Annotated in this window: 53 protein-coding genes (1 of these 53 only partly in view); 34 read left to right on the forward strand and 19 right to left on the reverse strand. The window is 69.0% G+C overall.

All coding sequences use genetic code 11. From position 1 onward, the window contains the following. Positions 1-613: 613 nt before the first annotated feature. Entirely contained in the window at positions 614-1,027 is a 414-nt protein-coding gene (locus tag ACIA5H_RS24125; protein WP_355079710.1) for a hypothetical protein, read from the forward strand. Here ACIA5H_RS24125 and ACIA5H_RS24130 read toward each other — a convergent pair. Beyond that, positions 984-5,426, reverse strand: a complete 4,443-nt coding sequence (locus ACIA5H_RS24130; RefSeq protein WP_397077400.1) for a UvrD-helicase domain-containing protein — start codon at positions 5,424-5,426, stop codon at positions 984-986. The genes ACIA5H_RS24125 and ACIA5H_RS24130 overlap by 44 nt on opposite strands. 43 nt (positions 5,427-5,469) lie before the next feature. Beyond that, positions 5,470-8,901, reverse strand: a complete 3,432-nt coding sequence (locus ACIA5H_RS24135; RefSeq protein WP_397077401.1) for an ATP-dependent helicase — start codon at positions 8,899-8,901, stop codon at positions 5,470-5,472. Positions 8,902-8,973: 72 nt separating this feature from the next. Between ACIA5H_RS24135 and ACIA5H_RS24140 the strand changes: the two genes are divergently transcribed. The 13 genes from ACIA5H_RS24140 to narI all read left to right on the forward strand — a co-directional run bounded on the left by ACIA5H_RS24140 (position 8,974) and on the right by narI (position 24,494). Beyond that, on the forward strand, positions 8,974-9,750 hold the full coding sequence (locus ACIA5H_RS24140) for an alpha/beta hydrolase (protein ID WP_379256112.1): 777 nt from the start codon (positions 8,974-8,976) through the stop codon (positions 9,748-9,750). A 4-nt stretch (positions 9,751-9,754) separates the two neighbouring features. Then, positions 9,755-10,066, forward strand: coding sequence for an MGMT family protein (locus ACIA5H_RS24145; RefSeq protein WP_355079720.1), 312 nt, complete (start codon positions 9,755-9,757; stop codon positions 10,064-10,066). Positions 10,067-10,120: 54 nt separating this feature from the next. After that, positions 10,121-10,876: a VOC family protein gene (locus tag ACIA5H_RS24150; RefSeq protein WP_379256110.1), complete on the forward strand. Its 756-nt coding sequence runs from the start codon at positions 10,121-10,123 to the stop codon at positions 10,874-10,876. Positions 10,877-10,958: 82 nt separating this feature from the next. After that, complete coding sequence (locus ACIA5H_RS24155; RefSeq protein ID WP_397077402.1) at positions 10,959-12,698, forward strand: NTP transferase domain-containing protein; 1,740 nt, start codon at positions 10,959-10,961, stop codon at positions 12,696-12,698. 472 nt (positions 12,699-13,170) lie between these two features. Then, complete coding sequence (locus tag ACIA5H_RS24160) at positions 13,171-13,341, forward strand: hypothetical protein (RefSeq protein ID WP_356960775.1); 171 nt, start codon at positions 13,171-13,173, stop codon at positions 13,339-13,341. A 169-nt stretch (positions 13,342-13,510) separates the two neighbouring features. Continuing rightward, positions 13,511-13,852, forward strand: a complete 342-nt coding sequence (locus tag ACIA5H_RS24165) for a DUF1330 domain-containing protein (RefSeq protein WP_397077403.1) — start codon at positions 13,511-13,513, stop codon at positions 13,850-13,852. A gap of 76 nt (positions 13,853-13,928) precedes the next feature. Beyond that, on the forward strand, positions 13,929-15,575 hold the full coding sequence (gene mtnA / locus ACIA5H_RS24170; RefSeq protein ID WP_397077404.1) for an S-methyl-5-thioribose-1-phosphate isomerase: 1,647 nt from the start codon (positions 13,929-13,931) through the stop codon (positions 15,573-15,575). Beyond that, positions 15,572-16,147 carry an acireductone dioxygenase gene (locus ACIA5H_RS24175; RefSeq protein WP_379256105.1) on the forward strand — a complete coding sequence of 192 codons (576 nt, stop codon included), beginning with the start codon at positions 15,572-15,574 and terminating at the stop codon, positions 16,145-16,147. Before mtnA ends, ACIA5H_RS24175 begins: the two co-directional genes overlap by 4 nt. Beyond that, positions 16,144-16,836 (forward strand): acireductone synthase, encoded by a 693-nt coding sequence (gene mtnC, locus ACIA5H_RS24180; protein WP_397077405.1) that lies wholly within the window; start codon positions 16,144-16,146, stop codon positions 16,834-16,836. Before ACIA5H_RS24175 ends, mtnC begins: the two co-directional genes overlap by 4 nt. A 689-nt stretch (positions 16,837-17,525) precedes the next feature. After that, positions 17,526-21,236, forward strand: a complete 3,711-nt coding sequence (locus tag ACIA5H_RS24185; RefSeq protein ID WP_355079736.1) for a nitrate reductase subunit alpha — start codon at positions 17,526-17,528, stop codon at positions 21,234-21,236. 65 nt (positions 21,237-21,301) lie between these two features. After that, on the forward strand, positions 21,302-23,062 hold the full coding sequence (gene narH / locus ACIA5H_RS24190; RefSeq protein ID WP_355079845.1) for a nitrate reductase subunit beta: 1,761 nt from the start codon (positions 21,302-21,304) through the stop codon (positions 23,060-23,062). Beyond that, positions 23,059-23,739: a nitrate reductase molybdenum cofactor assembly chaperone gene (gene narJ, locus ACIA5H_RS24195; protein WP_397077406.1), complete on the forward strand. Its 681-nt coding sequence runs from the start codon at positions 23,059-23,061 to the stop codon at positions 23,737-23,739. Before narH ends, narJ begins: the two co-directional genes overlap by 4 nt. Beyond that, positions 23,736-24,494, forward strand: a complete 759-nt coding sequence (gene narI / locus ACIA5H_RS24200; protein WP_397077407.1) for a respiratory nitrate reductase subunit gamma — start codon at positions 23,736-23,738, stop codon at positions 24,492-24,494. Before narJ ends, narI begins: the two co-directional genes overlap by 4 nt. 77 nt (positions 24,495-24,571) lie before the next feature. Here the strand turns inward: narI and ACIA5H_RS24205 are convergent, their stop codons facing one another. Next, entirely contained in the window at positions 24,572-25,027 is a 456-nt protein-coding gene (locus ACIA5H_RS24205) for a VOC family protein (protein ID WP_397077408.1), read from the reverse strand. Between the two features lie 310 nt (positions 25,028-25,337). On the opposite strand from ACIA5H_RS24205, the gene ACIA5H_RS24210 reads away from it, so the two are divergent. From ACIA5H_RS24210 to ACIA5H_RS24255, 10 genes are read left to right on the forward strand one after another with little or no spacing between them, the layout of a single operon-like run. Further along, positions 25,338-26,093, forward strand: coding sequence for a hypothetical protein (locus ACIA5H_RS24210; RefSeq protein WP_397077409.1), 756 nt, complete (start codon positions 25,338-25,340; stop codon positions 26,091-26,093). A gap of 6 nt (positions 26,094-26,099) precedes the next feature. Continuing rightward, complete coding sequence (locus tag ACIA5H_RS24215; protein WP_397077410.1) at positions 26,100-27,302, forward strand: SRPBCC family protein; 1,203 nt, start codon at positions 26,100-26,102, stop codon at positions 27,300-27,302. Then, positions 27,299-27,706 (forward strand): gas vesicle protein GvpJ, encoded by a 408-nt coding sequence (gene gvpJ / locus ACIA5H_RS24220; protein ID WP_355079748.1) that lies wholly within the window; start codon positions 27,299-27,301, stop codon positions 27,704-27,706. The genes ACIA5H_RS24215 and gvpJ (ACIA5H_RS24220) overlap by 4 nt, the downstream gene beginning before the upstream one ends. Further along, complete coding sequence (locus ACIA5H_RS24225; RefSeq protein ID WP_379256097.1) at positions 27,706-28,467, forward strand: GvpL/GvpF family gas vesicle protein; 762 nt, start codon at positions 27,706-27,708, stop codon at positions 28,465-28,467. The genes gvpJ (ACIA5H_RS24220) and ACIA5H_RS24225 overlap by 1 nt, the downstream gene beginning before the upstream one ends. Before the next feature lie 3 nt (positions 28,468-28,470). Continuing rightward, on the forward strand, positions 28,471-28,704 hold the full coding sequence (locus tag ACIA5H_RS24230; protein WP_355079752.1) for a gas vesicle protein GvpG: 234 nt from the start codon (positions 28,471-28,473) through the stop codon (positions 28,702-28,704). A 19-nt stretch (positions 28,705-28,723) separates the two neighbouring features. After that, a complete protein-coding gene (locus ACIA5H_RS24235; protein WP_379256095.1) occupies positions 28,724-29,047 on the forward strand; it encodes a gas vesicle protein in 324 nt (107 codons plus the stop codon). Beyond that, on the forward strand, positions 29,044-29,430 hold the full coding sequence (gvpJ, locus tag ACIA5H_RS24240) for a gas vesicle protein GvpJ (RefSeq protein ID WP_355079756.1): 387 nt from the start codon (positions 29,044-29,046) through the stop codon (positions 29,428-29,430). Before ACIA5H_RS24235 ends, gvpJ (ACIA5H_RS24240) begins: the two co-directional genes overlap by 4 nt. Then, the gene (locus ACIA5H_RS24245; protein WP_379256092.1) at positions 29,427-30,212 is read left to right on the forward strand and encodes a GvpL/GvpF family gas vesicle protein; all 786 of its coding nucleotides are present in this window, start codon (positions 29,427-29,429) and stop codon (positions 30,210-30,212) included. Before gvpJ (ACIA5H_RS24240) ends, ACIA5H_RS24245 begins: the two co-directional genes overlap by 4 nt. Next, positions 30,209-30,424: a gas vesicle protein gene (locus ACIA5H_RS24250; RefSeq protein ID WP_355079760.1), complete on the forward strand. Its 216-nt coding sequence runs from the start codon at positions 30,209-30,211 to the stop codon at positions 30,422-30,424. The genes ACIA5H_RS24245 and ACIA5H_RS24250 overlap by 4 nt, the downstream gene beginning before the upstream one ends. Then, positions 30,417-30,716 carry a gas vesicle protein K gene (locus ACIA5H_RS24255; RefSeq protein ID WP_355079762.1) on the forward strand — a complete coding sequence of 100 codons (300 nt, stop codon included), beginning with the start codon at positions 30,417-30,419 and terminating at the stop codon, positions 30,714-30,716. The genes ACIA5H_RS24250 and ACIA5H_RS24255 overlap by 8 nt, the downstream gene beginning before the upstream one ends. A 110-nt stretch (positions 30,717-30,826) precedes the next feature. Here the strand turns inward: ACIA5H_RS24255 and ACIA5H_RS24260 are convergent, their stop codons facing one another. Together ACIA5H_RS24260 and ACIA5H_RS24265 are read right to left on the reverse strand one after the other, a co-directional pair. Then, positions 30,827-31,033, reverse strand: a complete 207-nt coding sequence (locus ACIA5H_RS24260) for a DUF397 domain-containing protein (protein ID WP_379256088.1) — start codon at positions 31,031-31,033, stop codon at positions 30,827-30,829. Beyond that, a complete protein-coding gene (locus ACIA5H_RS24265) occupies positions 31,023-32,042 on the reverse strand; it encodes a helix-turn-helix domain-containing protein (protein ID WP_397077411.1) in 1,020 nt (339 codons plus the stop codon). The genes ACIA5H_RS24260 and ACIA5H_RS24265 overlap by 11 nt, the downstream gene beginning before the upstream one ends. Positions 32,043-32,631: 589 nt before the next feature. Between ACIA5H_RS24265 and ACIA5H_RS24270 the strand changes: the two genes are divergently transcribed. From ACIA5H_RS24270 to ACIA5H_RS24285, 4 genes are all read left to right on the forward strand, one after another. Continuing rightward, entirely contained in the window at positions 32,632-32,874 is a 243-nt protein-coding gene (locus ACIA5H_RS24270) for a hypothetical protein (protein WP_355079770.1), read from the forward strand. After that, on the forward strand, positions 32,871-33,080 hold the full coding sequence (locus tag ACIA5H_RS24275; RefSeq protein WP_355079772.1) for a hypothetical protein: 210 nt from the start codon (positions 32,871-32,873) through the stop codon (positions 33,078-33,080). Before ACIA5H_RS24270 ends, ACIA5H_RS24275 begins: the two co-directional genes overlap by 4 nt. Positions 33,081-33,351: 271 nt before the next feature. Then, the gene (locus ACIA5H_RS24280; RefSeq protein WP_355079774.1) at positions 33,352-34,074 is read left to right on the forward strand and encodes a TVP38/TMEM64 family protein; all 723 of its coding nucleotides are present in this window, start codon (positions 33,352-33,354) and stop codon (positions 34,072-34,074) included. A gap of 423 nt (positions 34,075-34,497) precedes the next feature. Next, entirely contained in the window at positions 34,498-34,896 is a 399-nt protein-coding gene (locus ACIA5H_RS24285) for a hypothetical protein (RefSeq protein ID WP_379256081.1), read from the forward strand. 139 nt (positions 34,897-35,035) lie between these two features. Here ACIA5H_RS24285 and ACIA5H_RS24290 read toward each other — a convergent pair whose 3' ends face one another. Continuing rightward, complete coding sequence (locus tag ACIA5H_RS24290; RefSeq protein WP_397077412.1) at positions 35,036-35,482, reverse strand: cupin domain-containing protein; 447 nt, start codon at positions 35,480-35,482, stop codon at positions 35,036-35,038. Between the two features lie 120 nt (positions 35,483-35,602). Here ACIA5H_RS24290 and ACIA5H_RS24295 point away from each other — a divergent pair, with 120 nt between their 5' ends. Together ACIA5H_RS24295 and ACIA5H_RS24300 are read left to right on the forward strand one after the other, a co-directional pair. Then, positions 35,603-35,773: a hypothetical protein gene (locus ACIA5H_RS24295; RefSeq protein ID WP_397077413.1), complete on the forward strand. Its 171-nt coding sequence runs from the start codon at positions 35,603-35,605 to the stop codon at positions 35,771-35,773. 225 nt (positions 35,774-35,998) lie between these two features. Then, positions 35,999-37,702, forward strand: a complete 1,704-nt coding sequence (locus tag ACIA5H_RS24300) for a metallophosphoesterase (protein ID WP_379256075.1) — start codon at positions 35,999-36,001, stop codon at positions 37,700-37,702. A 6-nt stretch (positions 37,703-37,708) separates the two neighbouring features. Here ACIA5H_RS24300 and ACIA5H_RS24305 read toward each other — a convergent pair whose 3' ends face one another. Further along, positions 37,709-38,041, reverse strand: coding sequence for a TfoX/Sxy family protein (locus ACIA5H_RS24305; protein WP_355079783.1), 333 nt, complete (start codon positions 38,039-38,041; stop codon positions 37,709-37,711). 456 nt (positions 38,042-38,497) lie between these two features. Here ACIA5H_RS24305 and ACIA5H_RS24310 point away from each other — a divergent pair, with 456 nt between their 5' ends. Continuing rightward, positions 38,498-40,723, forward strand: a complete 2,226-nt coding sequence (locus tag ACIA5H_RS24310) for a hypothetical protein (RefSeq protein WP_397077414.1) — start codon at positions 38,498-38,500, stop codon at positions 40,721-40,723. Positions 40,724-40,760: 37 nt separating this feature from the next. Further along, positions 40,761-41,378 carry a chloramphenicol phosphotransferase CPT family protein gene (locus tag ACIA5H_RS24315; RefSeq protein ID WP_397077415.1) on the forward strand — a complete coding sequence of 206 codons (618 nt, stop codon included), beginning with the start codon at positions 40,761-40,763 and terminating at the stop codon, positions 41,376-41,378. An 88-nt stretch (positions 41,379-41,466) separates the two neighbouring features. On the opposite strand, the gene ACIA5H_RS24320 is transcribed toward ACIA5H_RS24315, so the two are convergent. Further along, complete coding sequence (locus tag ACIA5H_RS24320; RefSeq protein ID WP_397077416.1) at positions 41,467-42,384, reverse strand: NAD-dependent epimerase; 918 nt, start codon at positions 42,382-42,384, stop codon at positions 41,467-41,469. 141 nt (positions 42,385-42,525) lie between these two features. Between ACIA5H_RS24320 and ACIA5H_RS24325 the strand changes: the two genes are divergently transcribed. Then, entirely contained in the window at positions 42,526-43,527 is a 1,002-nt protein-coding gene (locus ACIA5H_RS24325; RefSeq protein WP_379256071.1) for a GlxA family transcriptional regulator, read from the forward strand. Between the two features lie 50 nt (positions 43,528-43,577). Here the strand turns inward: ACIA5H_RS24325 and ACIA5H_RS24330 are convergent, their stop codons facing one another. Continuing rightward, positions 43,578-46,457 carry a hypothetical protein gene (locus ACIA5H_RS24330; RefSeq protein WP_397077417.1) on the reverse strand — a complete coding sequence of 960 codons (2,880 nt, stop codon included), beginning with the start codon at positions 46,455-46,457 and terminating at the stop codon, positions 43,578-43,580. A gap of 297 nt (positions 46,458-46,754) precedes the next feature. Between ACIA5H_RS24330 and ACIA5H_RS24335 the strand changes: the two genes are divergently transcribed. Beyond that, a complete protein-coding gene (locus ACIA5H_RS24335; protein ID WP_397077418.1) occupies positions 46,755-47,531 on the forward strand; it encodes an SDR family oxidoreductase in 777 nt (258 codons plus the stop codon). A gap of 171 nt (positions 47,532-47,702) precedes the next feature. Here ACIA5H_RS24335 and ACIA5H_RS24340 read toward each other — a convergent pair whose 3' ends face one another. From ACIA5H_RS24340 to nirB, 10 genes are all read right to left on the reverse strand, one after another. Then, positions 47,703-47,939 carry a DUF2892 domain-containing protein gene (locus ACIA5H_RS24340; protein ID WP_397077419.1) on the reverse strand — a complete coding sequence of 79 codons (237 nt, stop codon included), beginning with the start codon at positions 47,937-47,939 and terminating at the stop codon, positions 47,703-47,705. A 42-nt stretch (positions 47,940-47,981) separates the two neighbouring features. Then, positions 47,982-48,251 carry a metal-sensitive transcriptional regulator gene (locus ACIA5H_RS24345; RefSeq protein WP_379256065.1) on the reverse strand — a complete coding sequence of 90 codons (270 nt, stop codon included), beginning with the start codon at positions 48,249-48,251 and terminating at the stop codon, positions 47,982-47,984. 16 nt (positions 48,252-48,267) lie between these two features. After that, positions 48,268-50,460, reverse strand: a complete 2,193-nt coding sequence (locus ACIA5H_RS24350; protein WP_397077444.1) for an MMPL family transporter — start codon at positions 50,458-50,460, stop codon at positions 48,268-48,270. Between the two features lie 199 nt (positions 50,461-50,659). Then, positions 50,660-51,805 carry an RNA polymerase sigma factor gene (locus tag ACIA5H_RS24355; RefSeq protein WP_379256063.1) on the reverse strand — a complete coding sequence of 382 codons (1,146 nt, stop codon included), beginning with the start codon at positions 51,803-51,805 and terminating at the stop codon, positions 50,660-50,662. After that, complete coding sequence (locus ACIA5H_RS24360) at positions 51,802-52,209, reverse strand: YciI family protein (RefSeq protein ID WP_379256061.1); 408 nt, start codon at positions 52,207-52,209, stop codon at positions 51,802-51,804. The genes ACIA5H_RS24355 and ACIA5H_RS24360 overlap by 4 nt, the downstream gene beginning before the upstream one ends. Positions 52,210-52,254: 45 nt before the next feature. Then, on the reverse strand, positions 52,255-52,752 hold the full coding sequence (locus ACIA5H_RS24365; RefSeq protein WP_379256060.1) for a pyridoxamine 5'-phosphate oxidase family protein: 498 nt from the start codon (positions 52,750-52,752) through the stop codon (positions 52,255-52,257). 670 nt (positions 52,753-53,422) lie between these two features. Continuing rightward, positions 53,423-54,172, reverse strand: a complete 750-nt coding sequence (locus tag ACIA5H_RS24370; protein ID WP_397077420.1) for a sirohydrochlorin chelatase — start codon at positions 54,170-54,172, stop codon at positions 53,423-53,425. Beyond that, positions 54,169-55,410 (reverse strand): uroporphyrinogen-III synthase, encoded by a 1,242-nt coding sequence (locus ACIA5H_RS24375; protein ID WP_355079805.1) that lies wholly within the window; start codon positions 55,408-55,410, stop codon positions 54,169-54,171. Before ACIA5H_RS24375 ends, ACIA5H_RS24370 begins: the two co-directional genes overlap by 4 nt. A 5-nt stretch (positions 55,411-55,415) precedes the next feature. Then, a complete protein-coding gene (gene nirD, locus ACIA5H_RS24380) occupies positions 55,416-55,817 on the reverse strand; it encodes a nitrite reductase small subunit NirD (protein WP_379256057.1) in 402 nt (133 codons plus the stop codon). A gap of 64 nt (positions 55,818-55,881) precedes the next feature. Continuing rightward, positions 55,882-57,280 carry the 3' portion of a nitrite reductase large subunit NirB gene (gene nirB, locus ACIA5H_RS24385; protein WP_397077421.1) on the reverse strand. 1,127 nt of this gene lie beyond the right edge of the window, so the window shows 1,399 of its 2,526 coding nt (coding positions 1,128-2,526); its start codon lies beyond the right edge, outside the window; the stop codon is at positions 55,882-55,884.

Below are 57,280 nucleotides of genomic sequence, written 5' to 3' on the forward strand. Positions count from 1 at the left end.
CTTGTGGCTCGCCTGTGCGCGGCCGCCGCTTGGTGCTTCGTCGCCTACGCGGCGGCCGCGCACACGCGAGCCGGGCCGCGAACGGCGCATGCTCGGTCTCGCTTCGCTCGAAAGACGTGGTGGGGGTGCGCTGGGCACGTCGGCATCGAAGCTCGCCATCAGGTGTACGCGGTTCGTAGTGGTCGGCTACAGAATCGGCCGCGCTGCCCCCCTTGCTCCTTCGTCGCGGACACCACGCCCCGTCTCCTTCGTCGCCGGCCCAACCGACGCCAGCTCGGCCGCGGACGCCCACACGATCGGTGTCGTTTCACCCGACCCGCATTCGAGCCCGGCTCGGTTCACGGGCCGCAGCGGCAGACTGTCGAGCGGACCACCGCAGGCAAGCGCGGCGTGGGCGGTGGCTCGGTGCGAGCCGGGCTGTGTCGGCTCCGCAGTCGCGCGGTGGGGTTCGCGGCGCTTTGCCCGGCGTCCGCGCCGATCACGCTTGCTCGATCTCGGTGAGGGCGAAGGACGCGCCAGAGGCAGGGGCGGCGGTTCGGGGGTGCGGACCGCCGGGTCCGCATCCAAGTGACCCGGGGTCGACGCGCGGCGGCGCGGATGTAAGGGTGCCTGCATGGCAGAAAATACGCTGACGTCCGTGTCCGACGGTGGGCGGCGGCCCGCGCTGGCCCTGGCCGCCCTGCTGTTCGGCTCCGGGGTGCTGCATTTCGTCCGGCCGAAGCCCTTCGATTCGATCGTGCCGCGCTTCCTGCCAGGACGCGCCCGCGACTACACCTACGCCTCCGGCGCGGCCGAGATCGGTGTCGCCGCCGCCCTCGCGGTCCCGCGCACCCGCGGCTTCGGCGGACGGCTGGCGGCGCTGCTGTTCATCGCGGTGTTCCCGGCCAACGTACAGTTCGCCGCGGACATGCTCGCCAGCGAGAAGGCGCCGCGGCTGGTGAAGATCGGCTCGGCGCTGCGGCTGCCGCTGCAGATCCCGCTCGTCACTCAGTCGCTGGCGGTGAGCCGGCGGGCGCGGCGTTCCTGATCAGCTCGGCCAGTTCGTCCGGACCGGCCAGGTTCGGGGGCGCGATGGTGCGGCCGGTGCGCACGTAGTGGAATGCGGCGCCGATCCGGGGCAGCATCTCGTGCTCGGGCCGTCCCTCGCGGGCGGCCATCAACCGCGCCCAGGCCAGGCGATAAACCGCCAGCTGCATGGCGACCGCCGGTTCCTCGGCGGCGCTCGGCTCGGCGCCGGTCTTCCAGTCGACCACGATCCAGCCGCCGCCGGGTTCGGCGAATACCGCGTCCATCCGGCCGCGGATCACGGTGCCCGCGATCGATGTCTCGAACGGGATCTCGACTTCGATCGGACTGCGATCGGCCCAGCGCGAGTTCAGGAACGCCTCCTGCATCGCGCTCAGCTCGGCGTCCAGCCCTGCGTCGGCCGCGCCGCCGTCGGCCGCGCCCGGCAGTTCGTCCAGACCGAGCAGGCGGGTGGAGCCGAACCACCGCTGCACCCAGGCGTGGAACGCGGTACCCCGGCGGGCCAGTGGATTCGGCGGGTAGGGCAACGGACGACGCAGGCGAGCGGCGAGCTTCGCCGGGTCGGCCCGCAGCTCGACCAGGGCGGTCGCCGCGATCTGGCCGGGTAGTTCCACCTCTTCGTCGGCGGCCGCGGCCGCGTGGTGTTCGGCGAGCAAGGCGTCGACGTCGGCGGCCCAGCCTTCCGGATCGGCGGGATCCGGCGCAAGGCGGACGTCGTGCGGGCGGTACAGGTCCTCCGGCGGGGGCGGAGCGAAGCCGGTCGCGGCGAACAGATACTCCTCCACCGGGTCCGGCGCCGAACCGAAATAGGGCTCGATATCCGCGTAGGGATCGGCGTATTCGATGGAACCGACCTCGAAGTTCCCCGCGAAATCGTCGGGCGGGTATTCGTCGTCGGGTGGATAGTAGGCCGGTTCATCCGCGAACCCCGGCTCATCAGCGGGACGAGGATTAGGCCGACTCATCCGCGAACCCGGCCCGTCACCGGGCCGGTAGTAGCCCGACTCATCCGCGAACCCCGGCTTGTCAGCGGGCCGGGGAGTAGGTCGATTCATCCGCGAATCCGACTCATCGCCGGGCGAATAGTAAGCCGAATCGCCGGTGAGACTCGGCTCATCGCCGGGCCCGTAGTCGCCCGGCTCATGCTCGAACTCCGGCTCATCACCGGGCAGGCGAGAAGCCGAATCGCCGGTGAGACTCGGCTCGTCACCCGGCCCGTAGTCGCCCGGCTCATGCTCGAACTCCAGCTCATCACCGGGCAGGCGAGAAGCCGAATCGCCGGTGAGACTCGGCTCGTCACCCGGCCCGTAGTCGCCCGGTCGGTCCGCGAAACCCGGCTCGTCGACGTCCGGCGCGGACGGCATCTCGGCACGGGCAGACCTGGTTCTGCGGATCGAACCAGCAGCGCCGTGCGGCTCCGAGCCGTGGTGCCCGGTGGCGGCGGGACGGGCGCGCAAATTCGCCAGGGCAGCGCGGACCAGTGCCGCGCCTTGTTCGATGGGCTCGCGGCGGGCGCCGAGGGGGTCGCGCGGCCACTCGGCGGTCGCGGGGTTGTCGGTGAACGGGTTGACGGCGTCGGCGGCGGGCGGGTCGTCCCAGCGGTCGATCGCCAAGACGTCGCAGGCCGGGCTGCCGGGGTCCTGGTGCGCGCGCTTCAACTCCAGCAGGAAATCCGAGGGGCCTTTCGGAGTGCTGCCGGTCTCCGCCCAGTAGTGGGCCGAAACCAGCAGCACCCGTTCGGTTCTGGTGAGCGCGACGTAGAACAGGCGCCGTTCCTCATCGATCCGGCGGCGCTCCAGCGCCTCCTTGTGCGCCTTGATCGCGCGGTCGAGGTCCGCGCGGTCGTACAAGTCGGTGAGCTCGAGCACCGGCACGCCCTCGGCCGCGTCGTCCTGCCTGCGGTCACCCCGCAGCGACGTGGGCAACTCGGCGAGCGCGCCCAGCCACGTGCCGGAACCGACTTTGGACGGGAACACGCCCTCCACCACGTGCGGGACCGCGACGATCTCCCATTCCAGGCCTTTCGCCGCGTGCACGGTCAGCACCTGCACCCGGTCCTTGGCGACCTCGACCTCGCCCGGCTCCAGCCCGTTCTCGACCTCCTCCGCGGCGGCGAGGAACGCGAGCAGTCCGCCGAGCGAGGCGCCGGTGTCCGCGGCGTACCCGGCCACCACCTCGGCGAACGCGTCCAGATGCTCGCGTCCGGCCCCGGTGCCCGCCATGGCTCGCCGGGTCTGGGTCTCCACACCGACGCCGATGGTGCGCTCGACATCGGCGACCAGTTCCGCCAACGGCTGACCGCTGCGTTCGCGCAACGCGGCCAGTTCCCGTCCCAGCGCCTCGATGCGGGCGAACCCGGCGGGTGAATACCGCTCGGGCGGACCGGGATCGGCGATCGCGTCGGCCAGCCCGGCCTGTTCGGCGGGTTCCGGCGCCACTTCGCGCAGCGCCTCGTCCAGCGCGGCGCCGTCGGCGATCTCGGTGTGCCCCTCCGATCCGGGACGCCGGATGGACAGGTCCCTGGCGCGGCGAGCGAGCGCGGCGATGTCGGCGACTCCGACGCGCCAGCGCGCGCCGGTCAGCACACGCATGGCGGCGCTGCCCGCGCCCGGTTCGGCGATCAGCCGCAGGGTGGCGACGACGTCGGCGACCTCCGGCGTGGCGAGCAAGCCGCCGAGTCCGACGATCTCCACGGGAAGACCTTGTGCGCGAAGGGCTTCCGCGAGCGGCGCGGCGTCGGCATTGCGGCGCACCAGTACGGCGGACGTAGGCGGCTGCTGTTGGGCCGCGTGCCGGGCAGCCCACTCCGCGGCGATTCGCCCGGCCACCCACTCCCGTTCGTCGGCGACGGTGTCGGTCAGCGCCAGCGCCACCACACCCGGTCCGGCGTCGGGCTTGGCGCGCAAGGCATCGACCGTCACCCCGCCGCTCTCGGTCGCCTTGCGCCGCAACGGTTCCGCGACCAGATTCGCCAGTGCCAGCGCTTCCGGCGGATTACGCCAGCTGGTCAGCAAGGACAACGTCGGGGCGGGCAAGCCCGGCGCGCTGGGGAAGTCGGTGGCGAACCGGGGCAGGTTCGCCGCCGAAGCGCCACGCCAGCCGTAGATGGATTGCATCGGGTCGCCGACGGCGGTCACGGCTAGGCGCTGCGTTTCGTGTCGGCGCGAACGTTGGTCCGCACGCCTCGCCACGGCGCGCGGGTCGTGTGCGCCGGCGAACCGCGGTTGTCCTTCGACGTCGTTCGCGTCGACGCCCGGCGACCGCGTGCCCTGCGCGGGGGCAGCGGGAAGCGCGTCGGTGGTCGATGACGACGCGGACCCGGTTTCCGGCAGTGTGTCCGAACCTGCCACGACGCTCTCCCGCGCCCCGGGCAGCGCCGCCCTCTGCGCGACTGTGTGAACGCCCGCGGGTGACGAAGCATCGTCGCCGCGACGATCGTCCGGAGGAATGTCGGGCGGGGTCGCTGGCTGCGGTGTCCGCTCCTCCGGCGCGCCGCCGAACAAGGCGGCGAGCAGGACCCGCTGGGCGTGGCCGGTGTCCTGGTACTCGTCGAGCAGGACCAAGCGGAAACGGGCGCGTTCGGCGGCGGCGACCTCGGGGTGCTCGGCCGCCAACCGTGCGGCGAGGGACATCTGCGCGCCGAAGTCCAGTGCGCCCCGTCGGCGCAATGCCTCGGTGAGCTCGTGCACCAGCGGTAGCAGCGCTACCCGTTCCCGCTGCACTTGCACGATGTTCAGCAGGGTCTGGCTCGGCCCGCCCCGCTGCCGCGGGCCCGGGGGCAGCGTGTACACCAGCTTCGCCAGTTCGGTGTGCGCCTCTGCCAGTTCTTCCGGCTCGACCAGGTGCTCCGCCAGCTGCCCGGACAGCGCGAGCACCGCCTCGGTGACCGACACCGGGGTGCGATCGGTCTCCAGATCGCCGTCCCAGGTGTGCACCACCTGGTGGGCGAGCTGCCAGAGCTGGGTCGCGGTCAGCAGGGTCGCCGACGGTTCCACCGGCAGCAGCAGGCCGTGTTCGGTGAGCAACCTGCCCGCGTACGAGTGGTAGGTGCTGATCTCCGGTTCCGCGCCGGTCAGCTGGGCGCGCAGGCGGCCGCTCGGGTCCAGTTCGCGCAGCAGCGGCGCACCGGCGAGCCGGGCCAGCCTGGTCCGGATCCGGGCGGTCAGCTGTTGGGCGGCTTTGCGTGTGAAGGTCAGCCCGAGCACTTCGTCCGGCAGCACGAGCCCGTTGGCGACCATCCACACCACCCGGGCGGCCATCGTCTCGGTCTTGCCCGCGCCCGCGCCGGCGACCACGAGGGTGGGGCCCGGTGGCGCCGCGATCACGGCGGCCTGTTCGTCGGTCGGCGGCGGCAGGCCGAGCGCCTGCGCCAGTTGGTGCGGCGTCACCCCGCCCGTCACGGCGGCGCCCCGGCGACCGGCCGCGGCGGGACCGATAGCGCGCTCACTCGTCGGTCACCTGCCTCCCGCTGTCCTGCACGGGGCAGCTGCCCGCGACCGCGCAGTGGCGGCATCCGTCGTTGCGCATGGCGAGGTAGCTGGGGCCCTGAGTGGACGACGCGGCCTGGTGGATCGTGTCGCGCCAGTGCTCGAGCGCCTCGGCGTCCAGCGGAGGCTGCATGCGCTGAGTGGCGCCCTCAGCCTTGCTCGGCTTGGCGACGTACACCAATCGCGCCCCGCCGGGTTCGCCCGCCGAGCCGGTCGCGGGTTCCGGCTCGGCCGAACCGGATTCCTCCGGTGCGTCGAGAGCGCCCGCGGCGGCCGCTACCTGGTAAGTCGCCAGCTGCGCGTGATCGACGGCGGCCTGCTTGGTGACCGGCGACTTGCCGGTCTTCACGTCGACGATGACGAAACGGCCTTGCGCGTCTCGCTCCAGCCGGTCGACGCGGCCCCGGATCTGTACGGCGCGTTCGTCTTCCGTGCGCGCGGGCAGCACGCAGTCCACCGGCACCTCGACCCCGGCCTGGGTGAGTTCGCCGCGAGTGTTGCGTACCCAGGCCGAGAAGGTCTCCAGCATCGCCTCGGTGCGGCGCAATTCCTGCCGGGAATGCCAGCCGGTCCCCGGATCCACCGCCCGCCAGGCGCGATCCAACGCGGCGCGCACCTGTTCCTCTGGCACTTTGCCCGCCAGCGCCTGCACGAGCGTGTGCACCAGATTGCCCTTGACGGCGTGCGGGTTGTCGCCGTCGGTGCCGCCGTTGCGTTCCAGCGCCCAGCGCAGCGGGCAGGTGCGCAGCAGTTCGACGGTGGAGGGCGACAGCGCGACCGCGCCGTCGTCCTCGGTCCACAGCGGTCGCCGCGAGCTGAGTTCGGTGGTGCCGTACCAGTCGTCGGGGTGGGTTCCCCGGACGCCCGCGTCGGCCAGCCGGGCGAGCTGGTGCGCGGCGCGGCGCCTGCGTTCCGGGTCGGCCTCCGGATCGCAGACCACGCCGCGCAATTCGGCGACCAGCGAGTGCATCACGAGGGCGCGGCCTGGGTCGGCCACCGGGAGCGCGCCGGGCTCGCCGTCGTCGTCGTGTCCGAGCAGTTCGGCGAGAAAGCGCGACGGCACCAGATCGCGTTCGCCCGCGACCGATTCCACGGCGGTGACCAGCAGCGACCGCCGGGCCCGGCTGCACGCGACGAGCAGCAACCTGCGCTCCTCGGCGAGGATCGGCGCCGCACGACTCACCCGCTCCCCGGCATCGGACACCCCGGCGGTGAGATCGACCAGGTCCTCGGTGTGCAAGAGGGTGCCGCGGGTGCGCGGATCGGGCCAGATCCCTTCCTGGACGGCGGCGACGGCGACCACATCCCATTCCCGCCCCGCGGCGGCGTGCGCGCTCAGCAGCGCCACCGCTTCGCCCGGCAGTGTACGAGGCGCCGCGTCCTGCGGAATCTCCTGCTGCGTCAGGTATTCGACGAACCCTTCGATGCTCGCGCGCGGCAACCGGTCGACATAGGCGGCGGCCGCGTCGAACAACGCGACCGCGGCGTCCAGATCGCGATCGGCCTGCATGCCGACCGCGCCGCCGCGCTCGGACTGCGCCACCCAGCGCCGTTCCAGCCGAGAACCGGTCCACAGCGCCCACAGCACGTCCTCCAGGCCCGCGCCGCGCCCGCGTGCCTTGCGCGCCCGGCGCAGCGCGTCCAGCACCCGGCGCAGCGGCGCGGCCTCGACCTCGGTGAGCCGGTCCATGATGGCCGGATCGCCGGTCCCGATCAGCAGATCGCGCAACATCAGTGCGGAGGGGCGGTCGATGTCCGAGTCGCGGTCGGGCGGCGAATCGTCGCCCGCGTCCGATGTTTTCGCCCCGGCGCGCACCGATTCCAGCACCGCGCGCCGGATGCCGCGGCGCAGCCGGCGCAAGGCGATCTGGTCCGCGCCGCCCAGCGGCCCGGACAGCAGGTCGAGGGCGTCCTCCGGCTCGAACGCCGGTTCCGCGCCCCGTTGCGCCTGCTCCCCCGCCAGGACCGCGCGCAGCGAGAGCAGCATCCAGGCCGCGCCGCGCCTGCGCGCCAGCGGCGTGTCCAGCGCGGGCTGCCGCACCGGCACGCCCGCGGCGAGGAGGGCGCGGCGCAGCGGCGCCAGCGACAGCGGCACCGAACGGACGATCACCGCCATCCGCGACCACGGCACCCCACCGGTGAGATGCGCGCGGCGCAAGTGGTCGGCGATGAGCGCGGCCTCTTTCGCCGGCGTGGCCAGCACGCGCACGCGCACCTCGGTGCCGTCCTCCCGTGGGCCGGTGTCTTCCGGCACGGGGATGCGCTGCGGCGCACTACCCGGCAGGCGTGCCGCGATCCGGGCGACCGCCAGCTCCACCTGACCGCTGAACCGATGGTTGTCGCGCAACACGACTCGCCGCTCGGGTGGCACGTCGAGTTCGGCGACGAATCGCGCGTCGGCGCCGCGGAAGGCGAACACGGCTTGGTCGGGATCGCCCGCGACCACCGTGGTCCTGGCACTGTGCCCGATCGCCCGCACCAGGATCGCCGCCTGCGGGTCCAGGTGCTGCGCGTCGTCGACCAGCAGGTATCGGATCCTGGCGCGTTCGGCGGCAAGCAGATTCGGGTCGGCGGCCAGGGCGTCCAGCGCCGCGCCGACGAGTTCGGCGGCGTCCAGCGCGGGCGCGGTCGCCTCCGGCGCATCGACGCCCACCGACCAGCGCAGCAGCATCGTCTGCTCGTAGCGGAGGGCGAACCTGCCCGCCGCCACCCATTCGGGCTTGGCGTGCTCGCGGCCGAGGCGCACCAGGTCCTCCGGCCCGATGCCGCGTTCGGTGGCCCGGAGCATGAGATCGCGCAACTGTTCGGCGAACCCGCCGAGCGCGAGCGCGGGCCGCAGTCGCTCCGGCCACAATCCGTGCGCGCCCTCGGCCATGTCCGCCAGATCGCCGCGCAGCATCTCGCGCACCACGGCGTCCTGTTCGGCTCCGGTCAGCAGACGCGGCGGCGGGTTGCCGTGCGCCATCGCGTGCCTGCGCAGCACGGAGAAGGCGTACGAGTGCAGGGTGCGCACCAAGGGTTCTCGTGTGGCGCCGGGCACACCGCCCTCCGCGCCGGGGCCAGGGCCGCTCAGCCGCGTGGTGATGGCGTCTCGTACAGCGCCCGCGGCTTGTTTCGAATGGGTCAGTACCAGCACCGATTCCGGGTCGGCTCCGGCCGCGATGCGCCCGGCGGCGAGGTCGACCAGCAGGGCGGTCTTACCCGTGCCCGGGCCGCCGAGCACCTGCCAGGGCCGCCATCCCGGGCGCGCGGGACCGGCCTCGGCCGCGGCGTCCAGCAGCGCGCGGACGTCGGCGCCCCAGTCTCGCGGCCGGGGCGCCACCACGTTCCGGCGAACCAGTCGCACCGCGCCATCCGATCGCACCACGCGGGCTATTGCAACAGACACGACCGACACGCCGGTACACGCCTCCGCCCGACCGGCGCTGCGGCCGATCACGGCGCAGGTCAGAATGGACCGGTGTCTGCTCTGAATGTCCACCGGTTCGGTCCGACGACGGGACCGGTGGTGCTCGCCCTGCACGGTGTGACCGGTCACGGCAAACGCTGGGAAGACCTGGCGACCCGGCATCTGCCCGACGTACGGGTGCTCGCACCGGATCTGCGCGGGCACGGACGCTCGACCTCGCTGCCGCCGTGGAACTTCGAGACCATCGTCGAGGACCTGGTCGAGTTGGTCACCGCCGAGGCGGACGGCCCGGTCGTGGTTGTCGCGCACTCCTTCGGCGGCGCGTGCGCGCTGCACCTGGCCCATCGGCATCCCGAACTGGTGCGCAAACTGGTGCTGCTCGATCCGGCGATCGCGCTGGAGCCGGAATGGCTCAACGAGATCGCGCTGTCCACTCTGGTCTCGGCCGACTACGACAGCGTCGACCACGCGCGCCAGGACAAACTCGACACCGGCTGGGGCGATGTGGAGCCGCGATTGCTGGAAGCCGAACTCGACGAACACCTGATGCCCACCGCCGACGGGCGCTTCGGCTGGCGGATGAGCCTGCCCGCGATCAACTCCTACTGGGGCCAGCTGGCCCGCCACTGGGTGCTTCCGCCCGCCGACCTGCCGACCGTGCTGGTGCAGGCGATGAAGGTGCACCCGCCGTTCGTCACGCCGGAATTCCGCGCGGCGCTCACCGAGCACATGGGCGCGGGCCTGACCGTGCTCGAATGGAACTGCGATCACATGGTCGCCCAGGCGTATCCGGCCCAGACCGGCGAACTCGTGCGCTCGGTGCTCTGAGCCGATGCCGACCACCGACGCCCAGATCGAGCAGGTGCGCGCGCTGGTGGCGGCGGTTCCGCCCGGCCGGGTGGTCACCTACGGCGACATCGCGGCGGCCGCCGGTTTGTCGACGCCGCGCACAGTGGGCTGGATCATGCGCACCGACTCGGCCGATCTGCCCTGGCACCGGGTGCTCGGCGCGAGCGGCCGCCCCGCCGCCCACCTGGCTCATCGCCAGCTGCGTCTGCTGGCCGAAGAGGGCGTGCCGATCCGGGACGGACGCGTCGACCTGCGCGCCGCACGCTTCCCGCTGCCCGATCTCCCCGGCGACTGAGCGCCGCTTTCCGAAATTCCTCCGTGCCGGAATGGCGGCCAGTACCGTTGATCCATGCCCACCCGCCTGGCATGTGTCGTGTTCGACGCCGACCGGCCGCGTTCGGTCGCGAATTTCTGGGCCGAACTGCTGGGCTGGAGTGTCACCCTCGACCGCCCCGACGAGGTGAACGTGGCGGCTCCCGACGCCGACGGCGGCGACCTGGCGCTCACCTTCCTGCCCGCGATGCGGGCCAAGGTCGGCAAGAATCGCTTGCACCTCGATCTGGCCACCCGCTCGCTGGACCACCAGCGCACCCAGGTGGACCGGGCGCTGGCCTTGGGCGCGCGCTCGATCAACATCGGGCAGGGCGCGGTGCCGTGGGCGGTGCTCGCCGATCCGGAGGGCAACGAGTTCTGCGTGCTCGAACCGAGGGAGGAGTACGTGGACACCGGGGCCGTCGCGGCGGTCGTGGTCGACACGCGCGATCCGCAGCGCCTGGCCGAATTCTGGTCGGCCGCCACCGGCTGGCCGTCCATGCGGCGCGGCGAGCGGCTGGCCGGACTACGCGCACCGACCGGACTCGGCTCCTGGCTGGAGTTCGTGCGCACGCCCGACGCGGGGTCGGGCCGGACCAGACTGCGCCTGGATCTCACCTCGTTCCCGGCCGACGACCGGGACGCCGAGGTGGCCCGGCTGCACGCGGCGGGCGCCACCTCCATCGACCGCAGCGCCCCGGCCCCCGACCGGGAAACGGACCTCGTGCTCGCCGACCCGGAGCTCAACGAGTTCCGGCTGCTGCCGCCGGCCCGCTTCTGGTCGAACGCCTGATCGACGCCGTCCGCTCCCCGGCTTCCCCATGGTGACGAATTAGCATGGCCGCCATGGTGTACCTGACTCCGGGTCGTGGCGTGTGACGGCCGCCGACGCGATCGTGCTCGCGGGCGGCCGGGCCAGCCGGATGGGCGGCGTGGACAAACCGGCCATCGTCATCGGCGGCCGTTCCATGCTCGAAGTGGCGCTCGCCGCCGTCGCCTCGTGCGCGCGGACGGTGGTGGTCGGACCGCACCGCCCGGAGTTGGCGCCGGAGATCACGCAGGTTCGCGAGGTGCCGCCCGGATCGGGGCCGGTGGCGGCGATCGACACGGGGCTGCGGGCCCTCGGCTCCGCCGCCCCGCTGGTCGTGGTCCTTGCCGCCGACCTTCCGTTCCTGTCGCCGTCGGCGATCGCCGAACTCATCCGGCACGCCACCGAATCGGGAGCGGACGCGGTGTTCGCGGCCGACGAGTCGGGTCGCCCGCAATACCTGATCGGGGTGTGGCGGCGTTCCGCGCTTGCGGCCGCGCTGGACGAGCTCGACGCGCTGATCAATCAGCCGATGAAGGCGCTGGTGCCCGCAGCCGCCGGGATCATCCCGCTCTCCGGCGTCGGCGACTGCGACACCGAGGAGGAGGTGCGACAGGCCAGAGCGGCGGTGGACGCGCCACGACAGCAACCGCCACTCGAGCTCGGCGAGGCGCGAAACCTGCTGCGCACCGAACTTTCCCGGCTTACCGCGTACGAAGCCGACCTGTCATCGGTGATCGGGGCCGCGCTCGCGGGCCCATTGACGGCCGCCGGGCCGCTGCCTCGCTTCGACGTCTCGGCGATGGACGGTTACGCCGTGGCGGGCGACGGGCCGTGGCGCCTGCGTCGCGACGTCGGCTTCGCGGGCGGACGGCGTCCGGTGGGGCTGCTGCCGGGCGAGGCGGTGCGCATCGCCACGGGCGCGCACGTCCCCGACGGCACCACGGGCGTGCTGCGCGACGAGTTCGTGCACGTCGCCGACGAAACGCTGTACCGCCTGCCGGACACCCCGACGCGCGACGACATCCGCCGCCGCGGCGAGGACCGGGCGGCCGGTGATCCGGTCGCACCGGAGGGTGCACCGGTCACCGCGGCGCTGGTCTCCGCGGCCGCGAGCGTCGAGGTCACCGCCGCGCCGGTGCGCGGCCCGGTCCGCGCGCACGTCGTCATGACCGGTGACGAGATCCGCAGCGAAGGTCCGCTGCAGGCAGGGCAGACCCGCGATTCGATCGGCCCGATCCTGCCGGAACTGCTGGCCAGGTATGGCATTCGCACCACCGATCGGGTGCACCTGCGTGATACTCCGCACGGATTCGACGAGGTCATGACCGTCGCGCCGGATCGCGACCTGCTGGTGATCGTCGGCGCGACCGGCGGCGGGGCGGCCGACCAGCTCCGTGCCGCCCTGACCCGCGCCGGAGCCGAGATCGTGGTGCCGCGGCTGCGGCTGCGGCCGGGCGGTTCCACCGTCGTCGCCCGGCTCACCTCCGGCACCACGGTGCTCGGCCTGCCGGGCAACCCGTTCGCCGCCGTCGCGACGCTCATGGCGCTGGCACCCGCGATCGTCGAGGGCCGCACCGGCGCGCTCCCCGCCCGCCCGCTGCGCGGGCCGCTGCACAACGCCGCCGAGATCGCCGGACAGGTGACGCGCATCGTTCCGGCTCGCGCCGCCGAGGAAGGCGGATGGATCGGCGACCCGGTCGTCCGGACGGCACATCTGGGCGGCCTGATCGACCGCGACGGCCTGGTGGTCGTCCCGCCCGATGCCGGGGACGGCGCGATCGTCGAATTCCTGCCGCTGCGCTGAACCCTTCGGCCCGCGGGTGCGTCGTGGACCGAACGAAACTGGTTGCGGGCCTTGGCTTCAGCGAGATCGAGTGGGCGCGGAATACGGGGGTGCGCCGATGCTCGGCCGACGTCGATCCGAAGTCTCTGCGGTGCAGCGGGTTTCGTTGCCACGGGAACCCGCACGCGCACTCCTTCGCGGCAGCGGAGTCGAATGCGATATACGTCGGCGAAGCGATCCACGAGGCAAATAAAACGAACGCATGACCGCCGTTTTCATCCGGTCCACCCCGCCTCGACCTGGTCGGAAGAAAAAGTCGAACTGAACTGGATTCATTACTGAATACAGGGTTCAAAAGCGCTCTTACCAGCGCAAACACAACAACCGAGCCGCTCGGAGCCATATTTTTCATTTCCTCTTCCACAGGCCATTCCCGCTCGCTATCGTGTGTTCGTTAGGCGAATATCAATCCCCCGGAAAGGACCGAGTGGAGATGACTGAAAAGTCGAAGAAAACGCCTAAGAAAATGCCGAAGCAGATGCCGAGGCAGCAGCAGCAACAGCGCCAAGAGCAGGACATCCGCGAGGGCGCTGACATGGAAGGCCGTCGGGGCAATCGGTCCGAGATGCCCGACCGGCGCGGCGAGCAGGAGCGCCGCCGCTAGCTGATCTGCGCCACCCGCGCCGCCGGCCCCACCTCCTCCCGGGACCGGCGGCCGCGGTCGTTTCGGGGCCCTCGTGCTTACCCCGGAGGTAATTGCCACCCCGCGCGAGGCGGACCTACCGTCGGTTCGACGCCATCTCCGGCGTCATCGAACGAAGGAACCACACGCCATGTCCGCCTATGGCTTCGCCCATCTCCGCAGTCGCAGGCCGCATCCCGACATCCTCGAATACCTGGAGCGCATCCAGGCCACCTTGGACCCGTTCGGCGGCCGCTTCGTCATCCACGGGTCCCCTGCCGAGGTCGTGGAAGGCAACTGGCCAGGCAGCATGGTGCTGATCGAGTTCCCCGGGATGACCGAGGCGCGGGAGTGGTACCACTCGCCCGCATATCAGGAGATCCTGCCGCTGCGCGCCGATCACATCCACGGCGACCTGCTGCTCATCGAGGGCGTCGGCCCCGACTACGACCCGCGCGAACGCGCCGCCAAACTGCGCGCCGGGGCGGCCTGACGCGATTTCGGCTCGCCGTCCGGCGTCCGATACCGTTGACCAGGCACGACCCGGTTCGACGCGAAGGATGCGCCTGATGGACGACAGCTCACTGGTCTGGGACGACGGCACGCTCGTCACCGTCGACCAGCGCGGACTGCCGCACGAGGTGCGCGAGCTGCGGCTGAGCACCGTCGACCAGGTCATCGACGCGATCAAGACGCTGGCCATTCGCGGCGCGCCCGCCATCGGCATCGCGGGCGCGTTCGGCGTCGTCCTCGCCACCGCCGCGCACACCGTAGGCGGCGTGGTGGACGAGACCGCGGCGCAGGCCGAAGCGGACCGGATCGCGGCGGCCCGGCCGACGGCGGTCAATCTGGCCTGGGCGGTGCGGCGGGTCCGGGCGAAGGTGGGCCGGGGCGCCGATGCGGTCCTCGCCGAGACCCTCGACATGCTGGCCGAAGACGGCCGGGTCAACCGGGCCGCCGCCACCAACGCCGCCGACCTGGTGCAGCGCCTGTGTCCGGACCGGCCGCTGCGCGTGCTCACCCATTGCAACACCGGACGGCTCGCGACCAGCGCGTTCGGCACCGCCATCGGCACGCTGCGGGTGTTGTCCGAGCGCGGCGCCATCGAGCAGGTGCTGGTCGACGAGACCCGCCCGCTGCTGCAAGGCGCCCGCCTGACCACGTGGGAACTGGCCGAGGCGGGCATCCCGCACCGGCTGACCATCGATTCCGCCGCCGCCTGGGCGATGGCGACCGGACAGGTCGACTGCGTGCTGGTCGGCGCCGACCGGGTCACCGCCAACGGCGACGTCGCCAACAAGATCGGCACCTACGGTCTCGCGCTCGCCGCCCGTCATCACGGCATCCCGTTCGTCGTGGTGGCCCCGGAGTCCACCCGCGACCTCTCGATGGCCACCGGCCGGGAGATCGTCGTGGAGGAACGCGCGGCGGCCGAGGTGACCGGATTCGGCGGTGTGGCAACGGCTCCCGCGCACACCGAGGTCTTCAACCCGGCCTTCGACGTCACGCCCGCCGATTTGGTGACCGCGGTGGTCACCGAAGAGGGTGTGGTGCACCGGTCCGATCAGTCGCCCGGCGCGGAAATCGCGGACCTCGCCCGCGAGCTGTACCGGCGCGGCTGGATGCCGGGTACGGCGGGCAATATCTCCGTGCGCACCGGCGCGACCGCCGTGGTCACCGGGAGCGGGCTGTCCAAAGGGGAGCTCACCGAGCGCGACATGGTCACCGTGCGCGTCGCGGACTCCGCGCCCGTGACCGACCAGGGGCGCAAACCGTCCGCGGAGACGACGATCCACACCGCCGTCTACCGGGCCCGTCCGGCGCAAGCGGTCGTGCACATCCATCCGCCGTTCGCCACGGCACTGGCCACCCGCTCGGCGACGCCGGGAATGCTCGGCACGCTGCGGATCACCGACTACGAGTTGATCAAGGGACTCGGTAGCGGCGATCCGGCCGTCGCGGACATCCCGGTCTTCCCGAACTGGCCCGAGGTGCCGCGCATCGGGTCCGACATCGAGCGCTATCTCCTCGACCACCCCGACGCACTTCCGGTCCTGGTCATCGCCGGGCACGGGATCACCGCGTGGGGCGATGATCTCGCCCAGGCGCGCGATCGCGCCGAATGCCTGGAAGCATTGTGTGAGCTGGTGTGCCGCACCGGTAGTCCGGCGGCGTTCGGCCCGCGCGACGATTTTCTCGAGATTGGACTGACATGACCCTGCTGCAGGTGATGGCCGCCGACAACGCGGCCGACGTGCGCGTACGCACCAGCGACGACGAGATGATCGGCACCGAACTCGCCAGGCACGGCATCACGTTCGGCCGCTGGCCGGTGGTGGAGAACGCCGCGTCGGTGCCGTCGGAGGAGTTGCTCGCGCACTACGCGACGAACGTCGCCGAACTGAACGAGACCGGGCGCTACAAGCACATCGACATCGCCCGCATCCACCCCGACGACGCCGACCCGCAGTGGCCGGAGATCGCCAAGGGCGCCCGCGGGAAGTTCCTCGACGAGCACCGCCACGCCGAAGACGAGGTGCGCTTCTTCGCCGCCGGGCGCGGTTGCTTCTACCTGCACCTGGGCGAGGAAGTTCTCGCGGTGGTCTGCGAGGGCGGCGATCTGCTCTCGGTTCCGGCGGGCACGCTGCACTGGTTCGACATGGGCGAACGCCCCGACTTCATCGCCATCCGCTTCTTCGAGGAGGAGGACGGCTGGGTCGGCGACTTCACCGGCGACAAGATCAGCGCGGGCTTCCCCACCCTCGACGAGCTGCTCACCGCGCCGTGATCGACGCCGTAGTCGTCGACATCGAGGGCACCACCAGCCCCACCGCCGCGGTCCGCGAAGACCTGTACGGCTACACCCGCGAACGGCTTCCGGAGTGGCTGGCCGAGAACAGCTCCGCGGCCGCGGCGCCCGTGCTGGACGCGACCAGGGAGCTGGCCGGGCGGCCGGACGCGGACCCGGCCGAAGTCGCCGCGATCCTGCGCGGGTGGCTCGACACCGACGTCAAGGCCGAGCCTTTGAAGACCGCGCAGGGTGTGATCTGCGCGGAGGGTTTCCGCAGCGGCGCACTGCACGGCGAATTCTTCCCCGACGTGCCACCGGCCCTGGCCGCGTGGCACGCCGCGGGTCTCGCGCTGTACGTCTACTCCTCGGGATCGGTTCGCAATCAGCAGGATTGGTTCGCCTTCGCGCGCGGAGGCAGTCTGTCCGGCCTGATCAGCGGATACTTCGATCTGTCGACGGCGGGCGGAAAACGCGAGCCTTCCTCCTACGACAAGATCGCGGGCGCCATCGGCGCACCCGCCGGGCGCATCCTGTTCCTGTCCGATCACCCGGACGAACTCGACGCCGCCGTCGCCGCTGGGTGGCGAGTGGTCGGGCTGGCCCGACCCGGCGAGCCCAATCCGCCTCGGCCGCCGCACCACTGGGTCGACACGTTCGCCGACATCAACCCCGCCGACCAGGTCTGATCGCGCAGATAACCTCCTCGGAACCGCGACCACTTTCGGCCGGATCGACCGAGCCGCGCGTCGGCCCGTATGCCGATGTCGTTTCCGTCCACCGTGGGGCCGTATTGCGCGAGGACGGCGTACCGCGAGTCGGCAGCCGTTCCACCACCGCACGGCCCCTCCGTCGTCCACCGCCGGTTGTCACGAGCGACAGTGTCATCCGGCGGGTGGTAGCCAGACTGGCGATGCCACCCGGACCCGATCGAGGCGACGGCGGATCGGGCGGAGCCTGGAGCACAGTGCAATTGATCGACGTCGGGCGAATTCACAGCGAATTGTGATTACGCTTACAATACGTTGCCACCGAGCCGCGAGCGAAACTCGCCGGGACACTGGAAAAATGCCCCACTGAAGATCGATCCAATGTGTTAACAAATGTAAAGCACTGGAGAACCCGCCGTTTCCAAAGCATCACCGACATGCGTGCGGGCAGCCCCCTCGGATCCGATTTTGTCCAGTTCAGAGCCGTTTGCCCCTGGTCGGGCCACCGGATGCCGCCCGATAGCACGGCGCTACCGTGACCGTGACGTTGCGCCGATCTCACAACTCACCACGCTTCCGAATGGGCTGTGAGAAAGACGTTTGGTCAGCCGTGCGCGCCTCTTTACAGTCGGAACATCAACCCGATCGCACAGCTCGAAGGGGACGTCGTGGTTAATTCGCGTACCCAGGGTCATACACCCTCCGCCCCGGCCACCGACGCCGGGGACGCGCTCCTGCGGCTGGGGAAATATTTCCACCGGGGCGAGATATCGTCCGATCAGCGGACGCTGCACAAGGTCGGCGGTCGCAGCGCCGACGAGTTCTACCGGGATCGCTGGTCGCACGACAAAGTGGTGCGCTCCACGCACGGCGTGAACTGCACCGGGTCCTGTTCGTGGAAGATCTACGTCAAAGACGGTGTGATCACCTGGGAGTCACAGCAGACCGACTACCCCTCAGTGGGCTCGGACAAGCCGGAGTACGAGCCGCGCGGCTGCCCGCGCGGCGCGTCGTTCTCCTGGTACACCTATTCGCCCGCCCGGGTGCGCTACCCGTACGTGCGCGGCACGTTGCTGGAGCTGTACCGGGAAGCCAAGTCCCGGCTCAAGGACCCTGTGCTGGCCTGGGGCGAGATCGTCGAAGACCCCGAGAAGGCGCGCAGCTACAAGGCCGCGCGGGGCAAGGGCGGATTCGTCCGTGCCGAGTGGTGGGAGGCGGCCGAGATCGCCGCTGCCGCACATGTTTACACGATCAAGCAGTACGGCCCGGACCGGGTGGCCGGGTTCTCGCCGATCCCGGCCATGTCGATGGTCAGCCACGCCGTCGGCGCCCGCTTCATCTCGCTGCTCGGCGGCTCCATGCTGTCGTTCTACGACTGGTACGCCGACTTGCCGGTGGCCTCGCCGCAGGTGTTCGGCGACCAGACCGACGTGCCGGAGTCCGCGGACTGGTTCGACGCGGGCTATCTGATCATGTGGGGCTCGAACGTGCCGGTCACCCGCACGCCGGACGCGCACTACATGACCGAGGCCCGCTACCGGGGCCAGAAGGTGGTCGTGGTCTCCCCCGACTACGCCGACAACACCAAGTTCGCCGACGAGTGGGTGCCCGCGCGTCCCGGCACCGACGCCGCGCTGGCCATGGCGATGGGCCACGTGGTGCTGAAGGAGTTCTTCGTCGAGAAGTCGACGCCGCGATTCCTCGACTACATCAAGCGCTACACCGATCTGCCGTACCTGATCACGCTGGACGAGCGCGACGGGGCCTACCTGCCCGGCAAGTTCCTCACCGCGGCCGACCTGGGCCGCACCGGCGAGGGCGTCGAGTTCCAGACGGTGCTGCTGGACGCGCAGGCGCAGCCGGTGGTGCCGAACGGGTCGCTCGGTCATCGGTTCGGCGAAGCGGGAACCGGCCGCTGGAACCTCGATCTCGGGGACGTCGATCCCCTTCTGAGTCTGTACGGCCGCACCGACGATGCTGCGGCCGTACAGATTCCCCGCTTCGACAGCGACGTTCCCGGCGTGCTCGTGCGCGGGGTGCCGACCACGACCGTCGCGGGCAAACGTGTCACCACGGTCTTCGATCTGCTGCTCGCCCAGTACGGCGTCGGCCGCGACGGACTGCCCGGCACGTGGCCGAGCGGCTACGACGACGCGACCGAGCCGTACACCCCGGCCTGGCAGGAAGCCATCACCGGCGTGCCCGCCGTGCAGGCCCAGCGCATCGCGCGGGAGTTCGCCGACAACGCCGACCGTTCCGGCGGCCGCTCGATGATCCTGATGGGCGCGGGCACCAACCACTGGTTCCACTCCGATCAGATCTACCGCGCGTTCTTCACCCTTACCCTGCTGACCGGCTGCCAGGGCGTGAACGGCGGCGGCTGGGCGCATTACGTCGGGCAGGAGAAGTGCCGCCCGGTCACCGGCTGGTCCACCCTGGCCTTCGGCCTGGACTGGCAGCGGCCGCCGCGGCAGATGCAGGGCACCGTGTTCTGGTACCTGACCAACGACCAGTGGCGCTACGACCCGTTCACCGCCGAGTCGTTCGCCTCGCCGCTCGGCACGGGCAAGTTCGCCGGGCGCACGGCCGCCGACAACATCGCGCTGGCCAGCCGGCTGGGCTGGATGCCGAGCTACCCCACCTTCGACCGCAACCCGCTCGACCTGGTCGACGAGGCCGAGGCCGCGGGCAAGACCGCGCCCGAGCACGTGGTGGACGGGTTGAAGTCCGGCGACCTGAAATTCGCCTGCGAGGACCCGGACGCGCCGGAGAACTTCCCACGCTGCCTGACCGTGTGGCGGGCGAACCTGCTCGGTTCCTCCGGCAAGGGCAACGAGTACTTCCAGCGCCACCTGCTCGGCGCCGACTCCAACCTGCAGGGCGCCGAAGCCACCGGCGTGCGGCCGCAGGAGCTGAACTGGCGGGAGACCGCCGCCACCGGCAAACTGGATCTGCTGCTGTCGCTGGACTTCCGGATGACCAGCACCACGCTGTTCTCCGACATCGTGCTGCCCGCCGCCACCTGGTACGAGAAGCACGACCTGTCCTCCACCGACATGCACCCGTTCGTGCACGCGTTCTCCCCGGCCATCTCGCCGCCCTGGGAGGCCAAGACCGACTTCGACGCCTTCCACCGGATCGCGCGCGGCTTCTCCTGGATGGCCGAGAAGCACTTGGGCAAGCGCAAGGACATCGTCGCCGTGCCGTTGCAGCACGACTCGCCGGACGCGACGGCGCAGGCGGGCGGGCGCGTGCTGGACTGGAAAGCCGGTGAGTGCGAGCCGATTCCGGGCAAGACCATGCCGAAGCTGGTCGTGGTCGAACGCGATTACCCGAAGATCGCGGAGAAGATGGCCGCGCTCGGGCCGCTGGTCGACACGCTCGGCGTCACCACCAAGGGCGTCACCACCTATCCCGACCAGGAGGTGGAGTACCTGGCCGGGGTGAACGGCACGGTCGTGTCCGGTGTCGCGCAGGGCCGCCCGTCGCTGGCCAAGGACACGCACGCGGCCGAGGCGATCCTCGCGCTGTCGGGCACCACCAACGGCAGGCTCGCGGTGGAGGGTTTCCACGCGCTGGAACGCCGCACCGGAACGAAACTGGCCGACCTGGCCGCCGAGCACGAGGGCAAGCGGATCACCTTCGCCGACACCCAGGCGCGCCCGGTGCCGGTGATCACCTCGCCGGAGTGGTCGGGCAGCGAGACCGGCGGACGCCGGTACTCGCCGTTCACCATCAACACCGAGCGGCTCAAGCCCTGGCACACGCTCACCGGGCGGCAGCACTTCTACCTCGATCACGACTGGATGATCGAGCTCGGCGAGCAGCTGCCGATCTTCCGTCCGCCGCTGGACATGACCGCGCTGTTCCGCGAGCCATCGATCGGCGAGGTCGGCGAGCGGGGCGTCACGGTGCGTTACCTGACGCCGCACTCGAAATGGTCGATCCACTCCGCCTACCAGGACAACCTGCACATGCTCACGCTCTCGCGCGGCGGTCAGACGATCTGGATGTCCGATCGCGACGCGGCGAAGATCGGCGTGGCCGACAACGACTGGATCGAGGCGATCAACCGCAACGGCATCGTGGTGGCTCGCGCCATCGTCAGCCACCGGATGCCGGAGGGCACGGTGTTCATGTACCACGCTCAGGACCGCGCGGTGGACGTGCCGCGTATCGAGGGCATCGGCGAGGACACCAAGGGCCGGGGCAAGCGCGGCGGCATCCACAACGCGCTCACCCGCATCATGATCAAGCCCTCGCATCTCATCGGCGGCTACGCGCAGCAGTCCTTCGCGCTGAACTACCACGGCCCCACCGGAAATCAACGCGACGAGGTGACCACGATTCGCAGGCGCTCGCAGGAAGTGGAGTACTGACATGGGCGAGTGCGGCACGCGGGCACCATCCACCGACGCGAGAAAGCGGTACTGACATGCGCGTCATGGCACAGCTGGCCATGGTGATGAACCTGGACAAATGCATCGGCTGCCACACCTGCTCGGTCACCTGCAAGCAGGCGTGGACCAACCGCGGCGGCACCGAGTACGTCTGGTTCAACAACGTGGAAACCCGCCCCGGACAGGGTTATCCGAGGCAGTACCAGGATCAGGAGAAGTGGAAGGGCGGCTGGACGCTGAACAAGCGCGGCAAGCTCACCCTGAAGTCCGGCTCCCGGCTGAAGCGGCTGCTGAACATCTTCGCCAACCCGGATCTGCCCACGGTCGAGGACTACTACGAGCCGTGGAGCTACGACTACGACAACCTGCTGTCCTCCCCGCCGGTCGACACGACGCCGGTCGCGCGGCCCAAATCGCTGATCACCGGCCAGGACACGCAGGTCACCTGGGGCGCCAACTGGGACGACGACCTCGGCTCCGGCCCCGAGCAGGTCGGCAAGGACCCGCTGCTGGCGAAGCTGTCGGAGCAGGTGAAACTGGAGTTCGAAGAGACCTTCATGTTCTACCTGCCGCGCATCTGCGAGCACTGCCTGAACCCCTCCTGCGCGGCGTCCTGCCCTTCCGGCGCGATCTACAAGCGCGCAGAGGACGGCATCGTGCTGGTGGATCAGGACAAGTGCCGCGGCTGGCGGCAGTGCGTGTCGGGCTGCCCGTACAAGAAGATCTACTTCAACCACAAGACGGGCAAGGCGGAGAAGTGCACCTTCTGCTACCCGCGCGTGGAGGTCGGTATTCCGACGGTGTGCTCGGAGACCTGCGTCGGGCGGCTGCGCTACATCGGCGTCATGCTCTACGACGCCGACGCGGTGCTCGAGGCCGCGTCGGTCACCGACGACAAGGATCTCTACCCGTCGCAGCTCGGGGTGTTCCTCAATCCCCATGACCCGCGGGTGATCGCGGAGGCGGAGCGGGCCGGGATCTCGCCGGAATGGATTCAGGCCGCCCAGGATTCGCCGGTCTACAAGCTGATCGTGGACTATCAGATCGCGCTGCCGCTGCATCCGGAGTACCGCACCATGCCGATGGTCTGGTACGTGCCGCCGCTGTCGCCCGTGGTCGACGTGCTCAGCGAGACCGGCCACGACGGCGAGAACGTGTCCAACCTGTTCGGCGCGATCGACGCGCTGCGCATTCCGGTGGAGTACCTGGCCGAGCTGTTCACCGCGGGCGAGGTCGGGCCGGTGCGCGCTTCGTTGCAGCGCCTCGCGGCGATGCGCTCGTTCATGCGGTCGGTGAACCTCGGCGAGGAGCCCGATCCCTCGATCGCGCCGTCGGTGCGGCTGGAGCCCGAGGAGATCGAGGCGATGTACCGGCTGCTGGCCATCGCCAAGTACGAGCACCGTTATGTCATCCCGAGCGGCGCGGGAGCCCGTGCGCACGAACTGGATTCGCTCGCCACCGGGTGCAGCCTGGACACCGACGGCGGTCCGGGCATGACGGCGTTCGATCAGATGGTGGAGAAGTTCCACCTCACCGACGCCAACGACGCCGCGCCGGAGCAGAAGTCGTCCCGGATCAACCTGCTGAACTGGGATGGCAAGAGCACCGAGGGCCTGGTACCGAGCGATGGCGCCGCGAACGGCAACGGGCACGCCGACGGCACGAGCAACGGGCACTCGGGTAACGGCCACGCGAACGGGGCAGGCGACGGGCTCGCAGGCAACGGGCACGGCGCGGGCAACGGCGACGGCTCGGGCAGCGTCGCGGGTGATCCGGCCTCCGCGCCGAGCGGAGCGGGGCGATGAGCCTGCTGAAGTTGCGCCGCCGCCCGGAAGCGGTGGTCGAACTCGCCCAGCGCGACCGCCAGCTGGTGTGGCGAATCGCCGCATTGCTGCTGGACTACCCCACCGAGCAGACACTGGCCATGATCGACCAATTGACCAGCGCCGCAGCCGATCTACCCGACGAGGTGCGCGCACACCTGAGCGGATGCCTCGACTACCTGCGGACCACCCCGCCGCTGGAACTCGCGGCCGCCTACGTCGCGACCTTCGACATGCGCCGCCGCGCCAGCCTGCACCTGACCTTCTACGCCTACGGCGACACTCGCAAGCGCGGAATGGCGTTGCTGCGTTTCAAGCACGCCTACCGGCACGCCGGTGTCGAACTCGGGGACGAGGAACTGCCCGACCATCTGCCGGTGCTGCTGGAGTTCGCCGCCACCGTCGACCCGATCGGCGGCGAACGGCTGCTCGGCGAGCACGTTCCGGTGCTGGAGCTGCTGCGACTTTCGCTGTCGGACAACAACTCCCCCTACGCGGGAGTGCTCGCGGCGATCGGGGCGACGCTGCCGCCGCCCACCACCGCCGACCGCAGGCGCATCGCCGAACTCGCCGCCCAGGGTCCGCCCGAGGAGGAAGTCGGGCTGGAGCCCTTCGCGATGGACCCCTCCCTGTTCGACGGATCGGAAGGCCGACGATGAACGCATCCCCGCATCTGCCGGTCGCGCTCTGGCTGATCCTGCCGTACGTCGCGTTCACCTCCTTCGTGCTCGGGCACCTGTGGCGCTACCGCAACGACCAGTTCGGCTGGACCACCCGTTCCTCGCAGATCTACGAGAGCCGCCTGCTGCGGCTGGGCAGTCCGCTGTTCCACTTCGGCATGCTCGGGGTGTTCGGCGGGCACGTGCTCGGCGTGCTCATCCCGGAGTCGTGGACCTCGGCGGTCGGGATCTCCGAGCACGTCTATCACGTGGTCGCCGTAGCGGCGGGGTCGCTGGCCGGGCTGGCCGTGCTGGCCGGTGTCGGCATCCTGCTCTACCGGCGATTCACCGTTCCCGCCGTCCGCAAGGCGACCACGGGCAACGACAAGCTGATGTACGGGCTGCTGACCGCCGCACTGGTCACCGGCCTGCTCAACACCTGGGGCAGCAACCTGCTGTGGGGCACCTACAACTATCGCGAGACTGTCTCGCCCTGGTTCCGCAGCCTGTTCACGCTCACCCCGCAACCCGAGCTCATGGTGGCCACCCCGTGGACCTTCCAACTGCACGGGCTGGTCGTGCTCGCCTTGATCGGGCTGTGGCCCTACACCCGGCTCGTGCACATGTTCAGTGCGCCGGTCGGCTACCTGGTGCGGCCGTACGTGGTCTACCGCAGCAAGGAATACGACGCCCCCGACAAGCGCCGCTACGCCCGCGCTTGGGATGCGCCCGTGACCCCCGAACGCTGGCGCTGACGACGCCGTCGCGCGAGACCCCGCCCGGACAACGGTGTCCCGGCGGGGTCTTCGGCGTTCACGGCGGGCCGGTCCGATCAGGCGTTGTCGTAGGCGTCCTGGAGAGCCGCGAGATCGAGCTTGGACATCGACCGCAAGGCGGTGCCGACGGCGATGGTCTTCGCGGGATCGTCACCGCTCATCAATTTCGGCAGCGCCGAGGGCACCACCTGCCAGGACAGGCCGTAGCTGTCCTTCAGCCAGCCGCACGGGCCGGGCTCGCCGCCGTCCGAGGTGAGCGCGTCCCACAGGCGGTCGACCTCATCCTGGGTGTCCACGACCACTTGCAGCGATGCGGCATCGGTGTGCGGGTGGTCCGGTCCGCCGTTCATCAGCGTGACCGCATGACCGTCGAGGTCCAGCGAGACGATGAACGCCGAGCCGTCGGAGTTGCGGGAGACCTCGACCACCCGCGAGTTCGGGATCACCGCGGCGTACAGGGCGGCGGCTTCCTCGGCGGCGTTGTCGAACCAGAGGAACGTGTTGACGGACATGATGTGCTCCTGTGTTGTGGCGTGACTTGCTGTCACCCACTGGTCGGAGCCGCCCGCTCGCCTTCGACACAGTTCGCGAAGTTTCTCGAAATTTTTTTTCGACCTCTACCGCCGAGTGATCGCTGAAACAGGTTCGCCAGCCTGCGAGCTCCCAGCTTTCCGCAGGCAGAACCCATCGACCCATCGGGTAACCAGGCATACGCTGAAGTTTGGCCGCTGCCATGTGGTCTATCCCACTTCTGGGGACGTCAAAGTCTCGCCGCCCCGGCTCAGCAGAGCCGTGGCGGCGGAGACGAGCAAGGAGTGAGCAATGAAAGGTGGAGCAAGAATCGCGTTAGGGGTGGGCCTCGGGTACCTGCTCGGCCGCACGAAGAAAATGCGCTTCGCGATGACGCTGGCGGGAGCCGCGATGGCGAGACGATCCGCGGGAACACCCGCCGAACTGCTCGAGCGCGGCACGGAGCTGCTCAAATCGACGCCGGAGCTGACCAAGATCACCGACACCGTGCGCGACGAACTGCTCGGCGCGGTGCGCTCGGCCGCCGTCGCCGCGGCGAGCAACCGCATGGACGCGCTCAGCAACCGGTTACAGCAGGGGACAACGCTCCTGGCGGGCGAAGAACAACGCGGCTCACAGGCGGCGGATGAGGAGGACGAAGAGCAAGAGCAACAGCCTGAGGACGAGTACGAGGACGAGGAGCAAGAGGGCGAGTACGAGGACCAGGAGCAAGAGCCCGAGGACGAGGACCAGGAGCAAGAGCCCGAGGACGAGTACGAGGACCAGGACGAGGACGAGGATCGAACGCCTGAGGACGAGTACGAAGAGGAAGAACAAGAGCCCGAGGACGAGGACGATTCCGAGCGGGGCGAGGAAGAGGACGACACCGAGCGGCCTGCCGCGCGGACGCGCACTCGCCGGTCGAGCACCACCGCCAAGCGCGGAGCGAGCTCGCGGACCGCCGACCGTTCGTCCGACTCCGCGGATCGTAAGCCGTCCGGGACTTCCGGCCGCCGCCGTACTCGCGCCGAGGCCGGCCAGGCCCCCGTGCGCCGGACGAGGAGGTGACCGGCGATGGCGAAGATTTTGCGTGACGCGACGGAAGGAGTCGGCAAGGTGGCCGCCGATACGGCGGGCCGGGCCGCCAAAGCCGCGACCGGGGCGGGATCATCCGCGAAGAAGGCGGGAGCCTCGGCCAAGAAGGCCGGATCTTCCGCCAAGAAGAACGCGCCGCCGCCCACGCCGACCGGCATTTTGCAGCAGTCGTTGCAGAACCTCACCGGAGCGCTGACCGAACGCGCGGTGACCGGGCTCACGAACCAGGTGTCGAAGACCGCGGGCCGGTTGAACGAGTACGCCGAGGGCGGCGGCGGGGGGAACCTGCTGGCGGCGCTGACCGGCGTGCAGAAGCTCGCCGGTGGCTCTTCGCCGTTGAGCACGGCTATGAGCATGGGCAAAACCAAGCTCGGTCACTCACTACGCGAGCAGTTCGAGAACGTGAAGGAATCGCTCACCGGCGGCAAGGGCAAGGGCGGCAGCAAGAAGATCAAGCTGACGAACATCGTCGAGCACATCGACGTCGGCGTCCCGATCCACCTGGCCTACGACCAGTGGACCCAGTTCGCGGATTTCCCGAAGTACACCAAGAAGCTCGAGCAAGTGGAACAGGTCTCCGACGAGAAGCTCAGCTGGACCGGCAAAGTGTTCTGGTCGCGGCGTACCTGGGAATCCACGATTCTCGAGCAGGTGCCGTTCGAGCGGATCGTCTGGCGTTCCAAGGGGCACAAGGGCTACATCGACGGCGCGGTCACCTTCCACGAGATAACGCCGCAGTACACCCGCATCCTCGTGGTGCTGGAGTACCACCCCAAGGGAGTCTTCGAGAAGACCGCCAACATCTGGCGCGCGGCCGGCCGCCGCTGCCGGCTGGAACTGAAGCACTTCGAGCGGCACGTGATGACCGAGTCCGTACTGCATCCCGACGACATCGTCGGCTGGCACGGCGAAATCCACGACAGCAAGGTCGTCAAGGACGACGAGACCGCGCGCCGCGAGGAAGAGGAGAAGTCCGAAGAAGATCAGGGAGAAGAGGAAACGGAACGAGAGCCGGACGAGCAGGAGCCGGACGAGGAAGAACAAGAGACCGACGAACAAGAGACGGACGAGCAAGACGAGGACGAGCAAGACGAAGATCGGCGTCCTCGCCGTCGACCCGCCGCCCGCCGCCGCAGCGCGGCGCCTCGCCGGTCGCGTGAGAAGCGAGGAGCAAACGCATGACCATCGAACCCGCAGGCGGCGGCGGGGGTGGCGGAGCGGGCACGATGGCGCGCCCGAACTCCTCCAGCCTGGCCGACGTGATCGATACGATTTTGGACAAAGGCCTGGTCATCGACGCGTTCGCGCGCGTGTCGCTGGTCGGCATCGAGCTGGTGACCATCGACGCCCGCGTCGTGGTGGCCAGTGTGGACACCTATCTGCGCTTCGCCGAAGCCGTCAACCGGCTGGAGATCTCCACCCAGCCGAAGGGACTGACCGACCTCGTCGGCGAGGGCACCCAGGGCCTGGCGAAGCACAAGACGCAGGGCGCTCTCGAGGCGGCGGGCGAGAAGGTCATGGACTTCATCGGCGACGTGCAGGACAAGCGCCAGACGGCGAACAGGCCCAAACGTAAGGAGGGCTGATGACTACCGCTGCGACATCTGTCTACGTCTACGGCATCGTGCCCGCCGACGTGGAGCCCGAGCCGCACGCCAGCGGCGTCGGCGACCCACCGGGTGAGGTATCGGTGATACGGCACGGCGAGATCGCCGCGCTGGTCAGCATGCTCGAGTCGGATCGGCCGCTGGGCACGCCCGACGACCTCACCGCGCACGCCGAACTGCTGGACGGATCGGCCGCCGTCGCTCCGGTGTTGCCGCTGCGCTTCGGCGCGGTCATGACCGACACCGAGGCGGTGGAGAACGAACTACTCGGAGCGAACGAGGACGAATTCCGCTCCGCGCTGGAGCAACTCGAGGGCCGTGCGCAGTTCGTGGTCCGCGGCCGTTACGTCGAGAACACCATCCTCCGGGAGCTGCTCGACGAGAACGCCGAGGCCGCCCGGCTGGCCGGGGAGATCCGCGACAAACCGGAGGACGCCACCCGTAACGAGCGAATCGCGCTCGGCGAGATGATCAATCAGGCCATCGAGTCCAAGCGGGCCGAGGACACTCGCAAGGTGGTCGCCGAGCTCGAGGAGTTCGAACCGCTCGTCAACCAGCGCGAGCCCACGCATGAGGAGGAGGCCGTCCACATCGCGGTGCTGGTCGAACTGGACCGGCAGAAAGACCTGGAGGACACGCTGCGCAGGCTGGGCGAGGACTGGGACGGCCGTGTGGAGTTGAACCTGCTCGGCCCGATGGCGGCCTACGACTTCGTCATGAAGCGCGCACCCGAGGGGTAAGGCATGTTCGGTGTGCTCACATCGATCCTGACGCTGCCCGTCGCCCCGGTCCGCGGCGTGATCTGGTTGGGCGAATTGATCCAGGACCAGGTGGATCAGAAGATGCGAGATCCCGCCGTCATGCGGCGGGAACTCGAGGAGATCGATGCGGCCGCGGCAGCCGGTCAGCTGTCCGAAGAGGAGCGTAGACAAGCGCAGCAGGCGGTCCTGGATCGCATGACCGGTCGCCGCGCGTGATCCGGAAGGAGTGACGCGCGTGGCACGGAAGACCACTTCCGAGGACGTCGACCCGGCCTCCGACGAACCACCTCCCAGCACCCCGGCGCAGGCCGCCGCCATGGCGGTGGAAAACCTCGTCGAGCTGACGTCGAAAGAGGTGCAGGGCGTCACGTCGATGGAACCCACGGAGGACGGCTGGCAGGTGGAGATCGAGGTGCTCGAGGACCGCCGGATCCCGTCGTCGGCGGACATCCTCGCGCTCTACGAGGTCGAGATCGATCTCGACGGGAACCTGCTGGCCTATCGCAGAACCAAGCGCTACGGGCGCGGCAGCACCGACATCGGAAGGGCTCGGTCATGACGGTGGTGCCCGGCGGATCGTCCGCACCGCAGCCGTACGGAGGCGGGCATTCGTCGACCAACCTCGCCGACATCCTCGAGCGGGTGCTCGACAAGGGCTTGGTGATCGCGGGCGACATACAGGTGAACCTGCTCGACATCGAACTGCTCACGATCAAACTGCGGTTGGTGATCGCGTCCTTGGAGACCGCCAAGTCGGTGGGCATCGATTGGTGGGAGACCGATCCCTGGCTCAACAGCAAGGCCCGCACGCTGGAGCGGCAGGATCACGATCTCGAACTCGAGAATCAGAAGCTCCGCGACCGGATCGCGGAACTGGAGAGCGCGAAGGAACAACCGCAACGCATCGAGCGTCGCCGCCAACCGAGGGAAGAGCGGTCGTGACGGAGGGCCTCGGGGTCTGGCTGTACGCGGTGACGCCCGGCTGCGGCGGCGAGGAGCTGGGCGAGCTGACCGGAGTCGCGGGCGAGCCGGTGCGAACGGTGGTCGTGGACGGGCTGACGGCGATCGTCGGCTCGGTGCCGCTCGAGGTGTTCGGAGAGCAGCCGATGCGGGCGCATCTGGAGGACCTCGATTGGCTGGAAGGGACGGCCCGTGCGCACGACGCCGTCGTATCGACCCTGGTGCGACGAGGTCCGACCGTCCCGCTGCGGCTGGCTACCGTCTTCCTCGACGACGACCGGGTGCGCGACCTGCTGACCGAGCGGCGAGCGGATTTCGCCGCCGCGTTGGAGCTCGTGAGCGGCCGCACCGAGTGGGGCGTGAAGGCCTACGGCGACCGCGCCGCCCTGACCGCCGCCGTGGCCGAGTCCCGCACCGCGAGCGAAGGCAAGGGCGCGGGAGCCGCGTATCTGGCCCGGCGCCGGGCGCAACTGTCCGCGCAGGAAACAATCGAACGCGACGCGGCCCAGCGCGCCGAGGAGATCCACACCCGCCTGCTCCAGCACGCGGCCGCGGGGCGACGTCAGGCGCTGACCGACCCGGCACTGAGTGGCCGTCGTGATTGGTTGGTCCTCAATGGGACCTACCTCGTGGACGACGACCGCACCGACGACTTCGCCACCATCGTCACGGCGCTCGGCGACGAATTCCCCGGCATCCGCCTCGAACTCACCGGCCCGTGGCCGCCGTATTCGTTCGCGGGCGTGGAACGAGAACCGGCATGAGCCGCGCCACACGGGAGGTCGACGACGAGCGCCGGGTCTCGTTGGTGGATCTGCTGGATCGGGTGCTGGCCGGCGGCGTGGTGATCTCCGGCGACATCAAACTCGCCATCGCGGACGTCGACCTGGTCCAGATCTCGTTGCGGGCGCTGATCTCCTCGATCAGCACCCTCTCCGGACCGCTGCACGCGCTGGAGGCACCCGGCGATGACTGAATTCGGCGGCATCCCACCGCGTATCGACACCGACCCGGAATCCGTCGAGCGCGGCCTGGTCAGCCTCGTCCTCACCTTGGTCGAGCTCCTCCGCCAGCTCATGGAACGCCAAGCACTCCGCCGCGTAGACGCGGGTGACCTCACCGACACCCAGATAGAACGCATCGGCACCACCCTCATGCTCCTCGAGCAACGCATGGAAGAACTCCGCGACCACTTCGGCCTCACCCCCGAAGACCTCAACATCGACCTGGGCCCCCTCGGCACCCTCCTCCCCCGCGACCCACCCTGAACATCAAGATCAACGGCACATGAGCGAGAGGTTTTCTCGGCAAACGCCACAGCCATGTGCCGTTGATCTTGTCCGATGACACCGGAATGATGCCGCGCGACTTCTCGGGCCTATGGGTGGGTGAAGGTGCCGCCCACGACGCCAGCGGTGAAGGCGTCCCATTCGCCGGGCGTGAAGACCAACGCCGGGCCGGTCGGGTTCTTGGAGTCTCGGACGCCGACCATTCCGCCTGCCAAGTGGGCAATCTCTACGCACTCTTGTCCTCCGCTGCTATGAGTGCTCTTGAACCACTTCGCTCCGGACAGATCAACGTGCACGTTCGTGCTCCTTCGCTACCTCACGCAACAGATCTCGACTGGGTTGAACATCCAGCGCGGCGTGCTGGATCACCCAGTGGGCCTCACGGTACCTGCTCAGGTCGGCCAGACGCTCCAGGAATATTCCGCCGGTGAAGCTCTCGACGTACACGACGCTCGGCTCGTCGGGTTTGCCCTTCTTATCCACGTCGAAATCGAGGATCAAGAAGGGACCGGTAGACATCCCCACCGGCAGGCCAGCCCAGAACGGCAGTACGCAAATCTTGATGTGCGGATGGGTGCCGAGGTCCGCAAGATGTCGCAACTGCGCGGCCATCACCTTGCGTGAGCCGATCACAGTTCGCAGCACCGATTCATGCAGGATTACCACGATGTCTGCGGGACGCCTGCGGCGCAGGATGAACCCCTGCCGACGAAGCCGAAGCTGCACTCGTTTGTCGATCTCTTCTGCTGGCTCGTTCGGGAAGTAGATTTTGTCCAGCGCCATCGCGTAGTCAGTGGTCTGGAGCAATCCCGGCACGACGGACGGCTGAAAGAACGTCAACTGTCGCGCCGAAGACTCCAGCCCCATGTATACGTCGAACCCTGGCGTGATCAGTGAGCCGTACTCGTGCCACCACGACTTGACCGCGGTCTGCTCGGCCAGCGCCAGCAAGTCCCGCGTCCGCTCATCACCTAGCTGATACTGCTCGCATAGCAGCCGGATGTCGTGCGTCCTGATCTTCTCCGTCTGCCCCTTCTCCAGCCGTTGCAGCGTGCTCTTGCCCCACTCCATGAGCTTCGCGGATTCGATCAACGTCATGCCGAGCGCTTCTCGCGCGTCACGCAGATGGCGGCCGAGTTGGCGACGCGGCAGCGTGCTGCCGGTCTCGTCCTCTGACAAGCCTTCCCTCCCGAGGTCGTCCGAGTTCCCTGTCCGGGAAATGGTGACACCATCGACGGGCAACTTGCTGGGAAATGAACTGTCTTTCTTGACTTCCCACACTCCTTTGCCCAGCACTGGGCGCATCTTGTCTGCTTGCCGCGCGTCTTGCAGAGAGTTCTTCCCCCCGCCGAGGAGGGCTCTCCCGACCTGGGCGCACGACCAGCAACAGACCTGAGGGGAGCGCAGATAGCGATGCAAACGTTCGGGGACACACCGCGATCCAGGTGCTACTACTACCGGCGCGAGTGCGATCTACCCGCTGTGATCGACCCGCCCGAGTTGGGGCGGATCATCCTGCGTGCCGGGTACGTGTGCGGGGTGACGATGCCCACGCGTTTGGGGCAAGCAACGAAAGCCCATATGCAGAGCCGGGGCGAACTCCTCGGACCCGTTGTCGCACATCTACGTTCGGACCGTTGGACGTTCCTCATCGTGGCGGACCTGCCGGACGACGACCGGTTGTTCGCGGAGTTGTTCCGGCTGGACGTGAGCGTGGCCCGGTCCGGAGCGACGATCGCACTCCCCTCGCCCACCGCCTCTTCCGGCGCGATCCGCCAGTGGATAGTGCCGCCGCGCGGACCATATCGACCTTCGGGGCGCGTCGTTCTGGAAGCCATTCGAGCGTGGGCGGATCAGATGCCGAACCGCCATCGGGGATTCCGGGTGGTGTCCCGTGCCCGATGACGGTCTCGTGTGGCTCTTCCCTAGCGACGCCAACGGCCGACCGCATTCACTGCGGACCCGATTCGCCCACGACAACCCACACTGGCCGGTATCCAGCCGCAAGAACGCACTTCGAGCCCTAGACCTGCATCGCGACTGCGACTACCTCACCTGCTCGACCTTCGTCACCGCCGTGATCGTGAGCCGTGACGACTTCCGCTACTTCCGCGACCGCGAACCGGAGCAGCCGTGACATCCCCACGGCCCGATGAACCCGACGTCCGCCTGTCGATATTCCTGCACGGCATGCGTTTCGACTTCGTCGCTTGCCTCACCGCCGCCCTGCTGTTCGTCCACGAACACCAGACCCGCCGCTACACCGATGCGGTAACCGTAGCGATCACCGACACCAGCGGCCTACGCCGCCTACCGAACGAGCGCCTGTACCTAGAACCCTGAATCGACAGCGGCTCCTTCGATCACCAGTCGCACGCCCAACAGCTGAACGGTGCGCACCTGACAAGGCACAGGGAGCCGGGTACAGACCCCGCCGGTTCGCGACCGGGTTTCCACAGAAGCGCGGAGATTCGGGATTCACACCCCGGTCGGCCACCGCCGATAGCTCAAACCGTAGAGCCCCGCTTCGTGATTGTGTCCCGTGCTCCGGCGGCGGGCACTGTGCACCCTCGACGTGAACGTCCGGCCAGCTCGAGGCAGGATTGCGGTCAGCATGACGGACAACGACGGCTTCTTTCGCACCGGACGGCGGCGGCACATCGCGCGGCTGGCGCTGTTCGTCGTATTCCTGTTCGGGATGTTCTATCTGGTCGCCGTCGCGGGAGTGATCGACGTCGAACGCGTGCGCGACGCGATCGCCGCGACCGGACCCGCGGCCCCGTTCGCCTATCTGGCGGCCTCGGCGGTGCTCGGCGCGATCTTCGTGCCCGGCCCGATGCTGGCCGCGGGGAGCGGTCTGCTGTTCGGGCCGCTGGTCGGGACGTTCGTGACGCTGGGCTCGGCGGTGGGCACGGCGACCATCACCAGTTTCCTCGGGCGGCGGGCGGGCCGCGAAAGCGCGCGCGGGTTGCTCGGCCAGGAGCGTGCCGAGCGTATCGACGCCCAGATCGCGCGGCGCGGCTTGTGGGCCGTCGTCGGCCAGCGCTTCGTCCCTGGCATCTCGGATGCACTGGCGTCGTACGTATTCGGAGCGTTCGGAGTCCCGTTGTGGCAGATGGCCGTGGGCGCATTCATCGGCTCGGCTCCACGGGCATTCGTCTACACCGCTCTCGGCGCATCGATCGGCGACCTGTCGGCCCCGCTGGCCTACACCGCCATCGCGGTCTGGTGCGCCACCGCGATCATCGGAACTTTCGCCGCGCACCGCGGATACCGCAGCTGGCGTGGCGGCGCGAACCGCGAGCCAGAAGCTGCGCCGGATCGCTGCGGGGACTAGGACAAGTTGATCTACCTGCGCCGACTGTGCGATCTAGATGTGGCCGTACCGGTCGAACCCGGCTCGGACACCGCGATTACGCCCATCACCGCCTGCCCAATCGCTGACGCGAGACGGCAAGCGCCGCTTACGGATACGCGACCCCGATGACTCGAAGCGCGTGCCACTGCGAAGCGGTCGGCGTACTTGCTAGCGTTTGTCGCGAAGGTTTCGTTCCGGCCGACGATCCGGGGGTGCGGCTTGCGCATGTGGGTGGGCGTACTCACCTCATGGCACACCGGTTGGATTCGACGACTTCACCGCAACTCACATCGGTGGCCCGTGGTATGAGTTCACTGCTGTGTGGCGTAGCTGACGTCGCCGTCTGCTCACCACTGGGAGCATCGAGCGTTCCAGACCAGCTGGTATGACACGCTGTCCGTCATGTCCACTCGGCCCATCACCTCGCCGAACCTCACCGGCCAGGGACGTATTGCCTCGATTCTGCGGTTCACCACCGAACTGATTGCCTGGATCGCCACCCCATGGGCACTGGCCGATCACTCGGTCGCGCTCGCGGTCGCGGCATTGGTCCTGCTCATCGGGCTGCCGACCCTCTTCGCCACCCCTGGCGACAAAAGACAGGTCCTCATCCCGGTCCCCGGCATAGTCACCATCGGTCTCGTCGTCCTCCAACTCGCCGCCGCCGTACTCGCGTCCTGGGCCACATGGCCGGCCTGGGCGGCCGTCGTCGTCACCACGTTGACGGCCGTCACGGCAATCACCGAACTGCCACGTTGGCGCTGGCTACTCGGGGCACCGGCCCGTCCCGCCGGTCGGTGACCCTAGGACCGACACCGGTCGAATTCCTGCATGATGCCGATACCGTTACGGTGACCGCGCCGCCGGATCGCCCGACCGCGACCGCCGACATCCGGACGCCATCGGGCTCGGCAACCACCGCCCATGCGACCGAACGGCCCTACGCGCAGGCCGGGGCGGGTGCGTCGACGAACAGCGGCTCGCCCGTGGGCGGGGCGTAGACGACGTCGAGGACGAGCGGCTCCGCGCCGAGGTTCCGGCCGATGTGCACGTTCCATTCACCCGCGGGCTCGTAGATGAACTCGCCGGTGCGGAAGACCGGAGCGTCGCAGTCGGGTCCGGGGTGGGTGAGCGTGCCCGACCGCACGAAGCCGAAGACCGGACCGAGGTGGTAGTGCCAACCGGTGGAGCCGCCGGGGCCGATGGTGATCTCGCGAACGACCAGATCGGTGCCCGCGACGAATGGCACCAGCCCGGCGGGAATCTGCGCCTGGCCGAGGGTGACGGCGGTGATGTCGCTACCGGGCGTCGCCTCGGCGTGCGCCGCACTCACCAGCGCGCCGGTGAGCACCACGGGCGCCACCGCGACGCGGAGAAAGAGCGTCATCCTGGCAGCTTAGCGACGGCGGCGGCGCACCGGAACACTCGGTCGCCGCCCTTCGCTGATCGGCATCCCGCCGCCGTGGTGACGAGTGTCCGCGCTCGGATCCTGGATTACCGTACGTACGTGGCCGGGACAGACGAAGGGGATTCCACGGCGAAGATCATCGCCGCCGTCGTGTCGATGCTCGAATCGCACGGCTACGACGCGGTCCAACTGCGTGCGGTCGCCCGCAGCGCGCACGTCTCCATGGATCCAGAACAGTCGTCGGACGCGACGGATCGGCCGTCGGCGTAGACGCGTCGGCCGCGGCCCTGCCGAGAAGCGCGGCCCGTTGGCCGTCGACCATCCGACTCGAAACCCAGGGGGTCGCCGGTGAAATACGTTCGGGTATTACGTATTTCACACATTTCCGGCAAATGGAACAAACCCGAATGGCGAAACCGACTGTTCACGAGGTATTCCCGCGTGCGGTGCGATGTCGAGTTGCTCCGTGCGCCGTGCCGGTACAGCATCTGCGGTATGCCGTCCACACCGCTGAATCCAGCAGGCGACATTCCGGACACCGGAATTCCCGGCCATCTCGCTGCCCACATGACCATGCCCGAGCAGCACGAATGGCACCGCGCCTACCTGCGCCGTCGCCCGGTGTCGCGGCGCAACGTACTACGCGGCGCCGCCGCGGCGGCAGCGGTGGCCGCGGTCGGCACGACGCCGTTCGGCAGGCGCGCTTATGCCGACGAGGCCCAGCTCGCGGTGGGTGGACGGCGCGTCGCCTTCGGGCCGGACGCGGCCAGCCAGTTGCGTTTCGCGGCGCAGCTCTCGCGGCGTCCGGCGGGCGCCACGGTGTATCTCGACCACGGACCGACACCGGCGCTGGGCGCGACGGTCCAAGCCGAGGTGCGCAACCTGCTCACCCAGCTGCCCACCGCCGACGGCGGCGTGCTCGCGGCCGAACAGTTCTACGTCCACGCACCGGTGGACGGCCTGCCCGGACGGGTGCCGCACTTCTACCGCTGGCGGACCTCCGACGGATTCGTCGGCGACATCCGCGCCGCCGCACCCGCGATGCCCAGCGCGCGCCCCGCGGTCCTTCCGTTCCGGTTCACCATGATGGGCGACCAGGGCACCGACGAAACGCCCGCGCTGCCGGAGGGCGTCGCTCCCGGCGACTACGACGACAAGTACTACAAGGCCGACAACGATCCGGCCGCGCCGCACGCGAGCAACGTGCTGCGCCAGATCGCCGCCGCCCGGCCGGACTTCCACATCCTCGCAGGCGACATCGCCTACGCCGACCCGTCCGGCGCGGGCAAGCCGGGGCAGTTCGCGGCGCACGGAGCGCAGCAGGCGAGCGGTTTCGACAAGTACAACCCCTACGTCTGGGACGTCTACTTCAACGCCATCGAGCCCAGCGCCGCCCAGACACCGTGGATGTTCGCCACCGGCAACCACGACATGGAGGCGACCTACGGCGACCACGGCTACGGCGGGCATCTGGCGCGCCTGGACTTTCCCGGCAACGGTCCGGCGGGCTGCCCGTCGGCGTACACGTTCACCTACGGCAATGTCGCGGTGCTCTCGCTGGACGCCAACGACGTCACCTACGAGATCCGGGCGAACAGCGGCTACTCCGGCGGGGCACAGACGAGTTGGGTGGAACGCACCCTGGCCGCCCACCGTGCCGACCCCGACATCGATTTCATCGTCTGCTTCTTCCACCACTGCGCGTATTCGACCACCGAATCGCACGCCAGCGACGGCGGTGTGCGTGACGCGTGGGTCGGTCTTTTCGACCGCTACCAAGTCGACCTGGTGTTGCAGGGTCACAATCACGTCTACGAGCGCACCGATCCGCTGCGTGGCGGGCAGGCGACGAAGGTCGCGGGCGACAACTCGATCGTCTACCCGGAGACCGACGGCACCGTCTACTACACCGTGGGCGGCGGCGGACGCCCGCGCTACGAATTCCAGCCCGGGTCGCGGGAAACCTTCCGCGGCAGCGAGCTGGCCGACACCTCGGTGCCCAACAGTTACGTGTGGACCCCGGGCGGCGGTAAGCAGGACGAAGCCGCGCCGTGGTCGCGGGTCCGCTTCCGGAATTACTCGTTCCTGCGCGTCGACGTCCGGCCGGGCGTGTTCGCCAGCGAGATGGACGTGGTCGCGGTCGACGAGTACGGACGCGAATTCGACCGTGTGCTGTTCCGGCGGCAGGTCAGGGCCTGAGCGGGGCTACTTCTTCGTTTTGGGTGGGAGGGTCCGGGCGTAGGCGACACCGCGCTCGACCCATTCCCGCAGTACTTCGTCGTCGTCGACGGCGGTGACCCGCAGCCAGCCGACCATTTCGCGCCCGCCCATGACCATTGGCTCCACCGTGTCACCGAGGAGCCGCTCGCCCTCGTCGGGATCGACCCGCACCAGCAGACCGCCCTGCCTGCTGGCGGCCACCGCCATATTGCCGCCGATCAAGAAGGCCAGGCCGCCGAACATCTTCCGCTCGGTGAGTTCGGGGCCGGGCGCGATCAGTTCCCGGATTCGCTCGGCCAGCTCCTCGTCGTATGCCATGACGGCATTGTTCACCTGGTGTACGACAAGTCGGGCGATCGACGACCGCGTGTCCTCCCCCGGTCGCCGTCCGGGGCGAATACCGCGTACACCGATGACGTGGCTTGCGCCGAAGTCGGTAGGTTGCGCTGAAACACTCTGTATACCAGCCGATTTGGCGCGCTTTGTAAGTAGACGGCCGAGGTGCGTACGTACACTCCCGAGCCGCCTGGATGTCATTGGACGTTCAGGCGGATGTTTCCGTCCCTGTCTGTAATACAGGACGTGAGACGGGGGCGAGGTGCCATCGACGTTCGCGTGCAACCCGTTTCGGAATTCGCAGTCGACTGCGCCCCCAGAGACGGGACGAAGGACTCTTTCGTGCACATCTGCCCCCTGGCGGTGCGATCACGCACTGTCCGCCTCAGTTCGACCGAGCGGCATTCGATCGGAGTCCCCCGCGAGTTTCCCACAGCCGTGACCGCGTTGCTCGCCGGTGCGCCGAACTGGTGGCCCGGTTCTCGGCCGGGCGTTTGGCGGCGGCGGGCGATCTGGACCACCCTCACTCTCTTCGCGCTCTTCGTGTTCCCGGGTTTCCTCGGTGCGCTGGCCGTCGCCCAAGACGCGGCGGGCAGCAGTTCCGGAACCTCCGGCATCGACGGGCTCAGCTGGATGAACATCCATGACTCGTCTGGCATCCCGCTGTCGGACTACCGCTTCGCGACCGGCGACGAGAGCCTGTTCAAGCCGCGCGCCACCATTCTGTGGGCCGTGCTGGGCTTGGAGTTCATCGGCTACATCGCCATCGTGACGACGGCGATCTGGTTGATCGGTTACGCGTTGAGCTTCCGGTGGCTGGACATGTTCAGTGCGGCGTTGCACGGCGTGGCCGACGCGCTCACCGGTCAGATCGCGACCCCGATCATGCTGGTCACCGCGGCGACCATCGGCGCGGTCTGCGTGGCGTGGTTCATCGCGCGCGGCTACCACGCGAAGGCCACCGTGCAGGTGGTGACGATGGTGGGCGTCGCGCTGCTGGGCCCGTTGTTCCTCGCCGAGCCTCTCGCGGATGTGCTGTCCTCGCACGGGTTGCTCGCCCAGGGCCGCGATCTCGGGATCTCGGTGGCCGCCGGTCTGAACGGGAACGCCGACCCGAATCCGACCCAGTTGGTGGCGACGATGCAGAGCGATCTGGCCGACAATTTCGCCCGGAAGCCGCTACAGGTGTGGAATTTCGGGCACACGGTGGACCAGCGGCCCGCCTGCCGATCGGCGTGGTCGTCGGGGGTGGCGGCGGGTGACGACTCCCGGGTGATCAGCGGCCTGAAGTCCTGTGGAGACAGCGCAGCGCGCGCGAAGGCCGAGAATCCCTCCATGGGGCAGGTCGCGACGGGTCTGATGCTGCTGGTCTGCGGCGGCATCCTGCTGGCCTTCGCGATGTACCTCGGTATGAAGGTCATCAAGGCCGCGCTGGACACGATCTATCACGGGTTCATGTCGATATTCGGCTTCGCCGCGGGCGGATTCGTATACGGTCCGACGCAGACGTTCCTGGTGCGCAATGTCGTCGACAGTTTCGTCGCGGCGGCACGAATGACGGCGTACACCATCTTCCTCGGCGTCTACGTCTTGTTCATGGGCAATCTGTTCGCGCAGGCGCGCGGACAGGTCATGGCGGTGATCATCATCGCGGGCACCGTCGAGATCGTCGCAGTCCTCCAGCTCAAACGCCTCAGCAGCGGTTTCAGCCGGGGCAACGACTGGATCGCCAACCGATTCGCGCTCGCGATGCAAGGCAGTACGAGCAAGTCCGGGAGCAGCGGCGGCACCGCCCTCGGCATGGGCGGCGGTGGCGGCGGGAAGTCCGCGCCCGGTATGGGATGGGTGACCCCACTCTCCACGCTCAACACCATCAACTCCTCGCCGGTGACGGCCTGGCTGGCGGGCGGGCGGGTCAATCCGTTCAATCCGCTCTCCAGCACCCGACGGACGATCGAACGCTCCACCAGAAGGATCCTGGCCAGCCGCGAAGCGGGCTACGTCGAGCATCAGCTGTCCCGCACCAACTGGCGTGGTGTGGCGGTCGACGCGGCCGAGCAGGTCGGCGGCATACACACCCAAATAGGCGTGTCGCGGGCCTTGAAAGTATTGCGCGACAACAAGGTTCCCGATTCGCGCATCCATGCTGTCCTGCTCTCCTCCGGCGCGAGCCACGAGCGGGTCACCAATGCGCTGACGGCATACTCCGTCCAGGAGTCGACGGCATCGCAGAACCCGTACAGCTTCGCGCCGTTGCAGAAGGCGATCGCGGCGGCGTGGGCGGTGGACAACCACGTCGACCACGAAGCGCACGATGCCTTCGCCGCCCAGGCGGTGATCGCCGCGGACAGCTTCGTCCGGCACAGCAACGCGCCCGCCCCCAACGCGAACATCGATCAGGCGTTCGTGCAGCGGGTCGAGCAGAATTGGCATTCGGACCGGGCGCTGCGAGCGGCGATCACCCCGGACGAGTGGGACGGCGCGGGCCGTGACACCCGTTGGGCGATCGGCCACCGAGTCGCGACCATGCACCAGGAAGCGGCCAGGGAGTACTACGCGAACCCGAACGACATCAACCGCGAAGCCCTGATGCGATCGGCCAGGCGCGTCGCCAACCTCGATCACCTGGATCCCGACGGTGGCCTCGACCCCTGGAATCCGTAGCGAGCCGGGCTGGACCATGACCCGGTAGCGTGGCGGGATGCGCAGCGTCGAACCGCCCAGCCGCGTCATCTTCCTCAACGGAACGTCGAGCTCGGGTAAGACGACCTTGGCGCGAGCCATCCAGGACGAGAGCGACATCCCCTTCGTCTACTGGGGCATCGACACGTTGTTCCAGCTCATACCGCCGAACTGGGGCGGAGGACGTGACGGTCCGCTCAGCCGAGAGGGATTCTGGTACGACCGCCGCCGGGACGCGGACGGCAGCCCGATGGTGGTCATCCGCTACGGCGAGGTCGGGCGGCGGATGCTGCGTTCCGCCTGCGCCGCGGCCGCCGCCTTCGCCCACGGCGGGGACCACCTGGTTATCGACGAGATGTTGCTGAGCGCGGATCTACTGCCGATCTGGATGGCCGCGCTGGCCGGGCTGGAGGTGCAGCTGGTGCGCGTCACCTGCCCGCTGGCCGTGGCGGAGCAGCGTGAACAGGCACGCGGACGCGGCATCAAAACAGGTTTGGCGCGAGGCCATTTCCACGCGGTGCACGACCACGGCGCCACTTACGACACCACAGTTGACACCAGCACGGGCACCCCGGCCGAACTGGCCAGAATTGTCCTGCGACGACAGCAGTTCGCGGGAAAGGCGACGTCTTCCTGACCGATGTCCGCGCGAGCGTCCGCCGGCGGGTCCTCATCTGTCGGCGACGATCTCGACCTCACCGCGCCGCCACGCTGTGCGGTCCGGATCACGCTCGAGCCGCGTGCACGACCTGCGCGAACACCTCGTCCGGGTCGGAAGCCTTCAGGCCGAAGGTGTCGCGAATGGCCGAGTCGTCGACCGTGAAGGCCGCGTGCGACATGTGGTAGGTCTCGAACAACTCCGGCCAGAACGGGTCGGTGAGGCCGAGCAGCGTCAGTTCGCGATCGCTCATGACCGCCAGCCGCGGCTCTGGCGCGCCGGCCGCCGCGGCGAATCGTCCGGCCAGCTCCCGCGCGGTCGCGGTGATGCTCGGCGCATGCCACGGCCTGCCCCACGCGCGCTCGTCGCGGGCGACGGCGACCGCTGCCGCCGCCGCGTCGCCGACCGCGGTGTAGGCGTGCGGCAGGTCGAGTTCCTGCGGCAGCAGCGCCAACTGCCCCGCCGAGATCTTCGGCTGTGCGAGGAGCGAGAACACCGAGATCGCGCCGGGACCGATGAATTGGGACGCCCTGACCTCGGTGACGCGCACTCGGCCCGCCAGGTGCGCCTCTTCCGCTTCCCGCCACATGCGGGCGCGAACCCGCCCTTTCGGCCCGGTGGCCGCCAGCGGTGACTGCTCGGTGACCGGCCCGTCGGCGGGACCGTAGCCGTACAGGTTGCCGAGCATCACGTAATTCGCACCGGACCGCTCGGCGGCGGAGCGAATGGACCCGAACAGCGGCGGGATGGTCTCCGGCCAGGTGTGATACGCGGGCATGGCCATGTTGAACAGGGTTTCGGCGCCTTCGGCGACAGCGGTCAGCGCGTCCGCGTCCGAGGCGTCGAGGGCGATTCGTTCGATGTTGGGGCGCTCGGGCCCCGCGCCGCTGCGGCTGACCATGCGTACCCGGTCGCCGGACCCGGCCAGTAGCGCCGCGGTGGCCGAAGCGGTGGCGCCACGTCCGACGATGACATGCGAAGGCATGCGTATTCCTCTCTGCGACAAGTGTTTCCACACGACCTGCGGCATTCGGGGTGCCGTTCGCCGGTCGTGCGCTACTCAGCCTGCCGGTGCGGCGACGGGTAAGCTACTGGCTGGATTGCCAACTATCCCAAGGATCAGGCCATGCAGACTGTCGCCGTCGTCGCGGTTCCTCCGGTGAAAGCTTTCGACCTGGCCATGCCCGAAACGGTGCTGGGCGCGGCGATGGTCGACGGTGAGCCCGGCTACCGCATCGTGGTGTGCACCGCCGTGCCCGGCGTGCTGCCCGCAGGGCTGGGTGGATTCGACGTGGTCGTCTCCCGGGGCTTGGCGGCGATCGAGGAGGCGGACATCGTCATCGTGCCGAGCACCGGAAGCCGCGCCGACGCGGACGCCGCCACGCTCACCGCCCTGCGTAGCGCGGTGGCCGCGGGCAAGCGCGTCACCTCGATCTGCAGCGGCGCCTTCGTTCTGGCGCAAGCGGGCCTGCTGTCCGGCCGCACCGCCACCACCCACTGGGCTCTCGCCGACGAACTGGCGGCGAACCACCCGGACGTGTCGGTCCGCAGTGACGCGCTGTTCATCGAAGACGGCCCGATCACCACGGCCGCGGGCGCGGCGGCCGGAATCGACCTGTGCCTGCATCTGATCCGCGCCGACTACGGCGCGACCGTCGCGAACGCAGCCGCGCGCACGGCCGTCGTCACCCCGGTCCGGCCCGGCGGCCAAGCCCAGTTCGTGGACGCGCCCTTGCCCGCCGAGAACGGCGTGACGCTCGCCGATACCCGCGCCTGGGCGCTGCGACGCCTGGACCTACCGTTGTCGCTGGACGACCTGGCCGCCCACGCCCGCACCAGCGTGCGCACGCTCACCCGCCGCTTCCATGAGGAGACCGGCCTCAGCCCGCAGAAATGGCTGCTGCACCAGCGCCTGCAACGCGCCAGGGAGCTACTGGAATCCACCACGCTGCCGATGGACCAGGTGGCCAGGCACAGCGGCATCGGCTCGGCGGAGTCGCTGCGCCAGCACATGATCCGGCACGTCGGAGTGCCACCGAGCAGCTATCGGGCGTCGTTCACCCGGTCGCCGGCACACCCGGACTTCACGGACAGGGCGGTCGGCGCCGGAAGACCGACCAGCCCATGAAGGAGCCGTCACGCCGACCGAGCGAAACGCCGGCGGCAGTCGAACGCGCCCTACGGGCAGCGGGCTTGCGCGGGACGCGCAACTCCCATCAAGGCGTTCCATTCGGCGCCGGTGAGATCCGGACCAGCATGCGCACAAGCAGCCCGGATCAGGCCGTCCGGTGAGATGTCCCGTTCGATCAGCGTCCCATCGACGCCGCCGGAGAACGCGGGACCGGGATTCACCGTCACGAGATACCGTCCATCAGCGGACACGGCGACGGCGGATGGGACGTGCCAGACGGAATCAGGCTCGAGTTCGCCCAGATTCGTGCCGTCGGCGGCGAAGACAGTCAGATAGCCTGCCTCGTCTTTCGCGACGACCACGTTCGCGTCCGCAGCGGCGGCGAGCTGCGCGGCCGAGTTCCGAGTACTGCGGAACGGGATCGTCCGCTCTCGATGCGAGCCGGTCCGATCCCAGATCTCTATGCTGTCTTTCCGGCGGATCAGCAGATGCCGTCCGGCGAACAACACCGACTGCGCGTCCTTGCCGTCGATGTCGTGCGCGTTTTGCTCTCGCGCCAAGTCATAGACCGATATGTGCTCGGCATCGCGCATGACCAGGAACTCTCCGGCCGCGTCGATTCCCGCTTCGACGACATGGTCTGTGTCGACCGCGCCGCCCAGCGGGATGAATTCCGAGTTGATGCCGCCGGTGGCCAGATCATGCAGATACGCCCGCCCCCTGCTGTCGAGAGAAACAGCGGTGGGTGATACGGACGACACACCGGCCGCCTCGACGCTGATCTGCGGTGGTGGCGAGGACAGGACCGTCACCTCGAACGGAGTCTCCACGTGGGGTTTGGGCGGGAATACACGTCGCTCGTAGCCGGATGCCGGATTCGCGGCGATTGCCAGCATCGTGCCATCCGCGCGCCAGGCGAGTTTCCCGGATAGTCCCGGTATGGAGAGCTGCCGGGAGGGGTTCGGCCCGAGCTGTTGGATGATCACCACGTCACTGTTGAGCGCCGATTCTCCCGGATCTTTGTCCTGACCGGTGATCACTGCGGTGCGCCCGTCCGGGGACAGCGACAAGCTTGGTTCACAAGAATTGCATCCTTTGACGATCGGCACCGCTAAAGATTTCGCCAGCCGGTCGCGCTGCGCGAGATCCCACAGGGTGATCAGTCGCCCGGACGCCGAAACCAGCTGCGTTTCGGAGGTCCCGAGGAAACGCAGTAGCTTCCGGTCGAAATCGACGGCGGTACCGGTGATCAGCGGTGGCGGTTCCGGAGGCCTCGGCTCGCCGGTGACGGGCCCGACATAGAACCCGGCGTCGGCACTGGGCACCGCCGCTATCCGCGCCGAGCGGCTGAGCACGGCGGGAGCCGATCGCCTCGGCATCGCGACGCCCACATATCCGGGCTCTGGGCGCACAGCGCTCGGAGTCGGACGCAGCCGGAAAACCGGCGCCGGAATACCGGGCAAGACGGCGCAGGCGAACGAGGACCCGTCGGGCGACAATTCCCCGACGTCTTGGCCGTCGCCGCAGGCGTTGTCGGTGTCGAAAGGTGAAAGATCTCGGTCGGCGCCGCCGCGAAGCGAGATCTGCCGCACCTTGCCGCCGGTTTCGAGCAGACGCAACGCCGTGTCGTCGGTGAACACCATACTCGTCACCGCTCGGTCGATCGGATGTGACGAGAGAACCCGTCCAGCGGCATTGTCGATGATGTCGACCGTCCCCGGGGTGCCTTCCGCCGCCTCGGTCTCCTTGCGATGGACCGCACCGAACTTCCCGGACGCGGATACGGCGACGACATCGACTTCGCTCGCGCCGGGCACGCCGAAGTCCGGCCGACCGGAGTTGCTGCCCCACAGTGTGATCGAGGCGCCATCCGTGGCGAGAACCGTCCGGCCGTCCGCGGCGACGGCCAGCGAGCGGATCTCGCCGGGCAAACGCGCGACCGAGGTCGTCACCGAGCCTCCCGGCGCCCATGTCACGACTTGTCCATCGGCGAGCCCGGCAACGACGGTTCGACCGTCGGCACTGCTCTGCAAGGCCGTGACCTCCGCAGGCGCCGCAACGTAACGAGCGACTTTCGGACTGGCCAGATTCGCGCGCAGCAGGGCGGCTCGGTGACGTGGACTCGGGTCGAGACGGTACGCCGCCACGGCCAGCAGCAGGGCCGCGCGGACATCCGTGGCCATCTTGGTGTCGGCGACGGAGGCCATGAGCCGCGCCGTGGCGATCCTGGCCTGCTCCTCGGCGCGATTGCTCTGCACCCGGGCCACGACCGCCGCGATCAGCGCCACGACGAGCAAGATGACCAACGCGCCGATGGCGGTTCTCGCCCAGCGCAAGTTCCGTTTGGTCTGCTGGTAACCCTCGGATTTGACGTCGGCCTCGGAGACGCCGCGAATCACCGCGGCGATCCCGACCGCGATGGCGTCGATGTCCGGACGCGGGACTCCGTTCGCGTCCGCACGCCATTTGAGCGTTTTGTATACGGGTTCGGACGCGAAAACACCGAACAGGCGTGGCGGTAGCGCGGTGGAGCGCGCCCGGTCCCAATCCCCGGCTTCTTCGTCCCAGAACAGGGACCCGGCACTGAGGACCAGCAATATCGTCTCGGGAGACCGATTCGCCAGCCACCACTCGATTTCGCGGTCCACCCATTTGGAGCCGGCAGCCTCGGGTGAAGCCACCACGACGAGCCACTCCGAACGCGACAGGCCCGCGACGATCTTGCCCCACAGTTCGGCACCGATCGGGACACCGCTGTAGTCGAGGAAGATGCGCGTTCGCGGGAAGCGGTACCAGGGTCGTGGCAGCTTCTCGATCGCGTTCTGGACCAGCGGAAGCACCGCACGGTCCCGCTCGCCGCTGTAGGACAGGAACGCGCCGTATCCGGTGTCCGCACGGGTGGTGCGGCGCCTCAGCCCCGCACGCACAACCGCTCCTCGCGTCCTACCGCGTTCGCGCCACCACGAGCCACGCCTCCCACCGGCATCAGGTCCCCTCTCCCGATCGTAGCGGCTCCTGCACTCGCCTCGACATCGATTCAACCACCGCGTCAGCGTTCGGAGCTCGATACCAGAAGATCAGTCCTGCAATCATTTTCGCCGATATGAGACGAGGACAGGCGATTCGGCGTTCGGTCACCACGTCATGCCGCGAATGTCGTGGGCGACGCACCGTGTGACGACGGCCTCGCGCGTTCCCGCGGACTTCGGCGGTAGAAGTGGTCCATGACCAAGATTCTCGTCACGGGCGGAACCGGCGCGCTGGGCAGGCAACTGGTCGATCGGTTGCGGGAAGCGGGCCATGACGTACGGGTACTGTCCCGTCGCCCTGGCGCGGGCACGCACGTCGGCGACCTGCGAACCGGTGTCGGCGTAGCGGAGGCGGTGGCGGGAACCGAAGTGATCGTGCACGCGGCTTCGGATTTTCGTCGCGCGGGTGGCGCGGACCTCGAGCAAACCGAGAACCTGCTGCGGCATGCACGGGAGGTTCGGCACCTGCTCTACGTGTCGATCGTCGGAATCGACCGGATCCCGTTCCGGTACTACCGCAACAAGCTGGCCTGCGAGCAAGCCGTCGTCGACAGCGGCGTCCCGCACACGATCCTGCGGGCGACGCAGTTTCACGAGCTGATCGCTGCGCTGTTGCGGACCGTCGAGAAATGGCCGGTGGCGCCGTTGCCCACGACCTTTCGTTTCCAGCCGGTCGCCGCCGCCGACGTGGCGCGGCGGGTGGCCGAGTTGGCCGTGGGCGAGCCGCTCGGCCGGGCACCCGACTTCGGCGGTCCGGAGGTGCTGACGATGGCACAGTTGGCGCGGGGTTGGCAGGGTGTCCGGCATCGGCCCCGGCGTATCGTCCCGCTCCCCGTTCCGGGACGAGTCGGGAGCACGTTCCGGGCCGGGCTGAACACATGCCCGGATCATCCCGACGGCACGCAGACCTGGTCACAGTTCGTCGCGTCGAATCCGGCGAATCCCTACACCGGTCGGAAGAAGCCTTCCTGACCGCGAGACTTCGACCGCACCGACTCATTGCCGACGCGAACGGGGCGGGCCCAATCGTCCGGGCGCACGCGATCCGACGCCCGGCCCGCCCGCGAACCGCGGCCGGTTCAGCGCCGCTCAGGCTCTGTCGGCCGCCGCCGATTCGACGGCCGCCGAGCGCGTCGATGTCGGTCAGCGCGAATTCGGGCTGGCACCCGCGGGAATGCCGGCGCGGCGCATGAGCAGGGTGGCCGGGCACCAGCCCACGGCGCTGTAGAGCAGCAGATTGGCCCCGACCAGGGCGGGAAGCAGCAGCCACCACGCCGAGATCGTCGCGGCGAGTACGGTGCCGAGCAGCACGAACGTTCCGGCCAGCAGCGGAACCAGGCGTGCGATGGTCCATTCACCTGGCCAGCTGGATTCGATCATCGGTCATCCTTCTCCAGATCACGCCCTCGCGGAACGCGTGCGTCACGCGAGGGCGAGGAACAGTTTCTCCAGTTGATCCACCGTCATCGGATCGGCGGTCTCGGCGTCGGGGTTCGCGAGGCATTCCCGCAGCCCGGTGGCGACGATCTTGAAACCCGCTCGGTCCAGTGCCCTGGAGACCGCGGCGAGCTGGGTGACCACGTCTTTGCAGTCCCGGCCCTGCTCGATCATCGCGATCACGCCGGCGAGCTGGCCGTGCGCGCGGCGCAGCCGATTGAGTACCGAGGCGATGGCGTCTTCGTCGCCGACCATGATGTTTCTCCTTCTCTCACTTAGTCTTCACAATACCCCTTGGGGTATCATCCGCCGACTCCGTCCGCTCGTGGGCGAAACTGACGGTGGGCAGAATCCGGCGCAGCCAAGCCGGGGACCACCACGCGGCCCTACCGGTCAAGCGCAGCGCGACCGGCAGCAACACCAAGCGCACTACCACCGCGTCCAGCAGCACCGCGACGCCGAGGATGATGCCCATCTCCTTCGGCGGAAGCGGATCGGCCAGCGCGAAGGTGAAGAACACCGCGACCATGACCGCCGCTGCGGCGAAGATGACCCGGCCGGAGTGGGCCAGCCCGTCGATGCCCGCCGTCCGGGGATCTCGCGAGCGCTCGTAGTGCTCCTTGGCCGTGGCCAACAGGAACACGGTGTAGTCCATGGCGATGGCGAAGATCATCGCGAAGAAGAACACCGGTCCCCAACCGTCGAGGAATCCCTGCGGACTGAAGCCGAGCAGGCCCGCGCCGTGACCGTCCTGGAAGATCAGCTTCGCCACACCGAACGCGGCCGCAGTCGACAAAAGGCTGACCAAGGTGCCCAGCGCGGCGATGAGCGGCGCTTGCAACGCCACCAACAGCAGGACGAAGCCCAGGACGAGGATCACCCCCACGACGATCGGCAGATAGTCGTCGAGCGCCTGTTGCAAGTCGAGGTTTTCCGCCGGTGCGCCGCCGACGAGGGCATCGGCAGGCAGTCGCTCACGCAGGTCGTCGAGGACGCCGCCCAGCCGGTCGTCGGAAGGATCGACGGCGGGCAGCGCCTGCATCATGACCAGGCCGGAATCATCCGCGGCGGGCGCGGGCGGCGTGACTATGGCGATGCCGTCGGTCGTGGCTGCCGACTCGGCGCTGCGGACGGCCTCGGCCTCGGGGACGACGATCTGCAATGCGCCTGGCGCGCCCTCGCCGAGTTGACGCTGGACCAGTTCGTAGCCCTGACGCACGGGCGCGTCGGCGGGCACGACCTGGATCGAGGGCATCGCGACCTGCAATCCGGTGGCAGGCAACGCCAGCGCCACCAGCACACCGAGCCCCGCGAGCGCGAACGGCCACGGGTGATCGTGCAGTAGCTGCCCCCAGCGGGCGAACCGCGGCGAGCGATGCTGCTGACGGGTCGCGTACGGCAGTGCCGCGGCGTTGATCCGGCCACCCAGCGCGCCCAGCGCCGCCGGCAGCAACGTCAGCGTGGCGGCGAGCACGAACACCACCGCGAGCATGATTCCCACGGCCATGGTGCGCACCGCGGGCGCCGGAACCAGCAGCACCGCCGACAGGCTGACCAGCACGGTCAACCCGGAGAGCACGACAGCCTTGCCCGCGGTGGCCATGGTCTCGGCCACCGCCGAACGGGAATCGGCGGACTTGGTGAGCGCGTCACGGAAGCGGGCGACCAAGAACAGCGCGTAGTCGATGCCCAACGCGAGAGCGAACATCATGGCGAAGTTCATCGCCCACACCGAGATCGGCGTGAGGTGGTTGAGCAGCACCAGACCACCGGCCGAGGCGACCAGCCCGGCCACCGTCAGCAGCAGCGGAAGCCCGGCAGCGACCAGCGAGCCGAAGGCCAGCACCATGATCGCCAGCGTGACCGGCCAGGAGAACAGCTCTGCCTCGAGCATCGCCTCGTGGTTGGCCTTGTTGAAATCGCTCCACAACGCCGACGCACCGGTGGGATAGACCTCGACTCCGTCCCCGGACAGCGCGGTCAGCGCCGCCTTGTGCTCGTCGACGGCCTTCACCATGTCGTCGGTGGAGGCGTTCGCACCCGCGATCAGGATGCCGGTGTGGCCGTCCGGGCTGATCGTCATGCCCGGCTGCGGCGGGACGACGGCGCCGAAGCGGGAATCGTCCGCGAAGATCGCCGAGATCCGGCCCAATGTCTGCCGCATCGTCGGATCGGCGACGGTCTCGGTGTCGGAATGCACCACTACCTGCACCGCCGCCGACGAATTCCCGCCGAAGTGTTGCTGGGCCAGCTCACGGACCCGCACCGACTCCGAACCATCGGCCTGCCATCCGGCTCCGGCCAGCGAGGTGAACACGCCGGGCGCCGCCGCCCCGAGCGCCACCAGCGACAACAGCCACACCGCGAACACGATCCGGGCCCGCCCTGCCATCATCGCGCCCCATCGCGCCAGCAGGCCGCCGGGTCGCACCGCCTTGCCTGCGTCGACCCGGTCCTGCCCCATGAATGTCGTCGGCCGCATCGACGCTCCCTTTCCCTGCTGTACGAATCGCAGCACTCAACCTGCTCTGACATACCCCCGGGGGCATATCCGACTATACCCATAGGGGTATATAAGGCGTAGTGGCATACCCCACAGGGTTCGGAGATTCCCGATGACAGCAGCGAGGGGAGCAGACTCCGTGTGGGTGAGCAACCCGTGCTCACGAACGCAGTGACTGCCTCACCCGCGCCGCCTCACGGGTGAGGTGGTCGCGTTCCGGCGCGCTGGTGGCTGCTCGGGAGGCCTCGGCGTACAGCTCGGCGGCCTGCTCGAGGTCGCCGGCGCGTTCGAGGAGATAGGCGCGAACGGCGGTGTACCGGGGTAGATCGGAATCCACCTCGCTCAGCTCTGCCAAGCCGGCTTGCGGTCCGTCGGCCTCGCCGACGGCGACCGCGCGGTTGAGTCGCACCACCGGGCTACCCGTGAGGTGCAGTAGTTCGTCGTACCACTCCACGATCTGCACCCAGTCCGTCTCGGCGGCGCTCGGCGCATCCGCGTGCAGGGCGGCGATCGCGGCCTGCGCTTGGTATTCGCCCAAGCGGTCGCGAGCCAGCGCGGCTTGCAGAATCGTCACTCCTTCGGCGATCAGGCCGGTGTCCCAACGAGTTCGGTCCTGTGCACCGAGCGGCACCAGGCGACCGCCAGGGCCGAGGCGAGACGCGCGGCGGGCATGGTGCAGCAGCATGAGCGCCAACAGGCCCGCGACCTCGGGCTCGTCGGTGGAGCCCGCCAACTGGCGGGTGAGGCGGATCGCTTCGGCTGCCAGATCGACGTCCCCGCTGTAGCCCTCGTTGAAGACGAGGTAGAGGACGCGCAGCACCGTCGCCAGATCGCCGGGACGATCGAGCGGCAGCCCCGCGATACGCCGCTTTGCCCGGCTGATCCGTTGTGCCATGGTCGCTTCGGGCACGAGGTATGCCGTCGCGATCTGCCGCGTCGTCAGGCCGCCGACCGCGCGCAGCGTCAACGCGACGGCCGAGCCGGGCGACAGCGACGGGTGCGCGCACAGGAAATAGAGCCACAGCGAGTCGTCCGTGCCCGGCACCGGACCGGTCGGCGGCTCGACCTCCACAGCGAGTTCCCGCCCGCGCCGCGAGGTTTCGGCCCGGGCGACATCGAGGAACTTGTGCCAGGCGGCCGCGACGAGCCAGGCTTTCGCATCGCGCGGTGGATCGTCCGGCCAGCTTTGCAGCGCGCGGATCAGAGCCTCCTGCACGGCATCCTCGGCCGACGCGAAGTCGGCCCCGCGCCGGACGAGGACACCGATCACCGCGGGCACGAGCTCCCGCAGCAGAGACTCGTTCACTCGGTCACCGTGGGCAACGCGGTGAGGAACGGCCGCACCTCCAGCCACTCCTGGATCGGCTTACCGCCCGCACCGGGTGCCGCGGACAGCTCTGCGGCCAGCTCGAGTGCGCGCTCGTAGGTCTCGACGTCGATGACCATCCAGCCCGCGATCAGGTCCTTCGTCTCGGCGAATGGTCCATCGGTGACCGGCGGGCGGCCCTCGCCGTCCGAGCGGACGAACGCGCCCTGCGGGGAAAGCGCTTGACTGTCGACGAACTCGCCGGTGGCCTCGAGCCGCGCGGCGAAGTCCTGCATGTACTGCACGTGGGCCGCGAGTTCCTCCGGGGTCCACTGGTCCATCCGCACGTCGTTGACCGGTGCCGGTGCGCCTCGGTAGTGCTTGAGCAGCAGATACTTGGCCATCATCTTCTCCTCGGATCGGTAGTGCCCATTCTTGCCGCGTCGCTCTCAGGCGTGCTGACGTTCGGCCCGTCGCCGGATCAACTCCTCTACCGGGCTGGGCAGGGTGGTTTCGAAGTCGATGAGTTTCGCCCAAGTCGGGGTGACGACGATCCGGACCATGCCGTCGTAGAGCGAGCGGACCTCGGCCTCCCACTCGACGCGCTGCTCGGGTGTCATCTCGTAGCTGCCGTTCATCTGGAGATACTCGTCCGGGATGCCGTCGACGACGTCCAGATCGGCGCGCCCGCGGACGAGCAGCATCTTGGGCGGGTGGACCTCGGTGTCGATGGTCAGGGCAACCATCGGGTTCTTGCGCAGTGCGAATAATTTCGGAGCGTTCTTGCTGGTGCACAGAACGATCTCCGAGCCGTTCCAAGTGAAGGCGATCGGGATGCTGCGCGGTGTGCCGTCCGTGGCGACATAGGCCAGGCGGGTCAGGTCGCGGGCCAGCAGTTCCTGGCTGATCGGGCGGTTCAGGATCTCGGTGATCTCGGTCGGTCGCATGGTGATCGCTCCTACGTCGGGGTCGTCGAGCGACATGTCCGTAGCCGCTCGTATCCCTGGGACGGAGCCGACCGGACGTTCTCGACATCCGGAGCGCACCAATTCCGAAAATTTCTGGGCTCGATCGCCACGACACCGCACAACTAGGCTTGACCGGCGCGATCGTCATCCGCAGCCGCGCCCGCCCTATGCGCTCGCCGCGGAACAGGGTGCCGATCCGGTCGCCCGAGGTCTGCGGATCGGTGGAGGAGAGTGGCGGCAACTGCCGGTTCACGCGGCAGCCCATCGTGGCGAGGAACGGTTGGCAGCGCGTTCAGCTCGCCGAATTGCTTCGGCGTGACCTTGTGCGCCGACGGTCACGGGTTCCTGCTGGGCATGGGTGTGCGACCTGGCGCACCACCGTCTCCGGTCTCGGCCGGATCACCCGCGCCACGCTCGGATACTCACACGCCAGCCGGAACAGAAACGTCGGCGAACCGCCCGCGCCAGCAGGAAACGTCCAGTTCCGCGAACTCCAGCTGGCCCGACCCAACGAATCGCCCGCTACCAGGAGATAGGCCGAACATTGCTTTTTCGGCGCGGCAACTACCGGTACTCGAATCGATCGAACGGCATCGATCGCGCCAGCTCGCGTCCCCGCGCCACCGATTCCGCGGTGGACGGCCGATGCTCAGCGAACCCGCGCCCGCACCAACTCGCCCGCTGCGACCCGATAGCGCTCGGCGATCAAGCGGACCACCGCCGGGTGCACGCCGATGGGTTCGGCGACGCCGTCCGCGCCCGCCTCGTGCAGACGCTGCTGGAACAGACCGTGCGCGAGCAGATAGGAGGCGACGAACACCCGGTCCGTCCCCGCCGCGCGCAGTTCCGCGACGACCTCCGGCACCCGCGGCGCACCGGTCGCGACGTAGCCGATACGGACCGGAACGCCGAGGCGTTCGGCCAGCAGCGCGGCCGCGCGCCGGACATCCTGGCGGGCCCGGGCGTCCGAGGAGCCCGCGGCGGCGAAGACCACCGCGTCACCCTCACGCCAACCCGCGGCACGCAGACGCATCGCCATGATCCGCGCGAGCGCCGGATCCGGTCCCATGGCGGGCGTGACCGTCACCGCGGGATGGTCGCTCTCGGCGACCTCGCGCGGCACGTCCTGGTAGACGTGATAACCCGAGGCCAGGAACGCCGGAACCACCACGGCGGGCACGGATTCCCCGGCCGGGGTCACCAGATCGCGCAGCACTTCCGAAGGCGAAGGACCGAGGACGTCCACGAATGCCGTACGCACCCAGGGCGTCTCGGTGCCGGGCCCCGAAATCCCGGCACCGAGCTCCTTCGTCACGGCCTCGGCGAGCGCCGCGATCATCTGCACGCCCTTGGTGCTGCGGGTCCCGTGGGCCACGAGCACCAGGGCGGGCGCGGTCACCAGCTCCCCGCAGTCTGGATGTACCGAGGTGCCCGGGTCGGAATTCCGACACCGGGCACCTGCGGTCCTCCTGTCGCGGTGGGCCGTGGGTTGTTGTCGATACATTCCGCCGGGTCCAGCGCGAGCCGATACCCACGTTTGACCACGGTCTGGATCGCTTTCGGCGTGCCGAGTCCGGCGCGCAGCCTGGCGATGGCGGTCTCCACCGCGTGCGTGTCGTCCCCGCCGCCGGGCAGCGCGGCCAACAGGTCCTCGCGCGAGACGACCCGACCGGGCTGGCGGGCCAGCGAACGCATCAACGCCATCGGCGCTGGCGCCAGCTGACGCACCTCACCGTCGACCACTACGCACGCGCCGCGCACGCTGATGATGTGGCCTGCGGCGTGAATCCGGTTGGCCCGCCTGGGCAGTTCCTCGGCGACGTGGCGGGCCAGCGCGCCCAGCCTGGCTCGGCCCGGCATCGAGGTGGGCACCCCGAGTTCCTCCAGCGGGGCGGCCGTGATGGGGCCGACGCAGGCGGGCAGCACCCGGCCGCGCAGCGCGTACAGCAGCCCTTCCAGCAGCCCGGTCTCCTTGGCGCGCATCAACATCGACGCCACGGCGGGGGCGCTGGTGAAGGTGACGCAGTCCATGCCCGAAGTGACGATGGCCTCGATCAGGTGGTCCATCGGCCCCTGATCATCCGGCGGCACCCAGCGGTACACCGGCACCGGAACGACATCCGCTCCCGCGCAACGCAATACCTCGCAGAAGTCGGGCACCGGCTCCCACTCGGTGGTAGCCCCGTGCAACTGCACGGCGATCCGAACACCTTCCACGCCCTCGGCGAGCAGGTGATCGAGCACTTCGGCGGACGACTCGGAGGCGGGCGACCACTCTTCGCGCAGTTCCGCGGCGCGGATGGCGCCCTTGGCCTTCGGGCCGCGGGCGAGCATCCGGGTGGTCCCCAGCGTCGCGCGCAGGTCCTCGGCGAGACCCCAGCCCTCGGCGGCCTCCATCCACCCGCGGAAGCCGATTCCCGTGGTGGCCACGGTGATCTGCGGTGGATCGGCGACCAGCTGTCGGGTCACCCGCTCCAGCTCGTTGTCGTCGGCGAGCGGGATGATGCGGATGGCCGGTGCGGAAACGATGTTCGCGCCCCGGCGTTCCAGCAGCGTGGCGAATTCCTCCGCCCGGCGGGCCGCCGTGATGCCCACCGTGAATCCGGCCAGGCTCGCGCCCGCGTCAACTGTTGTCATTGGGTTCATCCATCCGAGGACGCGAGCGCGGTGGCCACCGGCTCGTTGGAAATCGAGACGATGCCGTCGTCCACGCGCACCGCGTACACCGGCAGCATCGCCGATTCGTCGTCCAGGCAATGCCCGTCGACCAGGGAGAAAGCCTGCTTCAGCAGCGGCGAGGCCACGACGGGCGCCCCGCCGCGGTCGCCGACGATCCCGCGCGACATGACCGCCGCCCGGCCGATCGGATCGATATTGCCGACGGCATACAGCATGCCGTTCTCCAGCAGGAAGAGGGCGGCCTGTCGGCCACCTTTGAGCAACACCGCAACGCCGCGGCCGGGAATCAGGTAGTCGAGTCGGCAGGCCTGCGTCCACCCAGTGGTGGTAGCTGCGGCGATGCCGGGGGTATCGATCACGGTCATCGGTGTCATCCTCCAAACGCCTTACTCATTGGTACCGACGTTCTGTTTCCATGCGGTTAAGCGGTCATTTCCCCTGCGTGGCGACCGGAACTTCCGGCAGTCCGAGCAGGACGGGAACTTTCCGCTCCCCGGATTCGTCGAAGGAAATCGTCGGATCGGCTTCCTCCGGGGCGTTGACGAACGACACGAAGCGAGACAGCTTCTCTTCGTCTTCCAACACCGCGGCCCATTCGTCGCGGTAGCCGGCGACGTGCTGAGCCATCGCCGCCTCCAAATCCTCGGCGATGCCGAGGCTGTCCTCGCAGACGACCTGCTTGAGGTAATCGATGCCGCCTTCCAGCGCCTCCTGCCACGGAGCGGTGCGCTGCAAACGATCAGCGGTGCGGATGTAGAACATCAGGTACCGGTCGATGTACTTGATCAGCGTCTCGTCGTCGAGTTCCCCGGCCAGCAGGACGGCGTGCTTCGGGGTGAGACCGCCGTTGCCGCCGACGTAGAGGTTCCAGCCGTTCTCCGTGGCGATCACGCCGACGTCCTTGCCGCGCGCCTCGGCGCATTCGCGGGCGCAACCGGAGACCGCCAGCTTCAGCTTGTGCGGCGAACGCAGCCCGCGGTAACGCTTCTCCAGCAGCACGGCCATGCCGACCGAGTCCTGCTGACCGTAGCGGCACCAGGTGGAGCCGACGCAGCTCTTCACCGTGCGCAGCGACTTGCCGTACGCGTGACCGGATTCCATGCCCGCGTCGACCAGCCGCTTCCAGATCAGCGGCAACTGCTCGACGCGCGCGCCGAACAGGTCGATGCGCTGACCGCCGGTGACCTTCACGTACAGGCCGAATTCCTTGGCCACCTCGCCGATAGTGATCAGCTGTTCGGCGGTGACCTCACCACCGGGCATCCTTGGCACCACCGAGTAGGTGCCGTTCTTCTGCAGGTTGGCCAGGAAGTGGTCGTTGGTGTCCTGCAGCCCGGCCTGCTCGCCGTCGAGGATGTGGTCGCTCGAGGTGGAGGCGAGGATGGACGCCACGGTCGGCTTGCAGATGTCGCAGCCGGTTCCCTTGCCGTACTTGGTGATCAGGCCGGAGAAGGTGCGGATGCCGGTGACCTGGACGATCTGGAACAACTCCGCACGCGACTGCTCGAAGTGCTCACACAGCGCCTTGGACATCTCCACGCCGGACTGCTCGAGCAGCTTCTTGAGCATGGGAACGCAACCGCCGCAAGAGGTTCCGGCGCTGGTGCAGCTCTTGATCCCGGGGATGTCGCAGGCGCCTTCTGCGATCGCCCCGCAGATCGCGCCCTTCGACACGTTGTTGCAGGAGCAGATCTGCGCGTCGTCCGGCAGCGCGTCGGCCCCGAGTTCGGCGCCCGCGGGCGAGATCAGCGCGGCCGGTTCGGCGGGCAGCGGGCGGCCGACCAGCGGACGCAGCGCCGAGTAGGCGGTGGCGTCGCCGACCAGGATG

Origin of the sequence: Nocardia sp. NPDC051900 (assembly GCF_044452545.1) — a bacterium.
In the GTDB taxonomy this organism is placed as follows: Bacteria; Actinomycetota; Actinomycetes; order Mycobacteriales; family Mycobacteriaceae; genus Nocardia; species Nocardia sichangensis.

Excerpts from the sequence above, each read along its gene's own strand:
- ACIA5H_RS24125 (WP_355079710.1), top strand. The coding sequence starts at position 614 with ATGGCAGAAAATACGCTGACGTCCGTGTCCGACGGTGGGCGGCGGCCC.
- ACIA5H_RS24145 (WP_355079720.1), top strand. The coding sequence starts at position 9,755 with ATGCCGACCACCGACGCCCAGATCGAGCAGGTGCGCGCGCTGGTGGCG.
- ACIA5H_RS24150 (WP_379256110.1), top strand. The coding sequence starts at position 10,121 with ATGCCCACCCGCCTGGCATGTGTCGTGTTCGACGCCGACCGGCCGCGT.
- ACIA5H_RS24160 (WP_356960775.1), top strand. The coding sequence starts at position 13,171 with ATGACTGAAAAGTCGAAGAAAACGCCTAAGAAAATGCCGAAGCAGATG.
- ACIA5H_RS24165 (WP_397077403.1), top strand. The coding sequence starts at position 13,511 with ATGTCCGCCTATGGCTTCGCCCATCTCCGCAGTCGCAGGCCGCATCCC.
- mtnA (WP_397077404.1), top strand. The coding sequence starts at position 13,929 with ATGGACGACAGCTCACTGGTCTGGGACGACGGCACGCTCGTCACCGTC.
- ACIA5H_RS24175 (WP_379256105.1), top strand. The coding sequence starts at position 15,572 with ATGACCCTGCTGCAGGTGATGGCCGCCGACAACGCGGCCGACGTGCGC.
- narH (WP_355079845.1), top strand. The coding sequence starts at position 21,302 with ATGGCACAGCTGGCCATGGTGATGAACCTGGACAAATGCATCGGCTGC.
- narJ (WP_397077406.1), top strand. The coding sequence starts at position 23,059 with ATGAGCCTGCTGAAGTTGCGCCGCCGCCCGGAAGCGGTGGTCGAACTC.
- narI (WP_397077407.1), top strand. The coding sequence starts at position 23,736 with ATGAACGCATCCCCGCATCTGCCGGTCGCGCTCTGGCTGATCCTGCCG.
- ACIA5H_RS24205 (WP_397077408.1), bottom strand. The coding sequence starts at position 25,027 with ATGTCCGTCAACACGTTCCTCTGGTTCGACAACGCCGCCGAGGAAGCC.
- ACIA5H_RS24210 (WP_397077409.1), top strand. The coding sequence starts at position 25,338 with ATGAAAGGTGGAGCAAGAATCGCGTTAGGGGTGGGCCTCGGGTACCTG.
- ACIA5H_RS24215 (WP_397077410.1), top strand. The coding sequence starts at position 26,100 with ATGGCGAAGATTTTGCGTGACGCGACGGAAGGAGTCGGCAAGGTGGCC.
- gvpJ (WP_355079748.1), top strand. The coding sequence starts at position 27,299 with ATGACCATCGAACCCGCAGGCGGCGGCGGGGGTGGCGGAGCGGGCACG.
- ACIA5H_RS24225 (WP_379256097.1), top strand. The coding sequence starts at position 27,706 with ATGACTACCGCTGCGACATCTGTCTACGTCTACGGCATCGTGCCCGCC.
- ACIA5H_RS24230 (WP_355079752.1), top strand. The coding sequence starts at position 28,471 with ATGTTCGGTGTGCTCACATCGATCCTGACGCTGCCCGTCGCCCCGGTC.
- gvpJ (WP_355079756.1), top strand. The coding sequence starts at position 29,044 with ATGACGGTGGTGCCCGGCGGATCGTCCGCACCGCAGCCGTACGGAGGC.
- ACIA5H_RS24250 (WP_355079760.1), top strand. The coding sequence starts at position 30,209 with ATGAGCCGCGCCACACGGGAGGTCGACGACGAGCGCCGGGTCTCGTTG.
- ACIA5H_RS24255 (WP_355079762.1), top strand. The coding sequence starts at position 30,417 with ATGACTGAATTCGGCGGCATCCCACCGCGTATCGACACCGACCCGGAA.
- ACIA5H_RS24265 (WP_397077411.1), bottom strand. The coding sequence starts at position 32,042 with ATGCGCCCAGTGCTGGGCAAAGGAGTGTGGGAAGTCAAGAAAGACAGT.
- ACIA5H_RS24280 (WP_355079774.1), top strand. The coding sequence starts at position 33,352 with ATGACGGACAACGACGGCTTCTTTCGCACCGGACGGCGGCGGCACATC.
- ACIA5H_RS24285 (WP_379256081.1), top strand. The coding sequence starts at position 34,498 with ATGTCCACTCGGCCCATCACCTCGCCGAACCTCACCGGCCAGGGACGT.
- ACIA5H_RS24290 (WP_397077412.1), bottom strand. The coding sequence starts at position 35,482 with ATGACGCTCTTTCTCCGCGTCGCGGTGGCGCCCGTGGTGCTCACCGGC.
- ACIA5H_RS24300 (WP_379256075.1), top strand. The coding sequence starts at position 35,999 with ATGCCGTCCACACCGCTGAATCCAGCAGGCGACATTCCGGACACCGGA.
- ACIA5H_RS24305 (WP_355079783.1), bottom strand. The coding sequence starts at position 38,041 with ATGGCATACGACGAGGAGCTGGCCGAGCGAATCCGGGAACTGATCGCG.
- ACIA5H_RS24315 (WP_397077415.1), top strand. The coding sequence starts at position 40,761 with ATGCGCAGCGTCGAACCGCCCAGCCGCGTCATCTTCCTCAACGGAACG.
- ACIA5H_RS24320 (WP_397077416.1), bottom strand. The coding sequence starts at position 42,384 with ATGCCTTCGCATGTCATCGTCGGACGTGGCGCCACCGCTTCGGCCACC.
- ACIA5H_RS24325 (WP_379256071.1), top strand. The coding sequence starts at position 42,526 with ATGCAGACTGTCGCCGTCGTCGCGGTTCCTCCGGTGAAAGCTTTCGAC.
- ACIA5H_RS24335 (WP_397077418.1), top strand. The coding sequence starts at position 46,755 with ATGACCAAGATTCTCGTCACGGGCGGAACCGGCGCGCTGGGCAGGCAA.
- ACIA5H_RS24340 (WP_397077419.1), bottom strand. The coding sequence starts at position 47,939 with ATGATCGAATCCAGCTGGCCAGGTGAATGGACCATCGCACGCCTGGTT.
- ACIA5H_RS24345 (WP_379256065.1), bottom strand. The coding sequence starts at position 48,251 with ATGGTCGGCGACGAAGACGCCATCGCCTCGGTACTCAATCGGCTGCGC.
- ACIA5H_RS24350 (WP_397077444.1), bottom strand. The coding sequence starts at position 50,460 with ATGGGGCAGGACCGGGTCGACGCAGGCAAGGCGGTGCGACCCGGCGGC.
- ACIA5H_RS24360 (WP_379256061.1), bottom strand. The coding sequence starts at position 52,209 with ATGGCCAAGTATCTGCTGCTCAAGCACTACCGAGGCGCACCGGCACCG.
- ACIA5H_RS24365 (WP_379256060.1), bottom strand. The coding sequence starts at position 52,752 with ATGCGACCGACCGAGATCACCGAGATCCTGAACCGCCCGATCAGCCAG.
- ACIA5H_RS24375 (WP_355079805.1), bottom strand. The coding sequence starts at position 55,410 with ATGACAACAGTTGACGCGGGCGCGAGCCTGGCCGGATTCACGGTGGGC.
- nirD (WP_379256057.1), bottom strand. The coding sequence starts at position 55,817 with ATGACCGTGATCGATACCCCCGGCATCGCCGCAGCTACCACCACTGGG.